The sequence below is a fragment of the Aeromicrobium sp. 636 genome, assembly GCF_024433585.1.
Lineage (GTDB): Bacteria > Actinomycetota > Actinomycetes > Propionibacteriales > Nocardioidaceae > Aeromicrobium > Aeromicrobium senzhongii.
The window spans coordinates 1-57671 of the sequence record NZ_WNJU01000005.1 but is presented as its reverse complement, the minus strand read 5'-3'; the positions used below and the strand labels follow the sequence as shown (position 1 = coordinate 57671).

Below are 57671 nucleotides of genomic sequence, written 5' to 3'. Positions count from 1 at the left end.
TACCGAGATCCCCACGGACCAGCCCGCCACCAGCGGCAACAGCTGGCGCGTGCGGGTCAGGTCCGGGGCGCCGCCGCGCATCACGGCGAAGAACAGGAAGCCCGCCATGATCCAGCCCATGCCGACGTACAGGCTGTTGCTGCCGTTGACGTCGTCGTCGCTCAGCGGGGCGATGTCGTCGTGCGCCAGCTCGGATCCCGACCCGGCGGCGACGGCCTCGAACATCTGCGTGACGGCCGACTGCTGACTGGAGCCCGCGCCACCGGCCGTGACCAGCGTCGGGTCCTGCCCGGCCGCCGTCGGCAGCACGTAGGCCGCCACGATCTCCTGGCTGCGGACCAGGTCCTCGGCCTCGGCCGCGGAGTCCACGACCCGCAGGTCGACGAACTCACCGAGCTGCGGCTCGACGCCGTCGACGAAGGCGCCGGCCTGGGCGGCGGGGCCGACCACGGCGACGGGCATGTCGGCGACCTTGGCCTCGTGCATCGAGAAGCTCATCAAGGTCACGACCGTGATCATGATGGCGAGCGGGAACATCGCGACCGCCACCAAGCGCGTGCGGTAGGGCGCCACGGGGCCTCCCGGCAGGGCGGCCAGTGGCGCGTCCGGCTCGGTGTAGAGCGGGCCGCCCACGACGAGGTGGCCGGAGCGGCGCTCCTTCACGATGGCCAGGACGAGCGCGACGACCAGCCACGCGGCGAGCGTCAGCACGTGCCTGCCGAAGCCGTCGCCATCGAAGTAGATGACCGACCGGAGCGCCTCGCCGGCAGCAGGCAGCGGCAGGATCTCGTGCATCCACTGGAAGAACTCGGGCATGGTGTGGACCGACATCGCCAGGTTCGACGACGGAACGCCGAAGATCACCCACAGCAGCATGCCCAGCAGGACGGCGAACGGACCGAGCACCTTGGTGAACAGCAGTTGCGAGACGCCGACCGCGACCACCGCGAGCGTTCCGACGCCCAGGAACAGCGGGTAGTGCCCGTCGACCGCTCCGACGACGGGTCCCAGGATGAGCCAGATCAGCGAGCTGGTCAGGGCGCCCCAGCCAATGGCGATCGGAAGGAAGCGCCGCACGCGCAGCAGGTTCGGCAGGCCGGCGAGGAGCGTGCTCAGCGGCACGTATCCGGCCAACATCATGCCCATCGCCGCGAACAGCACCATGGTGCCGGTGCCGTCGGACTCCGGCAGGGGCACGACGTCGTTGGTCTCGACCTGCCACCCGTTGGCGACCGCTGCCGGCACGAGGAGCTTGTCGACGGTGGTGGCCTGCGAGGCACCGGAGGCCATGGCGTGGTGGACCTTCGCGACCGTGCCGGACGCCGGCACCTCGATCGCGCCGCCGATCTCCTGGTCCCGGATCAGCTCTTCAGCCGCTGCCGCGCTCTCGACGCGACGGACCTCGAGGGCACCGCCGGAGTCGGCCTCGAGGCCGGTGGCGAGCTGCCGGGCGGCCTCACCCTGGCCGACGACGGCGACCGGCAGGTCGCGCGGGTGCGGGTTGTGCATCGTCCCCATGTACGTCGCGTACATCATCGTGACGATCAGGAACGGCATGACGAACAGCGCGATGAGGCGGCCCTTGCGCTCGGCCGGCGTCTCCGGCGGGGGCGGCGGGTACTTCTCCTGGGCGCGCGGCTCGGCCGTTGCTGGGTCTGCTGACACGGGTGACTCCTCGAGGCGCGCACAGGCGCGAAGGGTGAAAAGGGGGATGGCCGGTGGAACCGCCACGTTCCAGCGTAAGGCACTTGGCTTAATTCGGCGGGGTCTCGCTAGGGTTGTCCTCGTCACCTCGGCTCGCGGAAGGAACTCATGGCGCGCCCCAACGCCCGGAACCTCCTGCTCGACGCCGCCGAGCGCCTGTTCGCCGAGCACGGCATTTCGACGGTCTCGGACCGTCAGATCGCCGACGCCGCCGGCAACACCAACCACTCGGCGGTGAGCTACTACTTCGGTGGTCGTCGCGGCCTGATCGAGGCCCTCCTCGAACGGCACCAGTCCGGTCTCGAGCCTCGTCGTCGCGCGATGTTCGAGGAGTCGGACTCGTTACTGGGCGACATCCGGTCAGCGGTGATCCCGCTGACGTCGGCCTTGGCGGAGCTGCCGACGCCTTCGTGGCGCGCGCGCTTCCTCGACCAGGCGCTCCACGACCCGCCGACGGCCGAGCTGCTGCGGTCCGGGCCGTTGGGCAACCCGATGGCCGGTGCCGTCGCGGGCTCCGTCGTCCAGCGGCTGGCCCACCTCGACGCGAACGTGGTCCGGGCGCGGGCCCAACTGACGGCACAGATCATCAGCACCACGTGTGCGCAGATCGAGGAGCTCGCCGAGCGGTCCGGTGAACCGGCGCGCTGGGCCGAGGCGGGCATCTTCCTGTGTGACGCGCTCGCCGGACTGCTGCAGGCACCCATCACCTCGGACATGGCACCGGGCACTCCCCGCTAGACACGACACGGCGATTCATGCGTGAGCGCAACCCCAGCCAAGGCAACCCCAACAATGGTCCTCTGTCGTCCCAAGGCGACGTATGCGCTTTCGGAGTATCCTGACCCGCGCTGCCGGCGCAGACCTTGTCAACGTGGTACCCACGGTGTCGCCGGTCTGATCGGCCGCCCGTTACCCATGCCGTTCACCGAACCGTCCTGGAAGGTCTGTCCGGGTGCCTAGCGAACTTGGCGTGGGGCGCGGCCAATGCGCTCGTCGGCGCTGCCCTGCTCTGGGGTCAGGATGGATCCACAGAACGTGAAGCAGCGCATCGTCGCGGCCACGGAGCGCGTGGACCTCGCTGACTCGCGTCGTCCCGCCTGCGATTCCGATCCCGATTTCGTTTGCGTAATCTGTGCCGCGCGCTGGGGGATTTATGGGACTGCTCGTAAAGGCGGAGTCGAGGCGCGCGACGAACCACCTCAGGTTCGTTCCTCAACCAGGAGGTGGCGCCGATATGCAGGGTGCACTTCGTACAAGCGTGGTCCGCCTGCAGTCTTCTGGAACTTCGTAGCCAAGATATGCGCCTTCTGCATTTCGCCTGGCGTCCCGCCGTAATCAAAAGATCCAGGCGCTACCTGAAGACCCAAGAATCCATGCTGACGGAGGATGCGGATGTACTCTGCATGAGCCTCACGAGGAAGCCCGCCCTCCTCCATGACGTCGCGAAGTTCCCCCTCGGAAAGCCGCGAGTTCTCGCCCACGAAGGACATGAGAAGTTCTTCCATGTCGATGCCCACGGCGACGCCCTCCACCAAGAGAGCTTCATACGCGAATTGGCTGTAGGCGGTCTCCGCTTTATCAACGTCCGTTACGCCAATCAGGTGATTTCGTGCATTTGTAGCGGCCAGCACAGCGGCGTTAGCGAAAAAGATCAGGTCGCGGGGCCTCGGCTGGACACGCGACAAGATGTAGCGACGCGAATCCACGCCACGAATCTCTGGTGCAAAGTACTCGGTCCACAAGTCCAAAGCGGCGGACTTCCCGTTGCGGGACGCGATGAATCGGTCCTCAAGGACGCGGGACAATAGATCCGCGTCGCGCCATTCGATTTCCGAGGCGTTGATCTTGTCCGGCTCACGTGCCTGTGTGCGCACGTATGCGTAGATGTCGCTCCGCAAGAAGGCCGTGAGTGTAAAGCGAAGTTTCTTGTCGTCCTTTCCGGATTCTCGGGAGAACTCCTCAGATACGCGCCCAACCGCAGTCAGCAGGCCGAAAATGACCGACGACATAGTCTCTAGGTCAGCGCCACGCTCCCAAGCCTTGTCGAGATTGTCGATCAAAACGGCCACACGTCGTTTGTCTGCGAGAGCGGAAGCAAGGAGGCTTCGAAGCCTGCTTATGTGGCCACCGTAGAGCGCGCGCCCAATAGCCTGCCGAGTCTCGTCGATCCCCGATTGTTCGACTAGTTGGTCGAAGTGAACGTCTAGGTTTCTCAAGAGGTCTTCGAGGCGCTTCGAGAAGGACGCGTTGTGGCCCTGATGAACCTCTTCGAGTGCCTTCCTCACGTCGTCGATCGGCGATCCGGCGAGTACTCCGGCCGGAGTGGATTCTACGTGGCGAATAAGCGCTCCGGCGACCTCTGTGTAGAGAAGGTATTTCCAAATGCCTTCGATCAGGTAACTCCCGATGTGGGACACGCGGATCTTTCCCAGCAAGTCGCACAATGCTTCGAGTTCGTAGGATGCTGGTTTGATTACGCACACCAGATTCCGCGCGTCTTCCTGGAGCTCCGAGGCGGCGCGGAGCATGCTGGCGGTTTTCCCAGTGCCTTTCCGGCCGGTGAAGATCGTCGCGGTACCCTCCATGACATCGAGGAAGTCGCGCGTTTCGACAAAGTAAGTCTCCAAGCCGCTGGCGTCAGCCTCGGCCACGTGGTTTCCGAATCGCAGCGCTGCTAGTTCGGCAGGAAGATGCTTCCTCACGCGTTTGGAGACGTTTCGTTCGAACTTCAGGCCCGTGAGCCACGTTTCGGCACGGTCTACCAAGTTCCGGGAATTGGTGAACGCAATCCGCAGATCTCGATAGTCCATAGCGACTGCGACTTTGCTGTGCATCACGAGACGAATTTGATGCGACATTCCTAGTGCAATACCTGACAAGAGGGCGCAACGGCGGTTCGAGGTTTCCGAAAGGTACGCCTCAGGCGGTGTGAGGTGAAAGAGCGCGAACGGACTATTGTAAATCTGCTGCGTGAGCCAGGCAAGTGGGGAGGTTCCGTGTTCGTCCAACTCCAACCGGAAAACTTGCAGACTCTCGTGCCGTTCGACGAGCCTTGAAAGCTCACGCGACGACTCGTCCTCTCTCATGCTGGGTACGTAAAGCAGTTGATCTGCTACTACAGGGTTGTCCACTTCGCCGAGGAGTGAATCAAGCAGTGGTGGGGGTGGGCTCGCAATGAGTTCCGTCATGGAAGACACCAGCTGGTCTGAGTTGATGTACCCGGTGAATCCAGTAGTGGTCAGTAGTGCGAACTCGCGAAAGATCCTGTCGGCGGTCTGGTTATCCGCTTCGCGGGTGATGACGACGCGCTTACCCGACCCAATCGCGACTCCGAGCTCGAACAACACGTTGTTGTTCAGGCTCGTGACATCGAAGACCCCGATCGTACATTTCGCAATCGCGTCGAGGATGTCGTTAATGATCAGCTTGCCGTCAACTCTGAGGTCTTCCCAGGTGACGGACTGGGCCACACTCGCGAAGTCGGCAACTCGAGTGGACACGCGCTGGAGGCATTCACGTGCATTGCTGTCAGACTCGGCGTAGCCAAAGAAGAGGTGCTCCACTGAGGCAATCTAACTGACGTTTACGCGTTGCGAAGCGATTCGTGGGGAGGTGCAGCCCTGGAACGTCGTGGTGGGCGTCTCCGGCTGAGCGAACCGGGCCACGGTGGCCGTACGGAGGAATTGCCGCACCGGCTGGCGTGGAACGTATCGTCGAGCCGGGTTCTGTATTTGGGACGCGTCCGACGTCGACGGAGGGCGTCTAACTGGTCATCTTGCTGCCGTGGGTCCGGGGAAAGACATGGAAGCCGGCGGTCTCTCGGGCTCGGCCCAGCCGCCTAGAGGGATCGACTCGAGGCACTTGTCCCTGAACCGCTCAGTGGTGCGGATCGTCTCGGTTGCCTGCGTCGCCGCCAAGACGCCATTCAAACCTCATCTAGTCGCGTGCGACGGGAAGACCTTCGCCCTCGGTGAGCCGGCCCCTGTGGTGAGTCCAACGGCGCTCGTCGACGTCTGTAAACGAGACCCAAGGAGAAACTGTTTGATCGGAGTCCCCGAGGAGAGGCGGCTTACCTTCCCAACTGAGTTCAAGCATCTTCGATTCCTGCGGAAGAAGGAGGTCCACCTGCTGAACATCGGGGGTATCCTCCGCGGGCAAGACGCCTTGACGGGCAAGGCCCACGCGAAGGTCGTAGACCGGTGACCGACCTTCGTTCTTGACCTCCACCTTGTACATGATCCAGGCGTACTCCCTGTCGCCCGTGCGAGCGGTGCCACTGGAACCGGTGGGCCCTATGTTCCAAGCGACGAGATTGCGAAGTTCTCGGTTCTCGATCGAACGGTCTCTCTCATATTCCAGCTTCAGCATGCCGGAGGATGCCGTCCACGCCGCAGCGGCGAAAACCACTGCGCCCAACCCGCCCGCGACACCTGCCCATTGCCCGATCGCTGTGACCCACTCCGGTGTCCAATGTTTCGCGGGCAAGATGGTCCACTGCTCGAAGTCGTGGGCCGCAAACCCGCAGATCCACCCGATGCCAAATGTGCAGGCTATGGCGGCGAGCCATGCGGTTCGTTTCAGCATCGTCTTCATGTCAGACGGAGTCTATGGTCAGGTAGCCCGTTCTATGCTCGGGCTCGACTGAATTTGATCGGCATGAACGACGAAGCCCCCGCGCCAATCGGTGCGGGGGCTTCGGCGAGGGGCAGGGTTCAGCGGACGGGGACGCGGCCGCCGTCGACCGAGAACGTCTGCCCGGTCATGTAGTTGCAGTCCGGCGAGGCGAGGAAGACGTAGACGCCGGCGATCTCCTCGGGCTCGGCCCAGCGGCCCAGGGGGATGGACTCGAGGTACTTGTCCTTGAAGCGCTCGTCGGTGCGGATCGTCTCGGTCATCGGCGTGGCCGCGGCGGGGGCGACGGCGTTGACGATGATGTTCGCCGGGGCGAGCTCCTTGGAGGCCGAGCGCATCATGCCGAGCAGGGCGGCCTTGGCGGTGGCGTAGTTGATCTGGCCGATCGTGCCGTTGATGCCGGCGGCAGAGCTGGTCAAGATGATGTGGCCCTGCTTCAGCTCGCGCATGCCGGGCGTGACGGCCTGCAGCCAGTAGAACGAGCCGTTGACGTGCGTGGCCTGGACGATGTCCCACTGCTCGTCGGTCATCTTCCACAGCATCGCGGGGCGGGTGACGCCGGCGTTGCTCACCAGGATCGTGATGGTGCCCAGCTTCTCGACGATCTCGGCGGCGGCGGCGTTGACCGACTCGCGGCTGGAGACGTCGTTGGCCACGCCGATCGCGGTGCCGCCGTTGGCGTTGATCGCGTCGGCGACCTCCTGAGCGCGGGCGCCGTCGATGTCCGTGACGGCGACCTTCGCGCCCTCGGCCGCGTAGCGCTCGGCGATCGCGCGGCCGATGCCCTGGCCTGCGCCGGTGATGACCGCGACGCGGTCCTGCAGAACTCCAGTCATGAAAGTGCTCCTACGTCTTGTGAAAAGTGCTGAGTGATCGGGAAGAGGTCAGAGGGTGGTGGCGTCACCGAGCAGCGCGGTCACCTGGCTCGACAGCACGCCGCCGTTGGCGTGGACGAGCCCGACGTGGGCATCGGAGACCTGACGGTCGCCGGCCTCGCCGCGCAGCTGCCGGACCGCCTCGATGATGAGGAAGATCCCGTACATGCCCGGGTGCGTGTACGACAGGCCGCCGCCATTGGTGTTCACCGGCAGCCGTCCGCCCGGGGCGATCCCGCCGTCCGACACGAAGTCGCCTCCCTCGCCCTTGGCGCAGAAGCCCAGATCCTCGAGGAACAGCAGCGTGTTGATCGTGAACGCGTCGTAGACCTCGACCACGTCGACGTCGGACGGCGCCAGTCCGGCCAGCTCGAACGCGCGGGCGCCCGACTCCTTGGCCGCCGTCGTCGTCAGGTCGGGCGTCGTCGAGATGTTCATGTGGCGCGACGCCTCGGCCACCGACAGCACCGGAACCAGCGGCTTGCCCAGGTCGCGGGCCCGCTCCGTCGAGGTCACGATGACCGCGCCGGCGCCGTCGGTGACCAGGCAGCAGTCACGCACCGACAGGGGAGTGGACACCATGCGCGCGCCCAGCACCTCGTCGATCGTCAGCTCGTCGCGCATGAACGCGGCAGGGTTCAGCTGGGCCCACTTGCGCGCGGCCACCGCGATCTCGGCCAGGTGCTCGCGAGTCGTGCCGTACTCGTGCATGTGGCGAGCCGCGGCCAGTGCGTAGCCCGAGACCGGCATCCGCGGCTGGAACGGCGCCTCGTACGACGGCACCAGGTTGGCGCCCGAGGTGGCCAGACCGCCGGAGTGCGAGCGCTGGTTGCTGCCGTACGCGATCAGCGCGACCTCTGCCATGCCCGAGGTGATGGCAGCGGTCGCGTGACGCAGGTGGGCGACGAACGAGCTGCCCCCGGTGGCGGTGGTGTCGACGTACCGCGGCGTCAGGCCGAGGTACTCGCTCAAGGTCGTCGCGGGGAACGTGAAGAACGCCGAGTGGCAGAAGACCGCGTCGACGTCCGAGGGCTTGAGGCCGGCATCGGCCAGTGCGGCCAGCGAGGCCTCCCCGGCGATCTGCAGCGCCGAGACGCCCGGGCCGACCTCGCCCAGTCCGGCCTCGCCGACGCCGACGATCGAGGTGCTGCCGCGCAGGCTCTTCTCGGTGGTGCTCATCGGGTGGCCTCCAGTCGGACGAAGGGCAGCGGCTCGCCATCGGCGGCGGCCGGGCGGATGTCGGTCACGACGCGGTCGCCGATCTTGGCGTTCAGCGCGTCCTCGCCGTCGAGGCGTGACATCATCCGGAATCCCTCATCGATGTCGACGACGACCACCGTGTACGGGTCCACGCCGCGCGGCGAGATCGTCGTCGCGGAGTAGATCGTGCCGTGACCCTCGCTCTCGCCCCATGTCAGCTCGGTCGAGCCGCAGGTGGGGCAGACGGGGCGGGGAGGGAACACCGCATGGGCCTGCGAACACGTCTGGAACGACAGCGCTCCCGTCTCGAGCCGCGACCGGAAAGTCGCGTCCAGGGATCGTGATTCCTCGATGGTCATCGGGCCTCCCGCCTTGATCTCTCGGACGATCCGAGGGTAGCATTCATAATAGTATACATTCATGCATGTTCTTGAGCACCCCACGAAAGGTGACCACGATGGCCGCTGAGGACACCACTCCCTCAGGACCTCTCTCAGGCATCCGCGTCCTGGATCTGACCCGTGTCGTCATGGGCCCCTTGGCCACCCAGGTGCTGGCCGACCAGGGCGCCGACGTGATCCTCGTCGAGGCACCCGGCGGCGACACCAACCGCGTCATGGGCCCCGGCCCGCACGCGGAGCTGTCCGGGATCGCGTTGAACCTCCTGCGCAACAAGCGCTCGATCGACATCGACCTCAAGTCCGATGAAGGCCGCCGCGTCATCGCCGAGCTCGTGCCGCAGTGCGACGTCGTCGTCGCCACGATGCGCCCGCAGGTGCTGACCCGCCTCGGCCTGGACTACGAGTCCCTGCGCCAGCTGCGTCCCGACCTCGTCTACTGCCAGGCCCAGGGCTTCCCGCTGGCCAGCGACCGCTCCGAGGAGCCCGCGTACGACGACATCATCCAGGCCGCCAGCGGCGTCGCCGACATGGTCGAGCGCGTCACCGGCCAGCCCTCGCTGCTGCCGACGATCTTCGCCGACAAGGTCTGCGGTCTCGTGATGGCCCAGGCCATCGTCGCCGCCCTGTTCCACCGTGAGCGCACCGGCGAGGGCCAGCACGTCGAGGTCCCCATGCAACAGGCCACCGCCGCGTTCATGCTCGCCGAGCACGGCAGCGGCGCGATGGCCGAGCCGCCCGTCAGCGAGCCCGGCAAGCCCGCCTCGGGCTACCCGCGCGTGCTCTCTCCCGAGCGCCGCCCCCACCCGACGAAGGACGGGATGGTCCACCTCTTCCCGTACCTGCCGCGGCACTACGCCCAGTTGTTCTCCGAGGCGGGGATCGAGGGCGCCGAGTCCGACCCGCGCTACGTCGACCAGCGCGCCACGCTGAGCCACTCCGACTCGCTCTACCGCGACGTCCGCAAGGTCGCGCCGCAGCGCACGACCGAGGAATGGCTGCGGTTCTGCCGCGATGTCGGCATCCCGGCCACGCGCGTCGCGAGCCTGCAGGACCTCGTCGACGACCTCGAGGTCGCCCAGCACCCCTCCGCGGGTGGCTGGCGCGTCATCCCGCAGATGGCGAACTTCTCCCAGACTCCGGGCGGCGTACGTCGTCCGGCGCCGCTCATCGGCGAGCACACCGATGAGGTGCTCCGCGAGCTCGCTCCCTCCCACGCCGGCCGGCCGTCCGGTGCGGAGGCGTCCGATACGGTCAAGGGGCTGGCATGAGACTCACCGCGACCGAGTTGACACCCGCTGAGCGCGAGCTCAAGCAGGAGGTCAGTGACTGGCTGGACCAGCGCCTGCCCGAGGGGTCCTACCCGCTCGGGCTGGGCATGAACGGGGCCGTCGATCCTGAGTTCTCGCGCGATCTCGGCGCGCAGGGCTGGATCGGCATGTCCCTGCCGCGCGAGTACGGCGGCCACGGCCGCACCGCGGTCGACCGCCTCGTCGTCGTCGAGGAGCTGCTGGCTCGCGGCGCCCCCGTCGGCTACCACTGGATCGCCGACCGCCAGTTCGGTCCGGGAATCGCCGCCAACGGCACGGAGTGGCAGAAGCAGACGTTCCTGCCCGGCATCGCCTCGGGCGAGTACTCGTTCTCGATCGGCATGAGCGAGCCCGACTCCGGCTCCGACCTCGCCTCGGTGCGCACCCGCGCCGAACAGGTCGACGGCGGCTGGCGCATCAACGGCACCAAGATCTGGACCACCGGCGCCTACACGGCCACCCACATCGTGGCGCTGCTGCGCACGTCCGAGGACCGTCACCGCGGCCTCACGCAGTTCATCATCGACCGGCACACGCCCGGCCTGACCGTCTCGCCGATCGAGTTCATCGACGGCACGAAGGACTTCTGCGAGCTCTCGTTCGTCGACGTCTTCGTCCCCGACGACCGCCGCCTCGGCGAGGTCGGTGCCGGCTGGTCGCAGAACACCGGCGAGCTCGCCCTCGAGCGCGGTGGCGTCGACCGCTGGATGACCGTCATGGCACTGCTGAACCGCTGGGTCCGCCAGGAGGCGCAGCTGGCCGAGGGTCAGTACGCGGCCGAGCTGGGCGCGCTGACCGCTCGCGCCTGGGCGTTCCGGGGCATGTCGCTGGCCGTCGCCCGCATGGTCGACGCTGGCCAGTACCCCGTCACCGAGGCCGCGCTCATCAAGGAGATGGCGACCCGGTTCGAGCAGGACTGCACCGACCTGATGGTCCGTCGCTGGGGCCGCACGCCCCGTCCCGACTCGGCCGACCCGTACGAGCGCCTGCTCGCGACGGCCGTCCAGGTCGCCCCGTCGTGGACCATCCGCGGCGGCACGAACGAGATCCTCCGCTCGGTCATCTCGAAGGGATTGAGGAACGCATGAGCGCCATCAGCCACGAAGTGGATCCCGACCTGCGGGACATGCTGGAGGACTTCTTCGCCACCGAGGTGACCCCCGAGGTCATCGACGCGGCCGAGCGCTCCGGCACGTACGCCGCCGACGTCTGGAAGAAGGCCGAGTCCCTCGACCTGCCGTCCATCGGCATCGACGAGGAGCGCGGGGGAGCCGGCGGCTCGCTGGCCGACCTGGTCGCCCTCGTCGGCGAGGCCTCCCGCCGCGCCACGCCCGCGCCGTTCGTCGAGCACCACCTCGCCGCGTGGTTGCTCGCGCACTCGGACCTGGGTCAGATCGAGGGTCCGCTGACCGTCGCCGGCCTGTCCGGTGACCCGGTCGTCGTGGACGCCGGGCACCTGACCGCGACCCTGCCCGACGTGACGTGGGCCAGCGATGCGACCGCGATCGTCCTGCTGGCGCGCGACCTCTCCGGTGCCGACGTCGTCGCCGTCCTGCGGCCGCAGGACGCGATCCTCGAGTCGTACACCGACATCGACGGCACCCCGGTCGCCTCGGTCGTCGCGACCGACGCTGCGGTCCAGGTGGCCCCGCTCGAACTCTCGCGCGAGGCCGTCCTGCGGCGTGCCGCGCTGCTGCGCAGCGCCGTGCTGGCCGGGCTGACCCGCGCCATGTTCGAGCTGACGAAGACCTACGTGGCCGAGCGCCACCAGTTCGGCAAGCCGGTGGGCTCGTTCCAGTCCGTGCAGCTGCACACCGTCACGCTGGCCCAGAACTCGGCGATGTCGCAGGTCTGCGTCGACCGCGCGACCGGCGCCCTGGCCATCGGCGGCGGCGAGTTCGAGGTGCTGGCCACCACGGCCGTCACCGCGCAGAACGCCGTGCAGTCCGCCCGCTCCGCGCACCAGGCGCACGGTGCCATCGGCATGACGCGCGAGTACCCCTTGCAGTTCCTGACGCGTCGCGTGCAGTCCTGGCGCCAGCGCTGGCAGTCCCAGGCCGAGGTCGAGGACGCCGTCGCGTCGTGGGCCCTGGCCGCCCCCGCTCTCTCCGGGCTGATCGCCCGCCACCGTGAAGAAGGAGTCGTCGCATGAGCGATGCCGTGAACGTCACCCGCCAGGGCCACATCGCGATCCTGGAGGTGAACCGGCCGCCGACGAACTACTTCGACGTCGAGGTCCTGACCTTCCTCGCCGACACCGGCAACCAGCTGGCCGCCGAGGGCGTGCGCGCCATCGTGCTGTGCTCGGCGGGCAAGCACTTCTGCGCCGGCGCGAACTTCGCCGAGGGCGACATGGCCGAGGCGCGCGTCGAGTCGTCGCGTCGGATCTACGCCGCCGCCGCACGCATGTTCCAGATCCCGGTCCCGGTGATCGCCGCCGTGCAGGGCTCCGCCGTCGGTGGTGGCCTGGGCCTCGCGTGCGCCGCCGACTTCCGGGTCGCGGCCGAGTCGAGCCGGTTCCACGCGAACTTCTCGTCGCTGGGCTTCCACCAGGGCTTCGGGCTGAGCGTGTCGCTGCCGCGCATCGTCGGTGAGCAGCAGGCCTCGCGTCTGCTCATCACCTCGGCCCGGCTGACCGGCGCGCAGGCCAAGGAGATCGGCCTGGTCGACGAGCTCGTCCCCGCCGATCGCATCCGCGAGGCGGCGATCGAGTGGGCCGAGACGATCGCGAACCGGGCCCCGCTCGCGGTAGCGTCCATCCGCAAGACACTGCGCGGCACGCTCGCCGACGATGTCGCGAAGGTGCTGGAGCACGAGATCAGCGAGCAGACCTGGCTGTGGCAGACCGAGGACTGTGCCGAGGGCATCGCGGCCAATCTCGAGCGCCGCGACGCCGTGTTCACCGCCCGCTGACCGACGAGGAGTGTCAATGAAGATCCGTGGAGCCGTCCTGGACCGCATCGGGGACGCCGCCCCCTTCGACCACTCGCGCCCGCTGCGCGTGACCGAGCTCGAACTGGGAGAGCCCGGTCCGACCGAGGTCCTCGTGCGGGTCGAGGCCGCGGGGGTGTGCCACTCGGATCTGTCCGTCGTCGACGGCAAGCGGCCCCGCCCGGTGCCGATGCTGCTCGGTCACGAGGCGGCCGGCCGGGTCGAGCAGGTGGGCGCCGAGGTCACCGATCTCGAGGTGGGTCAGCGCGTCATCATGACGTTCCTGCCGCGCTGCGGCGACTGCTCGGGCTGCGACACGAACGGCCTCGCGCCGTGCGCACCGGGCTCCGTCGCGAACGGCGGCGGCGAGCTGCTGGCCGGCGGCACCCGCCTGAGCGCCGACGGCACGCCGGTTGCCCACCACCTGGGCGTCTCGGGGTTCGCCACGCACGCGGTCGTCGACCACCGCTCGCTCGTCCCTGTCGCCGACGACGTGCCGCCGCAGGTCGCGGCCGTCCTGGGCTGCGCCGTCCTCACCGGCGGCGGCGCCGTCATCAACGTCGCCAAGCCCCGGCCGGGCCAGACCGTGGCCGTCGTGGGACTCGGCGGCGTCGGCCTGGCCGCGGCGCTGACCGCGCTGGCTTTCGACGACGTCCGCGTCGTCGGCATCGACCCGTTGGACCACAAGCGCGAGGCGGCACTGGCGGCCGGTGTGCACGAGGTGATGACCCCCGACGAGGCGCGCGACTCCGGCTTCACGGCCGACGCCGTCATCGAGGCGGTCGGCAGCGGCCGAGTCTTCGCCGCCGCGATCGCCTTGACCGCACCGGGCGGCTCGACGATCACGGTCGGTCTCCCGGGCCCGGACGACCTCGTCGAGATCTCGCCGTTGGCGCTCGTCGCGGAGGGCCGCACGATCGTCGGCAGCTACCTCGGCTCGGCCGTCCCGAAGCGCGACATCCCGGTGTTCGTCGACCTGTGGCGCGCCGGGAAGCTGCCGCTGGAGCACCTGGTCAGCTCGACCATCGCACTCGACGACATCAACCGCGCGATGGACGACCTGGCCGACGGGTCCGAGCTGCGTCAGATCATCGACTTCTCCCAGGAGTGACCGACCCCATGAGCGTTGCCGACTTCATCGACTCCCTGCTCGGCGGTCAGTCCGCCGAGCTGTTCATCGGTGGCCGTTGGGTGCCCGCGTCCGGCAGTGCGACCTTCGAGGTCGAGGACCCCGCCACGGGCAAGGTCATCGCCCGTGCCGCCGAGGGTACGGCCGAGGACGGCCAGGCCGCGCTGGCCGCCGCGGACGCCGCCCAGGAGTCGTGGGGCGCGACGACCCCGCGCGAGCGGGCCGACCTGCTGCGCGCCGCCTTTGACCTCATCACCGAGCACGCCGAGGACTTCGCCCGGCTCATCACCGCCGAGATGGGCAAGTCGCTGGCCGAGGCGCGCGGCGAGGTCACCTACGGCGCCGAGTTCCTGCGTTGGTTCTCCGAGGAGGCCGTCCGCATCGACGGGCGTTTCGGGACGCTGCCGTCGGGGCGGCTCAAGATGATGGTCGACCGCCGGCCGGTGGGGCCGTCGCTGCTGATCACGCCGTGGAACTTCCCGCTGGCGATGGCCACGCGCAAGCTCGGCCCGGCGCTCGCGGCCGGCTGCACCGCCATCGTCAAGCCGGCCGAGCTGACCCCGCTCACCACCCTGGCCGTCGCGAAGGTCTTCGAGGAGGTGGGCGTCCCGGCCGGTGTGGTCAACGTGCTCACCACCACCGACCCGGGCGCCACGACCGGGCCGCTGCTGTCCGACCCGCGGCTGCGCAAACTGTCGTTCACGGGCTCCACGCCGGTCGGCAAGGCGCTGCTGGCGCAGGCCGCGGACGGCGTGCTGCGCTGCTCGATGGAGCTCGGCGGCAGCGCGCCGTTCATCGTGTTCGAGGACGCCGATGTCGACGCCGCGGTCGAGGGCGCGATCGCGGCCAAGACCCGCAACATCGGCGAGGCCTGCACCGCCGCGAACCGCTTCCTCGTCCACCAGGACGTCCACGAGGAGTTCGTGCGGAAGTTCGCCCGGGCCATGGGCCGGCTGCGGATCGGAGCGGGCGACCAGCCCGACACCGACCTCGGGCCCCTCATCGACGACCGCAGCCGCACGCGTGTGCACGGCCTGGTGACCGACGCGGTCGAGCGCGGCGCGCGTGTCGTGGTGGGCGGCGAGCTGCCCGACGGCCCGGGACACTTCTACCCCGCCACCGTCCTGGACGAAGTCGATGCGCAGTCGCGCGTGGTGACCGAGGAGATCTTCGGTCCCGTCGCTCCCGTGCAGGTGTTCGCCGACGAGGACGAGGCCGTTGCGCTGGCGAACTGCACGCCCTACGGGCTGGTCGCCTACGTCTACACGCCCGACCTGGACCGGGCGCTGCGCTTCGTGCCGCGCCTGCAGTTCGGCATGGTCGGCGTCAACGCCGGCGTCGTCTCCGACCCCGCCGCACCGTTCGGCGGCGTGAAGCACTCCGGCCTGGGCCGCGAGGGCGGCCGCGAGGGCATCGACGAGTACCTCGAGTACCAGTACGTCGGCGTCGGTCGCTGACGTCAGACGACAACGCCGGGGCGAGTGGTCACACGACCACCTGCCCCGGCGTTCGGCTGGTGTTCAGACGGCGGGCTTGACCGTCAGCACCGCGCAGGGGGCCTCGAGGAGGAGGCGCTGGGCGATGCTGCCCATCAGCAGTTTGCCGACGGGGGAGCGGCGGCGAAGGCCGATCACCAGCAACTGCGCGTCGAACTTCTGGACGGCCTCCAGGACGCCACTGACGACATCGGCCTCTTCGATCTGGAAGGCCGTCGCCGGCACGCCGGCCTGCTCGGCCGCCTCGATCACGGCTGCGAGGTCCTGCTCGGTGCTGGCGGTGTTCTCGACGAGCGCTCCGCCCCGCAGCACGTTCACCACGACGAGGGGCACGTCACGCAGCTGCGCTTCGCGGATCGCGGCGGGAATGGCGGCCTCACCCTGGGGGCTGGGCGTGTAGGAGAGCAGAACGGTCATGGTGCACCTTTCGAGATACGTATACCGAAGTGTATGCAGAGTCGCACGCCCTGACAAAGTAACTAAAAAGCAGGCTTGACTGTTTCTTTGTGACGGGGGACACTCATCCCGTGCGTACTCTTCGTGTCGGCAACTGCTCGGGCTTCTACGGCGATCGCTTCTCGGCGATGCGCGAGATGCTCGAGGGCGGCGAGCTCGACTACCTGACCGGCGACTACCTCGCCGAGCTGACGATGCTGATCCTCGGCCGCGACCGGATGAAGAGCACCGACCTCGGGTACGCCAAGACCTTCCTCAAGCAGCTGACCGAGAACCTCGCCCTGGCGAAGGAGCGCGGCGTCAAGATCGTCGCCAATGCCGGCGGCCTCAACCCCGCCGGCCTGGCCGAGGCCATTCGTAAGGTCGCCGCCGAGCAAGGGATCGACGTCTCGGTGGCGCACGTCGAGGGTGACGACCTGCTGGCACGCTCGGCTGAGCTCGGCTTCGGCGACGCGCTGACCGCCAACGCCTACCTCGGCGCGTTCGGCATCGCCGAGGCGCTGAAGTCCGGCGCCGACATCGTCGTCACCGGCCGCGTCACGGACGCCTCCGTCGTCGTCGGGCCGGCGATCGCCGAGTTCGGTTGGGGCCGCGAGGACTTCGACCGGCTCGCCGGCGCGGTCGTGGCGGGCCATGTCATCGAGTGCGGCGCGCAGGCGACGGGCGGCAACTTCAGCGGCTTCCTCGACATCGACACCAGCCGGCCGCTCGGCTTCCCCCTCGCCGAGATCAGCGAGACCGGCGACGTCGTCATCACGAAGCACGACGGCACCGGCGGCGCGGTCACGGTCGACACGGTCACCGCCCAGCTCGTCTACGAGATCCAGGACCAGCGGTACCTGAACCCCGACGTCGTGGTCGACCTGACCAGCATCGACCTGACCGCCGACGGCGACGATCGGGTGCGCATCTCGGGCGTACGCGGCGGTGCGCCGCCGGCGACCACGAAGGTCTGTCTCAACGCGTTCGGCGGCTTCCGCAACAGCGTCGAGTTCGTCCTGACCGGCCTCGACATCGAGGAGAAGGCGGCATGGGTGCGCCGCCAGATCGAGGCGGCTCTGGCCGGCAACCCGCCCGCCGAGATCGTCTGGGACCTGGCGCGCACCGACCACCGTGACCCGGCCTCGCAGCCCGCGGCCGCCGCGATCCTGCGCTGCCACGTCAAGGACGGCGACCAGGACAAGGTCGGCCGCGCGTTCAGTGGCGCCGCCGTCGAGATCGCGCTCGCGTCGTACCCGGGCTTCACCATGACCGCGCCTCCCGGCCGCGGAGCCCCCTACGGCATCTACCGGGCCGCCTACGTGCCCCAGGCCGAGGTGCCCCACGTGGTCGTCCATGCCGACGGCTCGCGCACCGAGATCGCCCCGCCCGCCGTCACGGCCGACCCCGAGAGCCACTTTTGGAACCGGATCCACGCAAATTCGGCAGAGAATGGTGGATCCGTTTCCAAAAGTGGCCCGGGGCAGCCGATCGCGTTGGGCCGCCTCGTCCACGCTCGCTCGGGCGACAAGGGCGGTAACGCCAACGTCGGCGTCTGGATCCCCTCGAGCCACCCGCGCCGCGAGGCCGCCTACGCCTGGCTCGAGACCTTCCTGACCGAGGACCGCGTCCGCGAGCTGCTGCCCGAGGCGGCCGACCTGGCGATCGACGTCCATCCGCTGCCGAACCTGTCCGGCATCAACCTGATCCTGCACGGCCTGCTGGGGGAGGGCGTCGCCTCGTCGACGCGCTTCGACCCCCAGGCCAAGGCGCTCGGCGAATGGTTGCGCGCCCGCATCGTCACCATCCCCGAGGAGCTGCTCGCATGAAACCCTGGAACACGGACGAGCGGCAGGCGCTGCGCCAGGCCGTCGAGGCCTTCACCCGTGCCGAGATCGCACCGCACATCGCCCAGTGGGAGGACGACGGCGAGCTCCCGCGCGAGCTGCACCTCAAGACCGCGAAGGCCGGCTTCCTGGCCGTCGGGTTCCCCGAGGAGGTAGGCGGCGACGGCGGCGACATGATCGACGCCGGCATCGCCACCGAGGCGATGCTGGCCGCCGGTGGATCGACGGGCCTGCAGGCCAGCCTGTTCACCCACTCGATCGCGACGCCCCACATCATCGACTCGGGCAACACCCACCTGATCGACTGCTACGTCCGCCCGACGCTGGCCGGCGAGATGATCGGCGCCCTCGGCGTCACCGAGCCCGGTGGCGGCTCCGACGTGGCCAACATCCGCACCCGCGCCGTCCGCGACGGCGACCACTACGTCGTCAACGGCGCCAAGACGTTCATCACCAGCGGCGTCCGCGCCGACTTCGTCACCACCGCCGTCCGCACGGGCGACGAGGGCCACGGCGGCATCAGCCTGCTGGTCATCGAGAAGGACACACCCGGCTTCACCGTCGGCCGCAGTCTGCGCAAGATGGGCTGGCACTGCTCCGACACCGCAGAGCTCTCCTTCGAGGACGTCCGCGTCCCCGTCGAGAACGTCGTGGGTGAGGAGAACAGCGGCTTCTACCTGATCGCCCAGCAGTTCGTCGGCGAGCGCATCAACCTCGCGACGCAGGCCTACGCGACCTCCCAGCGCGCCCTCGACCTGGCGGCCGCGTACGCCAAGGAGCGCGAGACCTTCGGCAAGCCGCTCATCGCCCGCCAGGTCATCCGCCACAAGCTCGTCGAGATGCACTCGCGGACCGCTGCCACCCGCGCCCTGACCCGCGAGGTCGTCGAGCGCGCCCTCGACACCCCCAAGTCCGACCCGACCCTGATCCTCGACGCGGTCGTGGCGAAGAACCAGGCTGTCGCGTGTGCCGAGTTCGTCGTCCACGAGGCCGTGCAGATCTTCGGCGGCATGGGCTACATGCGTGAGTCCGAGATCGACCGTCACTACCGCGACGCCCGGATCCTGGGCATCGGCGGCGGTGCCACCGAGGTCATGAAGGATCTCGCCGCGAAGCTGCTGGGGTACTGAGTGACTCCCAGCCGCCCACCCTCGCGCCACTTTTGGAAACGGATCCACGTGTTTTCGTCCGTGGAAGGTGAAACCGTTTCCAAAAGTGGAGAGGGGTGGCGGGCATGAGCCCAGCACAGGTCCGCGGAGAGCGGATGGCGCGGCAACGGTTGATCGGCGAGCCGTTCCCGGACCTCGCGTCCTGCGTCGGCACCCTCGGCGCGGTGCAGTTCCAGGAGTTCGAGGACTCGCTGTGGTCGCTCGCCCGGCGCACGAAGGACCGCCCGAGCCGTGAGGCCATCGCCGCCGAGATCGCCGAGGGCTCGCTCGTGCGTCACCACGTGCTGCGCCCGACGTGGCACGTCGTCCGCGTCGAGGACCTCGGCTGGATGCTCGACCTGACGGCCGACCGGATCCGCGCGCAGTCGCGCCCGCAGTTGCGGTCCACCGGTCTGCTCGAGGACCGCGACCGGTTCGTCGCCTTGGTCGGCCAGATCGTCGAGGCCGCGGACGTCCCGCTGACCCGCAAGGAGATCGGAGCGGCCCTGGCCGAGCGCGGGGTCGAGCTCAAGGGCATGGCGCTCGGTCACGTCACGATGGGCGCCGAGCTGGACAAGATCGTGACGACCGGCCCTCGCCGCGGCAGCTGGGACACCTTCGTCCCCTACGCGTCGCGCATCCCCACCGCGCCGATCGACCGGGACGAGGCGCTCGTCCGTCTCGCGTCGATGTACCTGGCCGGACACGCGCCCGCCACCGCCCGCGACTTCGCCTGGTGGGCCGGCCTGACCCTCACCGACGCGCGGCGCGCGTTCGAGCAGGTCGAGCCCGAGGCGTTCGACGCGCCCACCTCGGACGGCACCGCGTTCCTGCTGAGCCTCTTCGACGAGCTCGTCATCGCCTACCAGGACCGCTCGCACTACGAGGTGCCCACCGCGCGCGACGGCATCATCGACGTCTGGGGCGGCAACCTGGCGCTGCTCGACGGCGTGGTCGCCGGGACCTGGCGCCGCCTCAAGCCCCAGCGCAAGGCCGACCCGGTCCGCCTGGAGATCACCCCCGTGCGAGCCCTCTCGCCCACCGACCGCGAGCGCATCGAGACCGATGCCGCCTCGCTCATCGACCACCTCGACACCACCGTCGACCTGCAGTGGAAGGACCACGCATGAGTGCAGTCAGGACCGCCGTCGACCCGACGTCGGCCGCGTACGCCCAGAACCGGGAGGTGGCGCTCGAACGCGTCGCCGACCTCGCCGAGCAGCACGCCAAGGCGCTGGCCGGCGGCGGCGAGAAGTACGTGGACCGTCATCACCAACGGGGCAAGCTGACCGCGCGCGAGCGCATCGAGCTGCTCGTCGATCCGGACGTGCCGTTCCTCGAGCTGGGCGCGTTGGCCGGCTGGGGCACCGACTTCACCGTCGGCGGCTCGATCATCACCGGCATCGGTGTCGTCGAGGGCGTCGAGTGCATGATCATCGCCAACGACCCCACCGTGAAGGGCGGCTCGTCCAACCCGGTCACGGTCAAGAAGGGCTTCCGCGCCGCGCAGATCGCGGCCGAGAACCGGCTGCCCACGATCAACCTCGTCGAGTCCGGCGGCGCCGACCTGCCGACGCAGAAGGACATCTTCATCCCCGGCGGCGCCAGCTTCCGCAACATCACGCAGGCCAGCGAGGACCGCCGTCCCACGGTCGCGCTGGTCTTCGGCAACTCAACGGCGGGCGGCGCCTACGTGCCCGGCATGAGCGACTACGTCGTCATGGTCGACGGCGGCGCCAAGGTCTTCCTCGGTGGACCGCCGCTGGTGAAGATGGCCACGGGCGAGGAGTCCGACGACGAGTCGCTCGGCGGCGCCCAGATGCACGCCAAGCAGTCCGGCCTGGCCGACTACCTGGCCGTCGACGAACGCGACGCGATCCGCCTCGGCCGCCAGATCATGCGCCGCATCAACTGGCGCAAGGCCGGCCCGGTGCCCGCCTCGGTCTACAGCGAGCCGCTGCTGGACCAGGAGGACCTGCTGGGGATCGTGCCCACCGACCTGAAGATCCCGTTCGACCCCCGCGAGGTCATCGCGCGCCTGGTCGACGGCAGCGAGTTCGACGAGTTCAAGCCGCTCTACGGCCAGAGCCTCGTCACCGGCTTCGCCCAGCTGCACGGGCACCCGATCGGCATCCTGGCCAACGCCCAGGGCGTGCTCTTCAGCCAGGAGGCCCAGAAGGCCGCGCAGTTCATCCAGCTGGCGAACCAGATCGACACGCCACTGCTGTTCCTGCACAACACGACGGGCTACATGGTGGGTGCGGAGTACGAGCAGGGCGGCATCATCAAGCACGGCGCGCAGATGATCAACGCCGTCTCGAACAGCAAGGTCCCGCACATCTCGATCGTGATGGGCGCCTCGTACGGCGCCGGTCACTACGGCATGAGCGGCCGCGCCTACGACCCGCGCTTCATGTTCAGCTGGGTCGGCGCCAAGTCCGCCGTGATGGGCCCGGCGCAGCTGGCCGGCGTCATGGAGATCGTGGCCCGCCAGTCCTCGGAGTCCAAGGGCATCCCCTTCGACGCCGAGGGGTTCCAAGGCATCAAGGACCTCGTCGAGCAGCAGATCGAGGAGCAGTCGCTGGCCTACTTCACCAGCGGCCTGGGCTACGACGACGGTGTCATCGACCCGCGCGACACCCGCACCATCTTGGGCATCTGCCTGTCCGCCATCGCCAACGCGCCCGTCGAGGGCGCCCGCGGCTACGGGGTGTTCCGCCTGTGAGCGCCTCCACCGTCCAGCAAGGAGTCAACCCGGTGACCATCAGAAGAGTCCTCGTCGCCAACCGTGGCGAGATCGCCCGCCGCGTGTTCCGCACGGCCCGTGACCTCGGCATCGAGACGGTCGCCGTGTTCTCCGACGCCGACGCCGACATGCCGTTCGTGGCCGAGGCGGACCTCGCGGTGCGCCTGCCCGGCAGCGCGCCCTCGGAGACCTACCTGCGCGGCGACCTCGTGATCGACGCCGCGCGCCGCACGGGTGCCGACGCGATCCACCCCGGCTACGGCTTCCTGTCCGAGAACGCCGCCTTCGCCCGTGAGGTCGAGGCGGCCGGTCTGGTCTGGATCGGCCCCAGCCCGGAGTCCATCGACCAGATGGGCAGCAAGATCCGCGCCAAGGAGATCATGGCCGCGGCCGACGTGCCGATCCTCTCGGTCGACGTCGCCTCGGTGACGGACGCCGACCTGCCGCTGCTGGTCAAGGCCAGTGCCGGCGGTGGCGGTCGCGGCATGCGCGTGGTCGAGCGGCTGGAGGACCTCGACGGCGAGCTGGCCAAGGCGCAGGCCGAGGCCCAGTCCGCGTTCGGCGACGGCACCGTCTTCGTCGAGCCGTACCTGCCGCGCGCCCGCCACGTCGAGGTGCAGATCCTGGCCGACACGCACGGCACCGTCTGGGCCGTCGGCGACCGTGACTGCTCGATCCAGCGTCGTCACCAGAAGGTCGTCGAGGAGGCGCCCGCGCCGAACCTGTCCGACACGGCGCGCAAGACCCTGCACACCGCGGCCCGGGCGGCCGCCGAGGCCGTGGGCTACCGCGGCGCCGGCACGGTCGAGTTCCTCGTCGACGGCGACCGAGTCTTCTTCCTGGAGATGAACACCCGTCTGCAGGTCGAGCACCCCGTCACCGAGCAGGTGCACGGCATCGATCTCGTCGCCGCGCAGATCGCGATCGCCGAGGGCAAGCCGCTCGAGGGCGAGGTCTCGGCGCCGCAGGGCCACTCCATCGAGGTGCGCCTCTACGCCGAGGACCCGGCCGACGACTGGTCGCCCCAGACCGGCGCGATCCGCGTCTTCGACTTCCCCGAGACGGTCCGCGTCGACTCGGCGGTCGAGGTGGGCAGCGTCGTGGGCATCCACTACGACGCCATGATCGCCAAGGTCATCGCGCACGGTCCTGACCGCACCACGGCGCTGCGCATCCTGGTCGACGCACTGCGTCGGTCGAGCGTGCACGGTGTCACGACGAACCGGTCGGCCCTGCGCCAGATCCTCGAGGCCCAGCCGGTGCAGGACGCCGACCTGTGGACCTCGATGCTGGAGGAGCACGCCGACGCGTGGATCACGACGGAGGCCGGCGACCCGCTGGTGCCCGTCGCGGCAGCCCTGGCCGAGGCCACGATCGCGGCCGCGTCCGGGCGGGTGCTCTCGCGCATCCCCGCCGGGTTCCGCAACGTCCCGAGCCAGCCGTTGACGCGCGAGTACGAGGGTCACGAGCCCGTCCGGTACCGCAGCGCTGGTGGACGGCTCACCGTCGACGGGGTCACCGTCGTCTCGCTCGACACGTTCGGCTCGGCGGCCGAGGTGCTGCTCGAGGCCGACGGCGTCACCCGCCGCTACTGGGTCGAGACCGGCGAGAAGCACGTCGACGTCGACGGTCCGGAGGGCTCGACGAGCCTGACGCCGGTGCCGCGCTTCGTCGATCCCGCCGACGTCGTCGCCGAGGGTTCGCTGCTGGCCCCCATGCCCGCCGCGGTCACCGCGGTCCAGGTCGCCGACGGCGATCGCGTCTCGAAGGGCGACCCCGTGGTCGTCCTCGAGGCCATGAAGATGCAGCACACCATCACGGCGCCGTCCGACGGCGTCGTCAGCAACCTGGCGGTCACCGTCGGGCAGCAGGTCGAGGCCGGAGCCGTCCTCGCCGTCATCGAGGAGGAAGCAGAATGAGCAACTTCACCGAGTCCGAGGAGCGTCGCGAGCTGCGCAAGGCCGTCGCGGCCCTGGGCGCCAAGTACGGCGAGCACTACTTCTACGACGCCGCGAACTCCGGTCGCAAGACCACCGAGCTGTGGTCCGAGGCGGGCAAGCTCGGCTACCTCGGCGTCTCGATCCCCGAGGAGTTCGGCGGCGGTGGCGGCGACATCGGCGATCTCGCCGCGGTGTGCGAGGAGCTGGCGGTCGCCGGTTGCCCGCTGCTGCTGATGGTCGTCTCGCCGGCGATCGTCGGCACGGTCATCGCGCAGTACGGCACGCCCGAGCAGAAGCAGCGCTGGCTGCCCGGCCTGGCCGACGGCACCGAGACGTACGCCTTCAGCATCACCGAGCCGGATGCCGGGTCGAACTCGCACAACCTGGTCACCACGGCCACGAAGACCGAGGACGGCGGCTGGATCCTCAAGGGCGGCAAGACCTACATCTCCGGCGTCGACGAGGCCAGCCACGTGCTGGTCGTCGGTCGCACGGCCGACGCCAGGAGTGGCAAGCTCAAGCCCGCGTTGTTCATGGTGCCGACCGATGCCGAGGGCTTCAGCGCCCAGGAGATCGAGATGGGCATCACGAGTCCCGAGAAGCAGTTCACCCTGTTCTTCGACGACATCCGCCTGCCCGCCGATGCCCTGGTCGGCAGCGAGGACGCCGGTCTCGAGCAGTTGTTCGCCGGCCTCAACCCCGAGCGCATCATGGCGGCCTCGATGGGCACCGGCACCGCGCGCTGGGCGCTCAACAAGGCCGTCGCCTACGCCAAGGAGCGCGACGTCTGGGGCAAGCCGATCGGCGCGCACCAGGCGATCGCCCACCCGCTGGCGCAGTTGCACATCGACATCGAGATGACGCGACTGCTGACCCAGAAGGCCGCGGCGCTCTACGCCGCGGGCGACCTGATGGGCGCCGGCGAGGCCGCCAACATGGCCAAGGTCGCCGCCGGTGACGCGGCCGCCCGGGCGGTGGACACGGCGATCCAGACCCACGGCGGCAACGGCCTGGCGAACGAGTACGGTCTCGTCCAGGCCCTGGCCGCGTCGCGCCTGTCGAACATCGCGCCGGTGAGCAAGCAGATGGCCCTCAACTTCGTGGCCCAGTTCTCGCTCGGCCTGCCGAAGTCCTACTGAGTCGGAGGAGCACCATGACCGAACTCGTCCACCTGGACGTCGCCGACGGCGTCGCGACGATCACCCTCGACAGCGAGCACAACCGCAACGCGCTGAGCCGCCAGCTCGTCACCGAGCTGCGCGACCACCTGGCCACCGCGGAGGCCGACGCCGACGCGAAGGTGATCGTGCTGCGCTCGGCTCACCGCGTGTTCTGCTCGGGTGCCGATCTGTCGGAGGCGGCGGAGGGCTCGATGCAGCAGGGCGCGGCAGCGCTGATCGACCTGCAGCGTCGGCTGGCCACGAGCGCGAAGCCCGTCGTGGTGGCGCTCGGCGGTCCCGTGCGCGCGGGTGGTCTCGGCCTGGTCGGTGCCGCCGACATCGTGTTGGCCACGCGTCCGGTGACGTTCGCGCTGACCGAGGTCCGGCTGGCGCTGGCGCCCGCGGTCATCAGTCTGTCGTTGTTGCCGCGGCTGGCCCCGCGAGCGGCGTCCGACCTCTTCCTCACGGGGCGCAAGTTCGACGCCGTCGAGGCGGCCGAGATCGGCCTGGTCACCCGCGTCGTCGAGGACGGTGAGCTCGAGTCCGGGCTCCAGGCCGTGCTCGCCGACCTGGCCCAGGGGTACCCGCAGGGGTTCCGCGAGACGAAGGCGCTGCTGAACCACGACCTCGTCGAGCGCATCGATCGGCTGGGCGACCAGGTGGCCGAGCAGTCGGCGCGGCTCTTCGGCAGCGACGAGGCCCGCGAGGCCATGCTGGCGTTCCTGTCCCGCAAGGGCTGACCCAGGCCCGACGACGAGCGCCCCTCCCGAGACTGGGAGGGGCGCTCGTCGTGCTCCGGTCAGTCCTGCGACGGAACCGGCTTCAGTGCGTTCACCGAACAGTGCGCCTGCGGGGCGATGACGGCGATCCGCTGGGTGTACCCGTGCATGAAGCCGAAGAGACGCTGGCCGGTCAGCGAGGCGTTGAAGGCGCGCGGCGCCGTCTTCGCCTTGACCTGGAAATGCGATTCCGCGGGCTTCGGATCGTCGTCCAGCACGTCGTAAGGCGACTTCACGGTGAGGAGCGTGGCGTCACCTTCCGATTCGTCGAGGACTCCGACCGTCGACCTGAAGGTGTCGCACGAGCCGGCGGGGGCGATGAAGAGCGACACGTACTGCCAGACGAGCCAGGCCTTCGGGTAGGTCCGGCCGGCAACGGTGGCGGGCCCGGTGGTCACCGCATTCGCCTCCGCGTCGATCGGCTGCTGCGTGAGGTCGAGCCAGCGCCAGCCGACATACCGGCGCGCCGTGCTCTTGCCGGCGCGGGCGCGCTTGGACTTCGGCGCGACGACGCGCACGGCATGAGCACCGGCGGTCGAGACCTTGATGCGGGTCGCGTAGCCGCGCTTCTTGGTGGTGCGGACCTTCTTGACGGTCCTCCACTTCCCGGCGCCGACCTTGACCTGGACGGCGAGGCGCTTCTTGGCCGCCTTGGGTCCTCGGACCTTGCCCGAGACCTTGACGGTCTGACCGACGTCGGCCTTCGTCGTCGACAACTTGATCGAGACCTTGTAGGTCGGCTTCTTCGCGGCCTCGGCCGAGGCCGTGGGCGCGAGCGAGACGATCAGGCCGACGGCAGCGGCGACGGCGATGGAGCGTGGACGCATGGATGTTCTCCCCCGAGATGGATTTGTGGTCGCCACAATTTAACGAGTCCGGCTCGGCCCGTCCGCCGAAACGCCGAAATCAGCCGAAGCGCCGTGGCTCACGGCAGCGGCAGTGCGGGCAGTGCGTTGAGCGAGCAACGGATCCGTGGCGAGATCACGACTGCGGTGTTCCCCATGTCGCCCAGGCCGAGGACCCGACGGCCGGTCAGCGTGTGGCGGATGGGCACCGGTGCGGCACCGGGAGCGAGGCTTCCCGGCCGCCTCGGCGGCCGTGGCGGGCGCGAGTGAGACGACGAGGCCGAGCACAGCGGCCAGGGCGATGATGCGCACGCGCATGACGACACACTCCCCGAGGTCAGTGACGAACCGCCCCGAACCTGGCGAAGACCGACCCGTCGTGCGCCCTGAACGGCGCAGACGTGGTGACGATCGAGCAGCGCCCCCTCCCCCGAGCTGAAGGGGGCGCTCGAACGACCGCTGTGCGGGTCAGCCCAGGCGCATGGTGGTTCCTGACCTCGGGGGATGGGGCCTCAGGCTAGGCGCGCTCGCGGCGCCGCGAGGTGACAACAGGAGTTACATCAGAAATATTTGACACATTCGTCCCACTTCGCCCGGGAGCGCCCCGCGGGCTCCGGCCGTCCCCCCTCGACGTTCGGCGCTCGCGGGGCGCCGTCGTTGAAGAGCCGTGCCGTTCGCTCCTGATACCTCCGACCCGGAGTCGGGCTGCGCCTCGGCCGCGCCCACTCCGTGGCTCGAGGGCTGGTCATCGCGCCCGGATGTGAGTACCGTCACGCTGTAACTATCAGTGACAGGCTGGCCTCGGGGGCCTGTGGGAGCCAGGAGTCGTCGTGTCCCCAGTGAGAACCTTCCTTGCCGTTGCTGCTCCGGCCGCCACCGTCGCCGCCACGCTGACCGCGGTCCTCGCCACCTCGCCCGCGCAAGCTGCCGGCGACCTGCCCGTCGGTCCGGGCGAGTTGGCGACGAGCCTGCCGTACGACTGTCGCGTCCGGGCCGGAGGGTTGGACCTGGGAGTTCACCGGGTGACTGCGACCCCGTCCGTGACGTACCCGGAGACCCCGGCCCCTGGCGACGTGCTCCCGGCCCGGACCCTCGACGTGTCCTGGGTGATGCCCGAGCTCCTCCGGGAGGCGTCGTACGAGATTCTGGCGGCGAGATCGTTCGAGGGAGCGGCCGACGGTGTCGAGCTCGCGATCGAGACCGCAGGTCGCTGGTCCGGTCTGCCGCCCACCTCGCTGACGATCGCGCGCGCCGACCTGCCCGCCTCCGGGGGCTGGACACTCGACGCCGAGGCCACGGTGCCGGCGATCACGGTGCCCGACGATGCCCGTGAGGCGGTCTGGTTGGGCCTGCCCAGGACCATCGGCATCGCGGGGGCCTTCGAGACGGCCGACTATGGCAGCCTCCCTGCTTCGCTCACCTGCGAGGCAGCCGAGGATCACACGATCGGCGGTATCCGCGTGGCAGGGGCGACCAACCCGACGCCCCCGACGGACCGTCCGACGGTCAACCCCACGACCGAGCCCGTGCCGTCCGATCCGACGACCGACCCGTCCCCGGACCCCACCGATCCCACCGACCCGCCGACTGACCCGACGGACCCGACCGATCCGCCGACCGACCCGGTGCCCGGGCCCGGAGGAGCGGTCCCGGTCGGACCCGGGACGTTGTCCCGAGCCGCTTCCTACCAGTGCGCGGTGACCGCGGCAGGTCTGAACCTGGGCACCCAGGCCTTCTCCCTCGCGGCCACGGCCGACTACCCCGAGACCGCGGCGCCCGGGGACGTGTTGGCGGCGCGTGAACTGACGGTCCGGTGGACGTCGAGCGAGCGGCTGCGGCAGTCCGTGGCGCTGTTGCTCGGGGCGACGGAGGCGGAGGGGACCGCTGCCGATGCGGCGCTGTCGGTCACCACTGCGGGCCGGACGACCGAGCTCGAGCCGACCGCGCTGGCATTCTCGCGGGCGTCCGTCTCCGAGACGGCCGACCCGCCGTGGACGATGCAGGGCACCGCCACGATCCCGGCGATCACCGTCCCGCAGGACGCCACCGGCGCGGTCTGGCTGGGGCTGCCGGACAACTTCACGATCACCCAGGTCTTGTACAAGGCGGACAACTCGACGTACCCGATGGTGGCGACGTGCGCCGCCGGTCAGGACCGCCTGCTCGGCGGCATCGCGCTGGCCGGTCAGACCGCCCCGGAGCCGCCTGTCCTCGATCTCCCGAGCCAGCCGACCGAACCGACGCCGCCGACCGAGCCGACGCCGCCGACCGACCCCACCACGCCGCCGTTCCCCACGGACCCGCCCGGTGAGCCCGGCGGCGAGGTGCCCATGGGGTTGGGTCAGCTCTCACGGACGATCACGTACCGCTGCGAGACGATCGTCGGTGGCCTGGTGCTGGGCACCCAGGACGTCGCGGTCACGGCGACGACGGACTATGGGGCGTTCCAGGGCGACTCGCTGCCGGGAAGCCCCTTGTTCCTGCGTCTTCACATGCCGGAGCTGCTGCGTGGCGCCGTCACCGACATCGTGGGCGGACGCGAATCCTCAGGTTCGATCACCGGGATGCCCTTGACGGTGACGTTCAACGGGGCCCCGTTCGACGCTCCAATGCGACCCCTGCAGTTCCCCTTGAGTCCCGTGCCCCAGCAGGTGGGCGAGCCGTGGGTGTTGGCGGGACAGGGCGAGATCATGCCGATGACCCTGGGCGGTGTGGCCGGCGTGGTGACGTTCGGCCTGCCAGCCACGTTCCGTCTGGATCTCTCGCTGAACACGGCCAGCGATGAAGTCCCGTCGTCCGTGAGCTGCACGGGACCCAGTGACCGCCTGATCCGGGCCTTCGAGGTCGACGAACAGCCGACCGATGGACCCACGCCGGGGCCGACGACCGAACCGAGCACCGTGCCGACGACCGAGTTCACGGTCGAGCCGACCACCGAGCCGACCACGGCTCCGACCAGTGGTCCGGTCCTGCTGGCGCCGACGGTCAAGGTCGGCGCCCTGAGTCTGTGGCGCTCGGCGGTCTTCACCGTCGGGGTGTCGGCGAAGGGCACCGTCCCGACCGGCACCGTGACGGTCCGGCTCGGTGACAAGACGGTCGCGAAGGGCCGGGTCTTCCTGGGCGTGAGCATCCTGACGGCGAGCAACCTGCCGAAGGGTCAGCACTCGTTCTCCATCACCTACAGCGGCGACGCCAAGGTCGCGGAGAAGACGGTGACGAAGGTCCTGCGCATCAACTGAGCCCGAAGCGTGGCGATGGGGGCGACCGGCTGGCCTGCGGTGCCTAGAATGGAGAGTTCCCCCATGCCAGCGAAGGACGTTGATGAGCAACCCCTCACCCGATGAACGCGAGCTCGAGCACGAGCAGGCGTACGTCGACACGGTCTACCAGCGGCTGGAGGAGTCCACCAAGGTCGCCCAGTCGCTCGTCGTCGAGGGCCTGGCTCGGGGCCACATCGGCCACGAGGGCGGTCTGGTCGAGCGCGACGCGATGGTCTACCAGGCCTCGCGCCGGCTGAGCGCCCTGCACGCCGCCCACGACGGGCTCGTGTTCGGCCGCCTCGACCTGAACGGCGGCGACGCCCGGTACATCGGTCGCATCGGCGTGCGCGACGAGGACCGCGAGATCATCCTCGTCGACTGGCGTGCTCCGGCTGCCGCCGTGTTCTACCAGGCCACCGCCCAGGATCCGGCCGGCGTCGTCCGGCGTCGGGTGCTGCGCTGCCGCGGCGACCGCGTCGTCGGCATCGAGGACGAGCTGCTCGACGCCGAGGCGGCGCCCGACGACATGGTCGTGATCGGCGAGGGTGCCCTGCTGGCCAGCCTCAGCCGCGCTCGCGACAGCTCGATGCACTCGGTCGTGGCCACGATCCAGAAGGAGCAGGACGAGGCCATCCGCGCCCCTGCTCGCGGCGCCACGATCATCGGCGGCGGGCCCGGAACGGGCAAGACCGTCGTCGCGCTGCACCGCGCGGCCTACCTGCTCTACACGGACCGTCGCCGCTTCGAGTCCGGCGGCGTCCTGGTGGTCGGCCCGTCCGGCGTGTTCATGAACTACATCGAGCGCGTCCTGCCGAGCCTCGGCGAGACCAGCGTCGTGCTGCGGTCGATCGGCGAGGTCGTCGACGGCATCCGGGCCGACCGCCACGCGTCGCCCGAGATGGCGGCTCTGCTGGGTTCGGCCCGCATGGCGAAGGTCTTGGCCCGCGTCGCGAGGTCGCCGCAGGCGGGGGCACCCCACCGCTTCGACCTGTTCTACCGGGACGACCGCCTCGTGCTCGAGGCCTCCGACCTGGCCCGCATCCGGCGCCGGGTGCTGGCGAACGGCCTGCCCAACACCACCCAGGCCGTCGCGCGCGAGGAACTGGTCAAGGCCCTGTGGGAGCGCGTCACCGGTGATCGCGGTCTCGACCGCGGCGAGGAGGCGTTCGCCGACCAGCTCGACGGCGACCTGACGTTCGAGACGTTCGTCGACGAGTGGTGGCCCGAGCTCGACCCGGTCGAGGTCTGGCGGTCCGTCCCGTCGCGCCTCGGCGAGGTCGCGTCCGATCTCTACACCTCGTTCGAGCAGCAGGTCCTGCGCCGTGAGTGGGCCGACCACCCCACGATCGAGGACATCCCGCTCATCGACGAGCTGCGGCACCTGCTCGGTGAGGCGCCGGTCCGCTCCGAGGACGACTGGGCCACGCCGAAGCAGATGATGAGCTTCGAGCAGCGCGAGCGCGAGGACCGGGTCCAGGCCACCGGCAGCATCGACGACGTGGGCTACGCGCACGTGCTGGTCGACGAGGCGCAGGACCTCTCGCCGATGCAGTGGCGCATGCTCGGCCGTCGTGGCCGCACCGCCAGCTGGACGATCGTGGGCGACGAGGCACAGTCCTCGTGGCCGGTCCCGTCCGAATCGGCCGCCGCGCGCGACGAGGCGCTCGGCACGATGCCGGTCCACCGCTTCCGGCTCTCGACGAACTACCGCAACTCCGCCGAGATCTACGAGTTCGCCGCCCAGGTCGCGACCCACGCGATCGAGCGTCCCGATCTCGCCGACGCGGTCCGCCGCACCGGAGTCGACCCGCACCACGAGGTCGTGCCCGGCGACGAGCTGCTCGGCCGGGTGGCCGACATGGCCGCCGAGATGCTCACGCAGGTCGAGGGCACCGTCGCCGTCGTCGCCCCCGCGGGACGTCTGGCCGAGGTCACCGCGGCGGTGCCGGCCGACGAACGGCTCCGCGTGCTCGAGCCGCTCGACACCAAGGGACTGGAGTTCGACGGTGTCGTGCTGGTCGATCCCGACGCCGTGGTCTCCGAGGCCGCGTCGGGCTGGCGCACGCTCTACGTCGTGCTGACCCGTGCGACCCAGCGACTCGTCACCGTGGGCACCTCGCGCCGGTGGCTCGATCGGGTGGCCGAGTGAGCCGTGCCCTCGCGGCGCTCGCCCTGGCGATCGTCGGGTTGGTCGTGGCCGTGCCCGTCACCGCGGCGACGTTCCTCGACACGGAGCGGGCCGTCACGATCGGCGCCCACAACGCCACCGCCAGTCCCACCTTCGACGGCCACGTGACGATCGTGGCCGGACCGCTGCTGCCCGAGTTGCGCATGCCCTCGGACGCCGTGCTGGGCATCGGCGCCGAGGTCGTGCTGCGGGACAGCCCCGACACCGACCTCGAGCGCGTCCTGGCGCAGGACGCGGCGATCGCGAGCCAGCCCGAGGGCGAGATCGCCGCGATGACCTCCGAGATGACCGACATGGCCCTGGCGGCCCTGCAGCGGGGCGTCGCCGCCGGCGTCGTCGCGATGGTCGTCGTGGGCGGCGTGTGGTGGGCGCTGGGTCCCCGGCGTCGCCGCGAGCTGCGCGAGGCGTGGCCGCCCGACCCGCGCCCCGCGTTGGTCATGGGCGTCCTGGTGATCGTGGTGCTGGGCGCGGTCATGGCCTATGCGCAGGACCCCGACACCGAGCGCGAGGTGGCCTGGGTCCCGATCCGCCAGGAGTTCCCCGAGCTGCCCGACGAGCCACGCCTGGACAAGGTCGAGATCTCGAGGGGGGCGGCCACCGCCACCAGCAAGGCCATCGTCCAGGGCGCGCTCGACACCTACCAGGCGTCGCTGTCGTTCTATTCGGACCTGGCCGAGAAGGCGAAGGGCATCGCCGTCCGCGCGCCCGAGCCTGGTCAGACCACCGCGCTGGTCGTCACCGATCGGCACAACAACGTCGGCATGGACCCCGTCGCCCGCGAGGTCGCCGACGCCGCCGACGCGTCCTTCGTGCTCGACCTCGGCGACGACACGTCGAACGGTGCGTCCTGGGAGGCCTTCAGCATCAAGTCGCTGCGTCAGACCTTCGCCGACCTGCCGATCGTCGCCGTCGCGGGCAACCACGACACCGGCGACCACGTGCTCGACGAGATGGAGCGTCACGACTTCATCGTGCTCGACGGCGAGCCGGTCGAGGTCGAGGGCGTGCGGATCCTCGGTGAGAGCGATCCGCGCAGCTCGGGCCTGACCGCCGGCTACAACGGCAACGAGGACGACAACATCTCCGCCATCACCGACCAGAACGTCGCGCTGGCCGACACGGCGTGTGAGGACGGCGAGGTCAGCCTGCTGGCCACCCACAGCGCCGCCTCGGCCAAGGCCACCGTCGCGCAGGGGTGCGTCGACCTGGCCATCAGCGGACACCTCCACCGTCAGGAGGGCCCGGTCAGCACCGAGGGGCCGAACGGCACGTCGACCCAGTTGACGATCGGCTCCACCGGCGGCGCGGTCTACGCGTTCGCGCTCGGCACCAAGCTGCGTCGCGACGCCCAGGTGGCCGTGCTGACCTTCGAGGACGGCCGTGCCGTCGGCCTCCAGGTCGTCACGTTCAAGCCCGGTGCCGTCATCGACGTCGGCGCGTACACGACCCTGCCCGTGGCAGCGGCGCCCTGAGGAGGGTGACGTGACCCTCCGCTCGAGCTTCCACTTCCCGCCCGGTGCGCGGGTGCTGCACATCGGCCCGCACAAGACGGGGACGACCTCGGTGCAGCGGTCCCTGCACGACGCGCGCGACGCGGTGGCGGCCCAGGGCCTGCACTACGCCGGCACCACCAGCCAGCCGATCGACGAGGTCCTGTCGATGCTTGCGGGCGAGAACCCCCGGCCGCCGGTCGACGCTCCTGCCAACGACCGGCCGTGGCGGCGCCTCGTCAAGGAGGTCCAGGAGAGTCGGGACCGGGTGGTGCTGGTCAGCAGCGAGTTCTTCGCGGACGCCCGCGAGTCGGCGATCCGCCGCGCGGTGGCCGAGCTCGGCGGCGAGAACCCCTACGTGCTGGTGACGCTGCGACCGCTGCCGCGGATCATGCCGTCCCAGTGGCAGCAGTACGTCCAGAACGGGGTGAAGACCGGCTACGGCAAGTGGCTCAAGGCGATGTTGCGCGAAGCCGAGACCACGCGGTTGACCCCGTCGTTCTGGTGGCGGCACCGTCACGACCAGCTGGTCGCCCGGTGGGCCGAGGTCGTCGGTCCGGACCGAGTCGTCGTGGTGGTGCTCGACGAGTCCGACCCCGAGCAGTTGCTGCGCGACGTCGAAGGGCTGTTCTCGCTGCGGGCCGGCACCCTGCGCACTCCCGTCGTCGACAACCGCTCCCTGACCTGGCCCGAGATCGAGCTGCTGCGCGAGTTCAACCGCCAGTTCGCGAAGTCGGGGCTGCCACAGGCGGTGCATCACCACGCCATCCGGTTCGGTGTCGCGCGGTACCTCCAGCAGCGCACCCCGGCGCCGGACGAGCCGCGGTTGCTGACGCCTCGGTGGGCCGCCCGCGAGGCCGCCGAGCTCGGCGGTCGCATGGGCGCGTGCATCGCGGCCAGCGGTGTCCATGTCGTCGGCGATCCCGCGTCGTTGGGCGCCATGCCCACCTCCGGTGTGCGGCCCAAGGGTGCGGGCACGCCCACCGCCTCGGTGCCGCCGGAGCTGGGTGCCGCCGCGCTGATGGGTCTGGTCCACGCCAGTGGTCTGCCCGAGGTCGTCGGGGGCGGCAAGGTTCCCGAGGCGATGCTCGGCGCCCAGCCGGTGCCGACCGCCGGGTTCGCGCGCGCCACGTGGCGCCGCGCCCGCGACCGGGTGCGCCGTCTCTTCGCCTGACTCCGCCCGCGAACGCCCGGCCGGGACGGGTACGCTGGCGCCATGTCGACGACCAGCTGCTGGTGGCACCTCCGCTAGGAGGACTGTCGACGTACCCACGCCCAGACCCCCACATGGCGGTCTGGGCGTCGTTCGTCCGACCGCGGGAAGAAGACCACGATGACGCACCAGATGCTCGACGACCTGCTGGCCCAGCCGGCGTTCGCCCTGATCCGCGGGCGTGAGACCGATCGGGTCACGCTCATCGGCGGCCCGCGCCACGACGTCGAGAAGCTCGCCGAGGTCCCCCTCGCCGAGGGCCCCGGCCCGGCGTGGGACCACCTCGTGCTGGTGCCCTTCGCGCAGGTCGCCGAGCGCGGCTTCGAGGCACACCAGGACGGGACCCCGCTGTCGGTCATCGAGGCGCGGTTCAACCAGGACGTCGCCCTCGCCGATCTGCTCGAGGTGCTGCCGTCGGACCAGATCGAACTGGCCGACCGCGGTGGCTTCGAGACCTCGGACGAGGAGTATGCGGCGATGGCCCAGCGGATCATCGACGACGAGATCGGTCAGGGCGAGGGCGCCAACCTCGTCATCGGACGTCGCTATCGCGCGACCGTCGCCGACTGGGGCCACGCGGCGGCGTTGTCGGTCTTCCGTCGGCTGCTGGAGCGCGAGAGGGGGGCGTTCTGGACGTTCTGCATCTTCACCGGCGACCGCTACCTGATCGGGGCCAGCCCCGAGCGGCACGTCAGCCTCGACGCCGGACAGCTGCGGATGAACCCGATCAGCGGCACGTTCCGCATGCGCGGCCTCGAGACCCACGCCGACCGCAAGCGCGAGCTGCTGAGGTTCCTGTCCGACGAGAAGGAGATCTACGAGCTCTTCATGGTCGTCGACGAGGAGCTCAAGATGATGTGCGACCTCTGCCACGAGGGCGGCCTCGTGCTGGGGCCGTACCTCAAGCCGATGAGCCACCTCGTGCACACCGAGTACCTGCTGGCCGGTCGCACCGACCTCGATCCGCGCGACATCCTGCGCGACTCGATGTTCGCCGCCACGGTCACGGGCAGCCCGGTCGAGAACGCGTGTCGCCTGATCAAGCAGTACGAGCCGCAGGGTCGCGGCTACTACGCCAGCGTCGCGGCGCTGATGGGCCGCGACGAGCAGGGCGCCCCGCGCCTCGACGCCCCGATTCTGATCCGGACGGCCGACGTCGATCTGGACGGCCATCTCACCGTCGCGGCCGGTGCGACCCTCGTGCGCGACTCGGACGCCGAGTACGAGACGAAGGAGACCTGGGCGAAGGCCTCGGGCGTCCTGAGCGCCTTCGGCCTGGTCGAGTCCGCGCCCGAGCCGGTCGAGGGGTTCGACGCGTTCACCCGCGAGGACGACGTGCTCATCGCGCTGGGTTCGCGCAACCAGCGACTCAGCCAGTTCTGGCTGAGCGACCAGTCCGGCACGCCGCAGGTGCCTTCGCTTTCGGGCAAGCGCGTGGTCGTCCTGGACGGTGAGGACGACTTCGTCAACATGCTGTCGCACGTCTTCGGCGTCATGGGCATGACCACCGACATCGTCCGGCACGACGAGTGGACCGAGAGCGCCCTCGACGACCACGACCTCGTCGTGATCGGCCCCGGCCCCGGCGACCCGCGCGACGGCGACGACGCCAAGATCTCGGTGCTGCGCCGCGCCACCCGCCGGCTGTTGGACCGGGGCCAGCCGTTCCTGGCGATCTGCCTGGGTCACCAGACGCTGTGCGACGCGCTGGGGCTGGACCTGGTCTACAAGGACATCGTCTTCCAGGGAACGCAGAGCGCGCTGCCGGTGCTGGGCCGCACCGAGACGGTGGGGTTCTACAACACCTTCGTCGGCCGGGTCCCCGAGGCGGGCCTGCCCGAGGGCGTCACGGTCGAGACCGACCCGGAGACGGGCGACATCCACCTCGTCGCCGGACCGCACTACCGCGGGATCCAGTTCCACGCCGAGTCGATCCTGACGCAGAACGGCTACGGCATCCTGCGCGAGCTGACCGAGGCCCTGCTGGGTTGAGCGATGGTCAGGGCGCGGCGTCCGGCGTCACAGCGCCCCGGCGTTCGCGCACCCTGACGATCACCTCGGCCACGCCGTACAGCACGACCATCGGCGTGGCGAGCAGCGCCATCGTGACCGGGTCGACCGTGGGGGTGGCGATTCCCGCGAACGCGAAGATGCCGGTGATGATCCACGGTCGGGCATGCACGAGTTGGGGTCCGTTGATCATCCCGAGGCGGTGCAGCATCACGATGACGACCGGCAACTGCGCAGCGACGGCGAAGACCAACATGATGCGCAAGGAGAAGTCCAGGTAGTCCGCCCCGGTGAGCAGGGACTCGGCGTTCTGGGGGACGAACCCGACGAGGAACTCGATGGCACGCGGCAGGATCAGGTAGCCGAACCAGGCGCCGGCGAGGAACAGCGGCGTGCAGACGGCGCTGAGGGTGAGCGCCGCGCGCTTCTCGCCGTGGTGCAGCGCGGGCACGACGTAGGCCCACACCTGCCAGATCCACCACGGGCTGGACAGCACGAATCCCGCGACGATCGAGACCTTCAGCTGGAACTGGAACGCGCCGCCGATCCCGGTGAAGACGAGAGTGGTGTCGATGCCCCGCTCGGCGAGGACGGGCTTGACCTCGGCATACGGGGCCACGAGCCAGGTGAAGATCGGCTCGAACAAGAGCCAGGCGACAGCGGTTCCGAGGGCCATCGCGACGACGGCCCTGACCGAGCGTCGGCGCAACTCGCGCAGATGGTCGGTGAAGGTCATCGCCGCACCGGGCCGGCTCGCGGCCGTGCGGCGCCGGAGCTTGGACCGGAGCGTGCCGACGGTGGACAAGGGTTCAGGAACGCGGGTTGGTCGGCTCGGCGACGACCTCGGTCGCGATCGGATCGACGTCCGACGTCGGCCGGGAGTCGGCCTCAGCCGTCAGCTCGTCGGGTTGGGTGACCTCGGACTTGAAGATGCGCAGGGCCTGTCCGGTGCCGCGGGCCAGCTCGGGGAGCTTGCGTCCGCCGAAGAGCAGGACCACGACGCCGACGATCATGAGCAGTTCGGTGGGGCCGAGATGAGGCATGGTTCTCCATCCGTGGTGGGTGTGCCCTCATCACGCTAGCCAGCACCCCAGATGGCGGGTTTCACCGTCGAGACGATCGCGTGAAACCTGTGTTTCCCGGCCGATTCCGCCTTGCGGCCGGACCAGCGGGGCGTGTTAGCGTCGCGGCATGTTCGGACTCGGCCCGCTGGAGCTCGCGTTGCTCGCCTTCGTGGCGCTCGTGGTCTTCGGCCCTGAGCGGTTGCCGCAAATGGCCCGCACGGCCGGCCGCACGATCCGCGAGCTCCGTGAGCATTCGCAGCGGCTGCGCGACGACCTGGAGTCCCAGATCGACCTGGATCTGAAGGCCGATCTCGACCTCGACGAGTACTTCTCGACCGACGAGGACGCCCAGCGCCGCTGACCGTCACGGGCCGCGGTCCGGCGCGGCCGGGCGCCCGCGGTCCGTCCCCTCTCCGCCAGCCGGCGACGCGTTCGGCCGCTGCCCGCGACCGATCCGGTGACGTGCCCCGATGACGTTGGTGTTTCGACGCGGATGCGCTCGAGACGGTCACCTGCTGGCCGTCGCCTCGATGTTTTCCTTGGGATCCGAGGCTGTCGGAGGTCCCGGCGTCTGCCGTCGCCGGAGTAAGTGACTGTTTACCTCAGCGGCATCCACGAGTGCCGTGGCCGAAACGGCCCCTCCATAACTTCCTGTTCGTCCGGTGGATGTTCTCGGGCGACCGTTCGCAGTCACAGACCTTGGTCCAGGAGGAAACACATGCAACAAACTCGGAGGGACTTTCTTCAGAAGGTGGGCGTCGCCGGTGGCGCCGGAGTCATGCTCCACACGATGGGCTCGCTGGGAATGACCTCGGCCGCCCAGGCCAACACCCCTCCGTTCAACCCGCTCAAGCCGGGGTCGCTGGGGCGTCACGGTCGCAAGAGCGTCGTGATTCTCGGCGCTGGCGTTGCGGGCCTCACCGCTGCGTACGAGCTGCTCAAGGGCGGCTACGACGTCACGGTGCTGGAGGCCAACGAGCGGCCCGGTGGCCGCGCCTGGACCGTCCAGGGTGGAGACAAGGTGACGGACACCGTCGGTCAGACCCAGCGCGCCGGATTCAGTCGGGGCCAGTGGATGAACGCTGGTGCGGGGCGCCTACCGCAGCACCACGTCACGGTCGACTACTGCCGCGAACTGGGGGTCGAGCTCGAGACGTTCGTCAACCAGAACGCCCACGGCTACCTGTGGCGCTCGGGGGATCACGGGTTGTCGGGCCAGGCGATCAGGCACCGCGAGGCCAAGGCCGACACGTACGGCTACGTGGCCGAGCTGCTGGCCAAGGCGACCGACCAGGGTGCGCTCGACCAGTACGTGACGACCGAGGACAAGGAACGCATCATCTCCTTCGCCCGCAGTTTCGGATCGATCGGTCCCAAGGTGCCCGGCGACCCGGCCGCGAGCTTCAAGTACACCGGCAGCGGCCGGCGCGGCTACTCGGTCGAGCCCGGTGTCACCGCCGGTACGCCGACCGAGCCGTTCAGCCTCTCCGACGTGTTCGCCAGTGGGATCGGCAACTACTTCTCTTTCGAGAGCGGCTGGGACCAGGCGATGCAGATGCTTCACCCCAAGGGCGGCATGCAGGCGATCTCCGAGGCGTTCGTCCGCGCCATCGGCCGGCACCGGGTCAAGTTCGGCGCGCCGGCCCTGTCGCTGCAGAACACGGCCAAGGGGGTCGAGGTCGTCTATCAACAGGGTCAGTCCAAGCGCAAGATCGAGGCGGACTTCGCGATCTGCACCGTCCCGCCGCAGATCGCGGCGAAGATCCCCAGCAACCTGCCGACGGAGGTCATCACCGCGCTCCAGGCGCCGACGGTCACCAACGCGGGCAAGATCGGCATCGAGTACTCCCGCCGGTGGTGGGAGCTCGATCACCAGATCTACGGCGGCATCACCAACGCGAACAACGAGCTCGGGAACATGTGGTACCCCAGCTCGGGGTTCCACAGCAAGCGCGGCGTGATGGTCGGTTACTACAACACCGGATCGAGCGCCAACACCTACGGCGCGCTGACACCGAAGCAGCGGCTGGCCAAGGCGCTGGAGCAGGGTGCGGAGATCCACGGCCAGGCCTACAAGCAGAACGTCGCCTCGGCATTCAGTGTCAACTGGTCGACCGTCAAGCACATCGAAGGAGCCTGGGTCGGCTGGCGGTCGCGCACCGACGGCCACTACGACCGTCTGGTCGCCCCGACGAAGAACGTCTACTTCGCCGGTGACTGGCTCTCCCACACCATCGCCTGGCAGCACGGCGGCATCGTGTCGGCCCGTGAGGTCGTCGAGCAGATCCATCAGCGGGTCACGTCCCGATGACGTCGCCCCGTCCTTCCCGCTCCACCATCCAGAGGAGAACCATGTCCACACGCAAGATCGGGTTCATCGCCGCCGTGATGGCGATCGTGCTCGTCCCGGGCACCGCCGTTGTCGCCGCATCAGTCAAGCCCGACCCGCCCAAGCCCGGAACGACGTCCTCCGTCCTGCCCGAGGGCTCCGACAACCCGCAGATCGCGAACGGCGTCGCGATCGGCAAGGACACGCCGACCTACAAGTCCAGTGGGCTCGGCCCGTCGGGTTTGAACTCGGCGGCACCTGCTGGAACCCCGGAGCGCTACATCGACACGGCCATCTTCCCCGGCGGGGTGTTGCCCGAGGGTGTGACGGTCACCGAGGCGCAGGCGATCAACGTCATGCGGCGCATCGGTGAGAATCTGCAGGCCCAGGGCCTGGACTTCGACGACGTCTACGCGATGCGCGTGTTCGTCGCGTCGCCCGACGGCTCGACCGCGGACTTCAACGGATTCAACCGCGGCTACCGTCAGTACTTCGCGAACACCTCGGTGTCGACCGGCAAGGCGATCGACGTGCGCCTGGGCACCGCTCCGGCTGCTCCTCCCTTCGTCGCGACGGCGGCACGTCCGTCGCGGTTCATGGTGCAGGTCGCGAACCTGCCGGTCGCCGGCTGGTTGGTCGAGGTCGAGGTCGATGCCGCCTACCCGAAGGAGGCGAAGCGCAAGCCCCGGTTCAAGCGCCACGGGCACCTGTGGGGTCGCTGGTGGTGATCCGCCGGTCCTGACCAGCGAAAGAGGCGGGCCCCGTCACCGATCGGTGACGGGGCCCGCCTCGTGCTGCGATTGGCTCAGTCCTGGGCCTTCGCGGCCGCGCCGTTGTCGCTGCCGAGCTTGACCGAGATGTTGCGGGTCTTGCCGTCGCGCAGCACGGTCAGGTCGATCGTGTCGCCCGGCCGGTAGCCGCGGACCGTGGCGACCAGGGCACCGTTGCTCGAGATCGGGTTGCCGTCGACCTTGGTGACGATGTCCCCGGCCTTGAGCCCGGCCTTCTCGCCCGCGCTGCCGGCGCTGACCTCGCTGATCTCGGCGCCGGTCGTCGTCACCTGGTCCTCGCTGGTGGCGTTGCTGACCTGGACGCCGATCTGGGCGTGCTCGACGGTCTTGCCGTCGAGGATCTGCGAGGCGACGCTGTTGACCAGGTTGATCGGGATCGCGAAGCCCAGGCCGACGGAGCCGTTGCCGTTGCCGCCGGTGTTGATGGCCGAGTTGATGCCGATGACGTTGCCCTGGATGTCGACCAGCGGGCCGCCGGAGTTGCCGGGGTTGATCGCCGCGTCGGTCTGGATCGCGGGGAACGTCGTGGTCGTGCCACCCGAGCCCGAGCCGTCGCCGGGAGAGACCGGCCGGTTGAGCGCGGAGACGATGCCGGTGGTGACGGTCGACTCCAGGCCGAACGGCGAACCGATGGCCACGACGGTCTGGCCGACCTTGACGTCCTTGGAGTTGCCCAGGGTCGCGGTGGGCAGGTCGTCGACGTCCTCGGCCTGGATGACGGCCACGTCGGTGGCGACGTCCCGGCCCACGATGCGGGCCTTGGCGTTGGTGCCGTCGTTGAAGGCGACGGTGATGGAGCCTCCGTCGGCGGCCGCCTCGATGACGTGGTTGTTCGTCAAGATGGTGCCGTTCTCGCTGATGACGACGCCGGTTCCGGTGCCGGACTCGCCACTGCCGGTGACGTTGATCTTGACCGTGGCGGGCAGGACGGCCTCGGCCGCGGCCATGACGTCGCTGGTGGTCTGCGACGACGAGACCGGCTTGTCGAGGGTCGTGCCGGTGTTGCTGGTGACGGGGCCGTCGTCCTCCATCGCCGCGTAGATGGCGGCACCGCCGGCGGCGGAGGCGCCGGCCAGCAGCACGACACCCGTGGCGGCGGCGACCAGGCGGCCGGCGCGGCGCTTCTTGCGCGGCTGCGGTGCGACGGGGGCGGGGCCCTGGGGGCCGCCGTTGCCGGGACCCTGGGGGCCGCCGGGGCCGCCGCCGAACGCGACGGTCGGCTCGGACATGGCCACGGTGGGCTCGTGGTCGGTGGTGGGGGAATGGGTCGGGAGATCGCCGGTCGGCGCGTCCTGCGCGCGCGGCTCGGAGAAGGGCCAGCCACCGGACGCGCCGGTGGGCTGCGACTCCTGAGGTGCCGTCGGCGGGACGTACGGACGGTCGGCGTACGGATCACGCTGGTCTGTCATGGTTACACCTTCCTGCGGTGACCTGAGAATCACTTGTGAACACGCTGGGGACCATCCCAGAAGGCAGGCGCGGGGCGCAGAGCCGGGGGAGCAGTGGGCTCCCACCCATTGCCTCACGGGGCCCCGGCGCGAGCAACCTCAGGGGTTGGCCGCTCGCCGTCGTCGGGGCGCTCACTCCTCGTCCAACGGCACACGGAACGTGAAGGTGGCCCCGTGGCCGAACTCGGAGTCGACGTCGACCGATCCGCCGTGGCGATCGGCGGCGCGCTTGACGATGGCCAGCCCCAGCCCCGAGCCGGGCAGGGTTCGTGCCTCGGTCGAGCGGTAGAAGCGGTCGAACACGTGCGGCAGGTCCTCGGGGGCGATGCCCGGGCCCTCGTCGGCCACGGTGACGGTGCCGCGGCTGAGGCGCACCCGGACGGTGCCGCCCGGCGGACTCCACTTCACGGCGTTGTCCAGCAGGTTCGTGACGGCGCGCTCCAGCAACCGGCTGTCGCCAAGGATCCAGGACGAGTCCAGCAGCACGTCGAACGTGACGGTGCTGGCGCGCAGCTGCACGCGGTCGACGGCGCGCTGGACGACCTCGGCCAGGTCGAGGGGCTCGGGGTCGCGGTGCAGCGGCTCGTCACGGGCCAGCTCGGTCAGGTCGCTGACGAGGGTGGTCAGCTCGTCGAGCTGGGCGCCGATGTCGTCGAGCAGCTCGCGGTGGGCGGCGGGGTCGAGCCGGCGATCGGACTGGCCGCTGGCCTGGCGGAGCAGGTCGACGTTGGTCCGCAGGCTGGTCAGCGGCGTGCGCAGCTCGTGGCCCGCGTCGGCGATGAGCTGGCGCTCGCGGCGCTGGGTGTCGTCCAGGGCCAGCAGCATGGCGTTGAACGAGCGGGTCAGGCGCGCCAGCTCGTCCTCCTTGCCGCCGACGTCGATCGGCGTGAGGTCGCGGGTCGCCGCGACCCGCTCCGTGGCCGCCGTGAGCCGGCGGACCGGGCGCAGGCCGTTGCCGGCCACCGCCCACCCGGCGACACCGGCCAGGATCATGCCCGAGAGCGTCGAGAGGGTCAGCACGACCCGCAGTCGCTCCAGCGCGCGCCGGGTCGACTCCATCGACTGGGCCAGCACGAAGGCCTGTCCGGGACCGGCCTGCACGGCGACGACGCGGTAGGTGACGCCGTCGACGTGCGCGGTGCGGGCGGAGTGGTCGACCAGCCCGAGGGCGACCTCCCGCTCGCGGTTGTCGTAGGGGAACGCGTCGGCCGAGTGCACGAGGAACTCGCCGCCGCCGCTGCGGATGGTCAGCAGTTGGATGCCGGCGATGGCCAGCAGGTTCGCCTCGTTGACGGTCAGGTTGCGAGGGGTGTAGCCGGCCTCGACCGCCTGGTTGGCGCGCTTGAGCATCGAGTCGTCCAGGGCGCCGATGATCTCCTGGCGCACGAGCACGAAGACGCTGATGCTGATGATCGTCAGGACGGCGGCCACGGCGGCGGTCGTCAGCAGCGCGACGCGCCCGGCCAGTGACAGCCGGGTGGTGATCGGCTCGAACAGGGTGTGCGCCCGCGCGTGGATCTTCTCCAACACCGTCACGGGGGTGTCTCCCGCAGCACGTAGCCGACCCCGCGCACGGTGTGCAGCAGGCGGGTCTCGCCCTCGGCCTCGAGCTTGCGGCGCACGTACCCGACGTAGACCTCGAGGGAGTTCGCGGTCGTGGGGAAGTCGAAGCCCCACACCTCCTCGAGGATGAACGACCGCTCCAGCACGCGCTTGGGACGCTGCATGAACAGCTCCAGCAGGGCGAACTCCGTCCGCGTCAGCGAGATGGGTCGCTCGCCGCGGCGCACCTCGCGGGTGACGGGGTCGAGGGTGAGGTCGGCGAACGTGAGCGCGGGCTCGTCGTCGAGCTCCTCGCGCGACCGGACGACGCGGCGCAGCAGCGCCCGGACCCGCGCGAGCAGCTCCTCGAGCGCGAACGGCTTGCTCAGGTAGTCGTCGGCGCCGGCGTCCAGACCGTCGACCCGGTCGCTGACGGCGTCGCGGGCGGTCAGCACGAGGATCGGCACGTCGTTGCCCGCGGCCCGCAGGGCGCGGGTGGCGTCCAGACCGCCGAGGCGAGGCATCATCACGTCCATCACGATGGCGTCCGGGGCGGACTGGGCGACCTTCGCCAATGCCTCGGCGCCGTCGGCGGCCACGTCCACCGCATAGCCGTTGAACTCCAGCGAACGCCGCAGCGAGTCACGTACCGCGCGGTCGTCGTCGACGATGAGGATCCGCATGCTCCGCCTCCGCTCCTACGACTTGCCGTCGAGCAGGCTCTGGGCCGCCGCGGCGGCACGGGGACCGTAGGCCCCGCCGAACATGACGGCGTGGACGAGCAGGGGGTGCAGCTGGTGCAGCGGCACCCGGTCCATCCAGCCCTCCTGCAGGGGAGCGGCCTCGTTGTAGGCGTCCAGGATCCGCTGCAGGTGCGGGGCGCCGAACAGGGCCAGCATCGCCAGGTCCGTCTCGCGGTGCCCGCCGTGGACAGCCGGGTCGATGAGGCGGACGCCGTCGGCGGACCAGACCAGGTTGCCCGACCACAGGTCGCCGTGCAGCAGGGCCGGCGGCTCCGGATCGGCGGTGAGCGAGGGCAGCTGCTTCATGACCTTCTCGATGGTCGCGGCCTGCTCCAGCGAGAGGGCGCCACGATCGACGGCGGCCTTCACGTACGGCATGACGCGCCGGCTGGCGTAGAACTCCTCCCACGTGGGCAGCGGCCGGTTCGGCAGCGGAGCCAGCCCGACGTAGCCGTCGTGGTCGGCGCCGAAGCCGCCGGTGCCTGCGGCGTGGGTGGCGGCCAGTCCCCGGCCCAGGCCCTCGGCCAGGTCGGCGGACGGCTTGGCCGGCTCGATCCAGTCCAGGATGATGCACTCGTCGTTGGCTGCGAGGACCTCGGGGACGGGGGCGCCGCCGGCCGCGCCCAGTCGGCGCAGGCCCTCGGCCTCGGTGGTGAAGAAGCGCGGCGGCGCCTGGGGCCGGGTCTTGATGACGGCGCTGCGTCCGTCCGTGAGCCGCAACCGTGTCGTCGTGCAGATGTCACCGCCGGCCACGGAGGTCGTCGAGACCACCGCGACGTCCAACAGCGACTCCGCCAGTGCAGCGGTTCCAGCCATACGTGCCATGCCTGAAACCTACCGGCTCGGCGCCAGCGGCGAGGTCACAGTGGTCACTGCTGCCCCGCACCTCCGGGGGGGTTCCGCGGCCGCCTGCTCCTCGGCGGTCGCGGGCTCGGACGCCGCCGCGAGGACGTGGAAGAGCAGGTGGTCCTGCCAGCGGCCGGCGATCCTCAGGTAGTCCGGCGCGACGGCGAAGGGCGCGAACCCCGCGTGACGGAGGACCATCTGCGACGCCACGTTGTGCAACAGCGTCTCGGCCTGGAGCCGGTGCAGGCCCAGCGTCGCGAACGCGTGGTCGACCGCCTCCCGCGCGGCGCGGGTCGCCAGGCCGCGCCCGTTGAGGTCCTCGCGGACCCAGTAGCCCATCGCCGCCGACTGGAACGCGCCGCGGGTGACGCCGCTGAGCGTGAGCCGGCCCGCTATGCCACCGTCGGGCCCGCTGATGACGAAGGGGACCATCCGCCCCGCCTCGTGCTCCGCGAGGTCGCGCTCGATGCCGGCGCGCTGGCTCTCGGGGGCGAAGAACGCGTCGTCGCGCAGCGGCTCCCACGGCGCGAGGAATGCGCGGTTCCTCGACCACACGGCGGCGAGCTCCTCGGCGTCGTCGGGCGTGACCAGTCGCAGGATCTCGCCGGAGGGTCGGGGCGTCACGAGGCGTCGGAGAGGTACCGGACGATCCCGTCGGTGGTGCGCTCGACCATCCTCAGCACCTCGTCGAAGCCCTCGGGGCCGCCGTACCAGGGGTCGGGGACCTCGGCGTCCGGCGTGTCCGCCTCAGGGTCGAACGAGCGGTACATCCGGACCTTGGCGCGGTCCTCGTCGCTGCGGGCGAGGGCCAGGACGTCGGCGTGGTTGCTGGCGTCCATGGTCAGGATGAGGTCCTGCTCGCCGAACCAGTCCGGGGTGAAGTTCCGGGCACGGTGGCGCGTGGCGTCGTACCCGGCGGCGGTCAGGGTGGCCGCGGCGCGCTCGTCCATCGGCTGGCCGACGTGCCAGTCGCCGGTGCCCGAGGACGTGACGACGACGTCGTCGATCCCGGCGTCGGCCAGGCGTTGTTCGAGGACGACGTGGGCCATGGGGGAGCGGCAGATGTTGCCCAAGCAGACCAGTGCGATGCGGCGGGTCATGGACTCCACTCAGTCCGAGATGATCGCGGACAGGATCGACTGGCAGATCGACACCACGATCGCCGCCAGGACCGCCCACCAGAAGCCGTCGAGGACGAACTCGACGCCGAACTGCGAGCTGATCCACTCGGTCAGCAGCAACAGCAGGGCGTTGATGACGACCAGCAGCAGGCCCAGGGTCAACACGATGAACGGCAGCGAGATCAGCTTGACGATCGTGCCGACGATCTCGTGGACGATGGTGAAGACCAGGCCGACGGCGGCCAGGGCGAGGACGCGGTTCAGCGTCGTCTCGCCTTCCACGCCGATGCTCATGTGACTGCCGAGGATGAGGGCGGACAGTCCGAGCGCAAGGCTGCTGACGAACCAGGTGGACAGGAAGCGTTCCATGCCCCACACCCTAGAGCGTCGGAGGCAGTTCGTCGTCCGGCGTGTGACGGGCGGTCTGGGCCAGCACGATGCCGCCGATCACGGCGGCGACGCCTGCCGTCTGGACCGGGGACAGCGACTCGGCGAACCAGACCCAGCCCACGATGACCGCCACGACCGGCTCGAGCATCGCGATGACGGACGCCTTCGCGCTGGACAGGTCGCGCAGGGAGGCGAGGTAGAGGAAGAACGGGACGACCGTGCCCGTCACGACCACCGACGTCATCGCCAGCCACGCGGGGACGGTCAGGTGGTCGAGCCGGCCCAGCATGGACGCCGTCGTGCCCAGTGCGCTCGTGCCCTCCCAGCCGCCGAGCACGTTCATGACGATGGCGCCGATCCCGAAGGACCACACGACGGTCTGCAGGGCCGAGAGCGGCTCGGCGGACGTGGCGGTCAACTCCTCGCCGATCAGGAAGTAGGCCGCGAAGCACACCGCCGCGGTCAGCGCCACGAGCACGCCGATCCCGTCCAGCTCGAGGCCGCCCCAGACCTGCCCGACGAGGGCGAGCCCGACCAGCGCCAGGGCGATCGCCGGCCACACCCGGGGGTGGACCCGTTCGTGCCGCACGAACCGCGCCCACAGCACGACCAGGACCGGCGCGAGGTACTCCAGCAGCAGGGCCACACCGATGGGCAGGCGGACGATGGCGATGTTGTAGGTCCACTGCACGAAGGCGACGCCGACGACGCCCAGCGCCAGCACCAGCAGGAAGTCGCGTCCGCGCGGCCGGCGCAGCGCCGAGCGGTCGAAGGCCACGGCGATCGCGAAGAACACCAGCCAGGCGAAGGTGACGCGGATCGTCGTGTAGGTCGCCACCGGCAGGCCCGCCTCGATCGGGATGCGGGTGACCCCGGCATTGATCCCGAAGAAGACCGCGGCGGTGACGACGAGGACGAGCCCACGGCGCGGGTGGGGCTGTGACACCTGTCAAGTGTGGCACCAGACTGCGGCGGAAGAGGGGTGACTCCACGGTCGTACGCTCGGGGTATGTCCGAGCCTCGTCCCCGACCGGTCCTGGCCACGATCCCGGCGTATCGTCCGGGACTGCCCTCGACGAACGAAGAGCACAAGCTCTCCAGCAACGAGAACCCCTTCCCGCCGCTGCCCGGGGTCATCGAGGCCGCCGCCGTCGAGTTGGGCCGGATGAACCGTTACCCCGATCCGGGCGTGACGGCCCTCGGCGAGGTGCTGGCCGAGCGCGCGGGGCTCACCCCCGACCACTTCGCCTTCGGCACCGGCTCGGTGTCCGTGCTGTTCGCCCTCCTCGATGCCTGGTGTGGACCCGGCGACGAGGTCGTCTACCCGTGGCGCTCGTTCGAGGCCTACCCGATCGCGGTCGACCTGCCCGGCGCCACCTCCGTCCGGGTGCCGCTGACCGCCGACCACCGGCACGACCTGCCGGCCATGGCCGCGGCGATCACCGACCGCACCAAGGTCGTGCTCGTGTGCACGCCCAACAACCCGACCGGCACGACGGTCGGCGCCGAGGAGTTCCACGCCTTCATGGCGCAGGTGCCCGGGCACGTGGTCGTGGTCGTGGACGAGGCCTACCTGGAGTTCGTCCGCGATCCCGAGGCGCTCGCCGGCGCCGACGCGCTCGCGCGGTACTCCAACGTGGTCGTCCTGCGGACGTTCTCGAAGGCGTACGGTCTGTGCGGCCTGCGCGTCGGATACTCGATCGCCGCCCCGGCGATCACCGAGTCGATCCGCAAGGCCCTGCCGCCGTTCGGGGTCAGCGACGTGGCCCAGGCCGCCGCGCTCGCGTCGATCGAGGCCGAGGCCGAGCTCGCCGTGCGGGTCGCGTCCGTCGTCGACGAGCGCACCCGTGTCGTCGCGGCACTGCGGGAGCAGGGCTGGGACGTGCCCGACTCGCACGCCAACTTCGTGTGGCTGCCCCTGGGAGACCGCTCGGCCGAATTCGCCGAGCACGTTCGGCCGATCTCGGTGCGCCCGTTCCCCGAGGGAGTGCGCGTGTCGATCGGGACTCCGGAGATCAACACGACCTTCCTTGAGCGCGCCGCGACGTTCCTGCGGGAGACACCTGCCTGATAGCCTCGGAGCAGATGTGATGCCTGTCACATCGGTGCCCCACGACTCACCACCTCGAGTCAGGGGCACGTCCACAGGGCGGCGATCCCGCTCTCGGCACAGGAGGCAGTCATGGGCCTACCCATCTCCCAGACCCTGGCGCCCGACGGCCAGCTCGTCGCAGCGCACGACTTCACGACCGACGACCTGCGCGCGTTCCATCGCGACCTCGTCCTCGCCCGGCGCATCGACACCGAGGCGTTCGCACTGCAGCGGCACGGCGAGCTGGGTCTGTGGCCCCCGATGCTCGGCCAGGAGGCCGCCCAGATCGGCAGCGGCCGGGCCCTGGCCCCCGACGACTTCGTCTTCCCGTCCTACCGCGAGCACGCCGTCGCGTGGTGCCGTGGTCTCGACCCGGCCCTGTTGCTGGCCATCTTCCGCGGCACGAGCCTGGGTGGCTGGGACCCGGCCGACCACAACATCGCCCTGCCGGCGATCATCATCGGCGCCCAGACGCTGCACGCCGTCGGCTACGGCATCGGACTGACGCTCGAGGGCAAGGAGGACGCCGTCGTCGCGTACTTCGGCGACGGGGCCACCAGTCAGGGCGACACCAACGAGGCGTTCGCGTGGGCCGCGTCCTACAACGCCCCGGTCGTCTTCTTCTGCCAGAACAACCACTACGCGATCAGCGTCCCGCTCGAGCGGCAGACCCGGGTGCCGATCGCCCAGCGTGCCGACGGCTTCGGCTTCGAGGGCGTCCGCGTCGACGGCAACGACGTGCTGGCCGTCCACCAGGTCACCACCGAGGCGTTGGCGAAGGCCCGTGCCGGCGGTGGCCCGACCCTCGTCGAGGCGATCACGTACCGGATGGGCGCGCACACGACGTCCGACGACCCGAGCCGCTACCGCGACCCCCACGAGGCCGACGAGTGGGCCGAGCGCGACCCGCTCCAGCGACTGCGGTCGCTGCTCGAGCGGACCGACCCGGACTTCGTCGCGTTCGACGCCGCTGTGCAGACCGAGGCCGAGGAGCTGGGCGAGCACCTCCGGGAGGTGTGCGGCCGGCTGCCCGATCCCGATCTGGCCGAGCTCTTCGAGCACGTCTACGACCAGATCCCACCCGAGCTCGTCGCGCAGCGTGAGGAGGTCCGGTCATGGAGCTGAGCATCGGCAAGGCCCTCAACGCGGGCCTGCGCGCAGCGATGGAGAAGGATCCGAAGGTCCTGCTGCTGGGTGAGGACATCGGTCGGCTCGGAGGCGTCTTCCGCGTGACCGACGGCCTGCAGAAGGACTTCGGCGAGCAGCGGGTCATGGACACGCCCCTGGCGGAGTCGGCGATCGTCGGCGCCTCGGTGGGACTGGCCTACCGCGGGTTCCGTCCCGTGGTCGAGATCCAGTTCGACGGCTTCGTCTACCCGGCCTACGACCAGATCGTCAGCCAGGTGGCCCGGCTGCGTTTCCGCAGCGAGGGAGCGGTCGCGATGCCGATCGTCATCCGCATCCCGTACGGCGGCGGCATCGGCGCGGTCGAGCACCACTCCGAGAGCCCGGAGGCGCAGTTCGTCATGACGCCGGGCCTGACCGTCGTCTCCCCGTCCAACCCGCACGATGCGTTCTGGATGATCCAGCAGGCGATCGCCTCGGACGATCCGGTCGTGTTCCTCGAGCCCAAGCAGCGCTACTGGGACACCGGCGAGGTGGGCGACGAGCCCGGTCTCGGGCTGCACGAGAGTCGCGTCGTCCGCTCCGGCGACGGCGTGACGGTCGTCGGCTACGGACCGGTCGTGAAGACCTGCCTGGCGGCGGCGAACGAGTCCGACGTCCCGATGGAGGTCATCGACCTGCGCTCGCTGTCGCCGCTGGACCTCGGTCCGGTGTTCGAGTCGGTGCGTCGCACCGGACGCGCCGTGGTGGTGCACGAGGCGGCCCGCACCCTGGGCCTGGGCGCGGAGCTGGCGACCCGGATCACCCAGGAGTGCTTCTACTCGTTGGAGGCGCCCGTTCAGCGCGTCACCGGCTACGACCTGCCGTACCCGCCGTGCCGGGTCGAGCACGACCACCTGCCCAGCGTCGAGCGGATCCTCGACGCCGTGGCCGTCACGGGGGAGTTCTGATGAGCGCCGACAGCCCGCAGGTGTTCCGCCTGCCCGATGTGGGGGAGGGTCTCACCGAGGCCGAGATCGTGACGTGGCACGTCGCCGTGGGCGACGAGGTCAAGGTGAACGACCCGCTCGTCGACATCGAGACCGCGAAGTCGATCGTCGAGCTGCCCAGCCCGTTCGCCGGCAGCATCGGCGCGCTGCTCGTACAGGAGGGCGAGTCGGTCCAGGTCGGCACGGCGATCGTGCACATCGGCGGCGGCGGGGTGCCCCTGGCGGAGCCGCTGGCCGAGGCCCCGGCTGCGGAGGAGAGGCGCGAGGTCCTCGTCGGCTACGGCCCCAGCTCGGGTCGGCGCCGCACCCGCAACCGCGTCCGGAACGGCAGCGCCGGATTGTCACTGCGCGTGCTCGCCAAGCCGCCGGTGCGCAAGCTGGCCAAGGACCTCGGCATCGACCTGTCGAAGGTGCCGTCCCGCGGTGATGCCGTGACCCGCGCCGAGGTCGAGGAGTTCGCCCGGGTGATGTCCGGCACCGCCACGACGGCGGCTCCGGTCACGGGCGTCCGTCGGGCGACCGCCGAGGCGATGATCGCGTCCGTGCAGGTGCCGCAGGCGACCGAGTGGGTGACGGTGGACGTCTCGGCGACGGTCGAGCTCATCGACCGGCTCAAGGCCGACCGCCGCTTCGCGGACGTCAAGGTCTCCTCGACGCTGCTCACCGCGCGGGCGGTCTGCCTCGCGCTGGCGCGCACGCCGGACCTGCATGCCCGGTGGAACGAGTCCACGATCGAGCACCCGGCGTCGGTCGGCCTCGGCATCGCCGCCGCGACCGATCGCGGACTGGTCGTCCCGGTGGTGCGCGAGGCCGAGCGTCTGCCGCTGGTCGACCTCGGCCGGGCCATCGACGAACTCGTCGCGACGGCCCGGGCCGGCCGGATCCAGCCGGACCAGATGTCGGGTGGCACCTTCACCCTCACGAACGTCGGGGTCTTCGGGGTCGACGGCGGCACGCCGATCCTGCCGCCGGGGCAGTCCGGGATCCTTGCGCTGGGCCAGGTGGCACGTCGTCCGTGGGTCGTCGACGAGCAGGTCGTCCCGCGGTGGGTCACGACGCTCGCCGTCACGTTCGACCATCGCGTCGCCGACGGAGCACAGGCCTCCCGGTTCCTGGCCGACGTGGCGACGATCCTGCAGGACCCGGCGATGGCTCTCGCCTACTGATCCGGCGCGACGTCCCCGGTGACACGAACCTAGGATGGGTGGGTGAGCGTCCAGGAGCAGAATCACCGGGGCGCCTACCTCGTCTGGCTGGTCGGTCTGGCCGCCTACCTGCTCGCCGTCTTCCACCGCTCGTCCCTCGCGGTCGCCGGTCTGGTCGCCTCCGAGCGCTTCGACATCAGCGCCGCGCAGCTCTCGACCTTCGTCATGCTGCAGCTGCTGGTCTACGCCGGCATGCAGATCCCCGTGGGTCTGGCGGTCGACCGGTTCGGCCCGCGCGCGGTGATGCTGGCCGGCGCCGTCGTGCTGACCCTGTCGCAGGCGGCGTTCGCGTTCTCGGAGTCCTACGCGACCGCGCTGGCGGCGCGCTTCTTCGTCGGCATGGGCGACGCCATGACCTTCGTCTGCCTGCTGCGCCTGGTGAACGCCTGGTTCTCGCCGGGGAAGGTCCCGCAGATCACGCTGCTGACCGGTCCGATCGGCCAGCTCGGCGCGATCATCGCGGCCGTCCCGATGACCTGGGCCCTGAGCCAGCTGGGCTGGACGAAGGCCTATCTGCTCGCCGCGGGCTTCGGTCTGGTCATCACGGTCGCCGTGCTCGCGTTCGTCCGCGATGAGCCGAAGGCGCGCTCGGTGCGCGGCGCCGCGCTGTCATGGACCAACATCCGCACGTCCCTCGGCGCCTCGTGGGAGCACCCGGGCACCCGGCTGGGCTTCTGGATGCACTTCGTGACCCAGTTCAGCTCGACGGTGCTGGGGCTGCTGTGGGGCTACCCGTTCTTCGTGCGCGGTGAGCACACCTCCGAGACGTTCGCCGGCACGCTGCTGACCCTCATGGTCGTCGCGGTCATGATCGCCGGGCCCGTGCTGGGCCGGCTCATCGGCAACCATCCGTGGCACCGGTCGACGATCGTCCTGACGATCGTCTCGGCGATCGTGGTGGTCTGGACGGCCGTGCTGGCGTGGCCCGGCGACGCTCCGGGGTGGCTGCTGGTCGTGATGGTGATCGTCGTGGGCGTCGGCGGACCGGCCTCGATGATCGGCTTCGACCTCGTGCGCACGTCCAACCCGATCGACCGGCTGTCGACCGCGACGGGCATCGTCAACCAGGCGGGGTTCCTCGCCAGTCTCATCACGGTCATCGCCGTCGGCGTGATCCTCGACGCCACCGGCCAGAACTTCAAGGCCGCGATGAGCTTCCAGTACGTGCTCTGGGCCCTCGGGTTGCTGCAGGTCTGGCGCTACCGCGTGAAGACCCGCGCCCGCATGCTCCGCGACGACCCGGGCCGCTGGGCCCGCCACGCGCGGATCGGCTGACCCACCCCGTCCCGCCCAGTCCCGAGATTTGCTCCCATTTCCACCTTTGAGACCGGTTGAAAGGTGGAAAAGAGAGCAAATCTCGGGACGGGGGGAGGCGCTCAGGCCACGTCGAAGACGACGCCGGTGGCCGTCTCGCTGGCCGACCACACCTCGGCCGCCAATTCGGGATCACGCGCGGCCGGTGTCATGCCGACCAACCGGGGTCGGCCGCGGGTCTGGCGGAAGCCGTCCGGGCCCAGGTACTCGCCGCCGGTCAGCTCCGGGTCGGTGGCCGCGCGCAGCGAGGGCCACGCCCCGGCGCGGGCCGGCTGGGTGAACGCGGTCGAGAGGCTGTGCAGCGCGATGCCGCCGGGCTTGGTCAGGTTCGTCGAACTGAGGCCCGGGTGCGCGGCCACGGAGACGACGTCGAGCCCGGCTGCCTTGACCCGGCGATCGAGCTCCTTCATGTACAGCAGGTTCGCCAGCTTGGACTCGGCGTACGAGCGCCACTTCTTGTAGCGGCGGGGGTCGCCCTTCGGCTCCAGCGAGCGCAGGTCGATGCCCTTGGTCATCGAGTGGGCCAGCGACGAGACCGTCACGATGCGGGTGCCTCCCTCGCGCAGCAGCGGCCAGAGGGTGGCGTTCCACGCGAAGTGGCCGAGGTGGTTCGTCGCGATCTGCAGCTCGAAGCCGTCCATCGTGCGGGTGAACGGCGGGATCATCACGCCGGCGTTGTTCACGACGATGTCGAAGCCACGGCCCGCGTCGACCACGCCCTGGGCGGCGGCGATCGTGCCGGGCAGGTCCGCCAGGTCGAGCGTGACGACCTTGACGTCACCGAGCTCGGCGACCGTGGCGGCGGCCTTGCGATCGTCGCGTGCGGTGATGACCACCTCGGCGCCGTGGCGCAGCAGCTCGCGCGCCGTCTCGGTGCCGATCCCGCTCGTGGCCCCGGTGACCAGGGCGCGGCGGCCCGTCAGGTCACCGATCGCGGACGTGTCCCAACCCATGTTCTCTCCGATCTCAGCGAGGCAGGACCGCGAACCACGGCACCGGCCATCCGCCGAGGCTGAACCTACCGGCGGCGAACTCGTCGCGCGCGACACGAACCATCTGGCCGGCGCTCGGCTCGTACACCTCGAGGTCGTGGCCGGCCGCGCGCACCGCCAGCACCACATGGGCCGGACGGAGGTCGTTGCCCACGTAGAGCGGTGCCGTGTGGCCCGCCTCGACCGCTGCCATGAGCCGATCGAACTCCGTGCCGAGATCCTCCGGGTCCAGCGTGCGGGCCGTGTATCGGGCGCCGGGCACGCCGGAGCCGCCGTCGCCGGTCATCTGCCGTGCGGCACCCCACGGCGAGGTGCCGACCATGCGCAGCCACGGCCACTGCAGGTCGCCGTCGTGGTCCCGCAGGCCGGTCACCCGGCGGTGCATCGCGAGCACCTCGGACCGCCACCGATCCGCAGCGGTGGACGAGTCCGTGCGATCGCTGTGCGGGTCGTGGCCGGTCGCCATCCACAGGGCGTACGGGCGGTCGTGCACCAGGCGCGAGACGACCAGGGCGGCCGCCCCGCACGACAGCTGGTCGGGCTGGCGGAAGTCGCGAGGATGCGTGGTGGGGTCGAGGGCTCGTCGCTCGGCGACGGACAGCTGCGAGACGTGGGCCTCGAGTCGGCCGATCACCTCGGGTGGCCAGGTGGCGGCGGTCGCGGGTCCGCGCTCACGCGCTGCCGCAGGCCGCTGCCACCGAGCGAGCCCGCGCCGCGCCAGGCGCACGACCGCCCGGACGGGGACCGCGGGCCGCACGCGCATCAGGGCGTGACGGCCATCGACGCCAGGACGCGCCCGGCCAGCTCCTCGTCACCCTGGACCTCGACGGTCACTGCGTCGGGACCACGGCGGCCGGCGCCCAGCACCGTGAACGTCTCGGTGTCCATGGTCAGGGTCGCCGTCGGTGCGGCGTCGGTCGGTCGGGCTCGGCCGTCCTCGCCGACGCCGATCGTGGCGTCCACCGGGACCGGGCCGGTGACGACCCAACGGACGACGCTGCCGACAGGGGCCTTCGCGCGCCGACCCAGGATGAAGGGAAGTGCGGCCGCGAACGTCGCCGTGGTGACGTGGGCGCCGATGTCGCCGAGGCCGCCCGGGAGGCCCACCGCGCGGCGGATGTCCTGCTCGTGGGTCCACAGGTCGATGGCCCGGTTCCGCAGCGCCACCTCCCACGTCCACTCCACGCCCGCCGGGGTGTTGACCGCGAGGGCTTGGGGATCGGGCAGGTCGGCCAGCGCCTCGGCGCGCCGCTCGACCAGGTCGGTGAGGTCCTTCTTGAGCTGCTCCACGGGGACGTCGCGCAGGGCGGCGACGCCGGCGTCGGTGTAGTCGCCCGGCACGGCCGAACCGCCGATCGGCGTGGTCTCGCCCTCGACCATGACGCGCTCCAGATGCACCAGGTGCGCCAGCACGTCCTTCGCGGTCCATCCGGGCAGGTCCGTCGGGACGTCCCAGTCGTCGGGCTCGAGCGCCAGCACGGCGGCGACGGACTGACGCCAGGCGTCGAGGTAGGGGGACAGATCAGTCATGGGCCAACATCCTGCGGGTTCGAGCGGTCAGGGTGGCTCCGGCCAGCCCCAGTCCCGCGATGAAGCCGGTCCAGGCGATCGCCTGTCCGGTGCCGACCCGGCTCGAGAGGTCCACCAGGGCGGTGCCGTAGCGAGCGGTGTCGGTCTGCCCGTCCTTCGGCTTGCAGACGATCCGGGTCTGGTCGGGGGCGTCGGACACCACCCCCAGGAGGTGCCAGCGGCTGCCGTCACTGTCGACCACGATGTCGACCGTGGCCGGAGGCACCGGCGTGCGCTTCTTGCCGGATCGGGCGACGCACCTGATGTCACGTTCGGCCTGTGGCAGGTCGGTCAGGACGGCGAGGTCGTCCTCGCCGCTGGACGCGACAGGCTGTCCCACCGGGACGACCTCGGCCGAGCGCAACGGATCCCACGCCGAGGCGGCGAACGCGGTACCGGCGACCCACGCGAGCGCCGCGATCAGCGCCGCGACGAGGTACCAACGCCGTCGGGTCAGGTGCACCTCGTCAGCCTAGAGGGCCGCCGCCGCGATCTCGTTGAGGCTGGGTCGGAACTCCGCGCTTGGTAGCGTTCGCGCCCATGAGTCGCCGACGGACGTTTTCGCGTGTCGCCAGCGTGTGGGGAGCGGCCGCGATCTCGCTGATCCTCGGAGCGTGCACGGGACCGGGCGCCGGCCCCGCGTCGTCGGTCGCGTCGTCGTCGAGGGAGTCCGCCGCGCCGACATCCCGGCATGTGGTGGAGATGGAAGGCGAACGGGTGAGGACGTTCTTTGTGCCGACGCTCGCGGAGTTCGCGCACCGGGCCTCCGTCACGAACGTCATCGAGGGCACGGTCACCGCGACTCGCCCGCTGGTGACCCAGCCCGCGAACGTCGTCGAGACGATCCTGACCGTGGACGTCACTCGGCAGCGGGACGATTCGCGGCCGACGACCGTCGAGGTCCGCGAACAGGGTGGTCTGGTCCAGGTCTCCCAGGTCCGCTCGGACTTCGAGGGCAAGCTCGGCCGAGAACTGGAACCGGGCGAGCTTGACGAGTGGGTCGACTTCCGGTCCGACGGCGTGGAGCACGCCGGGGTTGGCGAGCAGGTGCTGATCGTCGTCGGACCGGACTCCACCCGGGGCGCAGACGCCTACGTCGGTCTGGCACGGCTGAAGGGTTCGAGGGGCGGCAACTACGCGTGGCCGGGCCGCAGCCCCAACCCGAGTTGGGAGACCTCGGTCGACGCCGACGCACTGCTGAGCCCGCCGGCAGGACCGTCGCTCGTCCCCGTCCTACCCCCTCCACTTTTGGAACTGGATCCACGTTCCACCGGCCGATCGACGTGGATCCGGTTCCAAAAGTGGAGCCGGGGTCGGGGTGAGGGAGGTCCCCCACGCACGAGCGGCGGGGCCCCCCCCCGGGGGCGCCCCCCGC

51 protein-coding genes (1 of these 51 running past the window's edge) are annotated in these 57671 nt (G+C 70.2%); 28 read left to right on the top strand and 23 right to left on the bottom strand.

Annotated features, from left to right (window positions below; translation table 11 throughout):
• Positions 1-1665, bottom strand: partial view of an ABC transporter permease gene (locus GL325_RS15070; protein ID WP_187770076.1) — the 5' portion only. Its footprint begins 531 nt before the window's first position; only the first 1665 of its 2196 coding nucleotides appear in the window; it begins with the start codon at positions 1663-1665; its stop codon lies off the left edge, out of view.
• A gap of 147 nt (positions 1666-1812) precedes the next feature.
• Between GL325_RS15070 and GL325_RS15065 the strand changes: the two genes are divergently transcribed.
• Positions 1813-2442, top strand: coding sequence for a TetR/AcrR family transcriptional regulator (locus tag GL325_RS15065; RefSeq protein WP_187770075.1), 630 nt, complete (start codon positions 1813-1815; stop codon positions 2440-2442).
• Positions 2443-2903: 461 nt separating this feature from the next.
• Here GL325_RS15065 and GL325_RS15060 read toward each other — a convergent pair whose 3' ends face one another.
• The 5 genes from GL325_RS15060 to GL325_RS15040 form a co-directional block, all read right to left on the bottom strand.
• Positions 2904-5267, bottom strand: a complete 2364-nt coding sequence (locus tag GL325_RS15060) for a P-loop ATPase, Sll1717 family (protein WP_187770074.1) — start codon at positions 5265-5267, stop codon at positions 2904-2906.
• A 373-nt stretch (positions 5268-5640) separates the two neighbouring features.
• The gene (locus tag GL325_RS15055; protein WP_187770073.1) at positions 5641-6297 is read right to left on the bottom strand and encodes a hypothetical protein; all 657 of its coding nucleotides are present in this window, start codon (positions 6295-6297) and stop codon (positions 5641-5643) included.
• A 119-nt stretch (positions 6298-6416) separates the two neighbouring features.
• Positions 6417-7172: an SDR family NAD(P)-dependent oxidoreductase gene (locus tag GL325_RS15050; RefSeq protein ID WP_187770072.1), complete on the bottom strand. Its 756-nt coding sequence runs from the start codon at positions 7170-7172 to the stop codon at positions 6417-6419.
• 48 nt (positions 7173-7220) lie between these two features.
• Complete coding sequence (locus GL325_RS15045) at positions 7221-8390, bottom strand: acetyl-CoA acetyltransferase (protein ID WP_187770071.1); 1170 nt, start codon at positions 8388-8390, stop codon at positions 7221-7223.
• Positions 8387-8770 (bottom strand): Zn-ribbon domain-containing OB-fold protein, encoded by a 384-nt coding sequence (locus GL325_RS15040; protein WP_187770070.1) that lies wholly within the window; start codon positions 8768-8770, stop codon positions 8387-8389. Before GL325_RS15040 ends, GL325_RS15045 begins: the two co-directional genes overlap by 4 nt.
• A 98-nt stretch (positions 8771-8868) precedes the next feature.
• Between GL325_RS15040 and GL325_RS15035 the strand changes: the two genes are divergently transcribed.
• Genes GL325_RS15035 through GL325_RS15010 form a run of 6 tightly spaced genes read left to right on the top strand, consistent with a single transcriptional unit; the run spans position 8869 to position 15636 of the window.
• Entirely contained in the window at positions 8869-10080 is a 1212-nt protein-coding gene (locus GL325_RS15035; protein WP_187770069.1) for a CaiB/BaiF CoA-transferase family protein, read from the top strand.
• A complete protein-coding gene (locus tag GL325_RS15030; protein WP_187770068.1) occupies positions 10077-11207 on the top strand; it encodes an acyl-CoA dehydrogenase family protein in 1131 nt (376 codons plus the stop codon). The genes GL325_RS15035 and GL325_RS15030 overlap by 4 nt, the downstream gene beginning before the upstream one ends.
• The gene (locus tag GL325_RS15025; RefSeq protein WP_187770067.1) at positions 11204-12271 is read left to right on the top strand and encodes an acyl-CoA dehydrogenase family protein; all 1068 of its coding nucleotides are present in this window, start codon (positions 11204-11206) and stop codon (positions 12269-12271) included. The genes GL325_RS15030 and GL325_RS15025 overlap by 4 nt, the downstream gene beginning before the upstream one ends.
• Entirely contained in the window at positions 12268-13032 is a 765-nt protein-coding gene (locus tag GL325_RS15020) for an enoyl-CoA hydratase/isomerase family protein (protein WP_187770066.1), read from the top strand. Before GL325_RS15025 ends, GL325_RS15020 begins: the two co-directional genes overlap by 4 nt.
• A 16-nt stretch (positions 13033-13048) precedes the next feature.
• Positions 13049-14161: an alcohol dehydrogenase catalytic domain-containing protein gene (locus tag GL325_RS15015; RefSeq protein ID WP_187770065.1), complete on the top strand. Its 1113-nt coding sequence runs from the start codon at positions 13049-13051 to the stop codon at positions 14159-14161.
• An 8-nt stretch (positions 14162-14169) separates the two neighbouring features.
• Positions 14170-15636 carry an NAD-dependent succinate-semialdehyde dehydrogenase gene (locus GL325_RS15010; protein ID WP_187770064.1) on the top strand — a complete coding sequence of 489 codons (1467 nt, stop codon included), beginning with the start codon at positions 14170-14172 and terminating at the stop codon, positions 15634-15636.
• 63 nt (positions 15637-15699) lie between these two features.
• On the opposite strand, the gene GL325_RS15005 is transcribed toward GL325_RS15010, so the two are convergent.
• Positions 15700-16092 (bottom strand): universal stress protein, encoded by a 393-nt coding sequence (locus tag GL325_RS15005; protein ID WP_187770063.1) that lies wholly within the window; start codon positions 16090-16092, stop codon positions 15700-15702.
• A 110-nt stretch (positions 16093-16202) separates the two neighbouring features.
• Here GL325_RS15005 and GL325_RS15000 point away from each other — a divergent pair, with 110 nt between their 5' ends.
• The 7 genes from GL325_RS15000 to GL325_RS14970 all read left to right on the top strand — a co-directional run bounded on the left by GL325_RS15000 (position 16203) and on the right by GL325_RS14970 (position 25691).
• Positions 16203-17939, top strand: coding sequence for an acyclic terpene utilization AtuA family protein (locus tag GL325_RS15000; protein WP_187770062.1), 1737 nt, complete (start codon positions 16203-16205; stop codon positions 17937-17939).
• Positions 17936-19087 (top strand): acyl-CoA dehydrogenase family protein, encoded by a 1152-nt coding sequence (locus tag GL325_RS14995; RefSeq protein ID WP_187770061.1) that lies wholly within the window; start codon positions 17936-17938, stop codon positions 19085-19087. The genes GL325_RS15000 and GL325_RS14995 overlap by 4 nt, the downstream gene beginning before the upstream one ends.
• 104 nt (positions 19088-19191) lie before the next feature.
• Positions 19192-20235, top strand: a complete 1044-nt coding sequence (locus GL325_RS14990; RefSeq protein WP_187770060.1) for a winged helix DNA-binding domain-containing protein — start codon at positions 19192-19194, stop codon at positions 20233-20235.
• A complete protein-coding gene (locus GL325_RS14985) occupies positions 20232-21830 on the top strand; it encodes an acyl-CoA carboxylase subunit beta (RefSeq protein ID WP_187770059.1) in 1599 nt (532 codons plus the stop codon). Before GL325_RS14990 ends, GL325_RS14985 begins: the two co-directional genes overlap by 4 nt.
• A 32-nt stretch (positions 21831-21862) precedes the next feature.
• Entirely contained in the window at positions 21863-23770 is a 1908-nt protein-coding gene (locus GL325_RS14980; protein ID WP_187770058.1) for a biotin carboxylase N-terminal domain-containing protein, read from the top strand.
• Positions 23767-24930: an acyl-CoA dehydrogenase family protein gene (locus GL325_RS14975; protein ID WP_154597440.1), complete on the top strand. Its 1164-nt coding sequence runs from the start codon at positions 23767-23769 to the stop codon at positions 24928-24930. Before GL325_RS14980 ends, GL325_RS14975 begins: the two co-directional genes overlap by 4 nt.
• Before the next feature lie 14 nt (positions 24931-24944).
• Positions 24945-25691: an enoyl-CoA hydratase-related protein gene (locus GL325_RS14970; protein ID WP_187770057.1), complete on the top strand. Its 747-nt coding sequence runs from the start codon at positions 24945-24947 to the stop codon at positions 25689-25691.
• Positions 25692-25750: 59 nt separating this feature from the next.
• Here GL325_RS14970 and GL325_RS14965 read toward each other — a convergent pair whose 3' ends face one another.
• Both GL325_RS14965 and GL325_RS14960 read right to left on the bottom strand, forming a co-directional pair.
• Positions 25751-26557 carry a hypothetical protein gene (locus tag GL325_RS14965; RefSeq protein WP_154597442.1) on the bottom strand — a complete coding sequence of 269 codons (807 nt, stop codon included), beginning with the start codon at positions 26555-26557 and terminating at the stop codon, positions 25751-25753.
• A gap of 98 nt (positions 26558-26655) precedes the next feature.
• Positions 26656-26784 (bottom strand): hypothetical protein, encoded by a 129-nt coding sequence (locus tag GL325_RS14960; protein ID WP_255467077.1) that lies wholly within the window; start codon positions 26782-26784, stop codon positions 26656-26658.
• Between the two features lie 630 nt (positions 26785-27414).
• Between GL325_RS14960 and GL325_RS16045 the strand changes: the two genes are divergently transcribed.
• From GL325_RS16045 to GL325_RS14935, 5 genes are all read left to right on the top strand, one after another.
• On the top strand, positions 27415-29814 hold the full coding sequence (locus GL325_RS16045; RefSeq protein WP_187770056.1) for an Ig-like domain-containing protein: 2400 nt from the start codon (positions 27415-27417) through the stop codon (positions 29812-29814).
• Between the two features lie 82 nt (positions 29815-29896).
• A complete protein-coding gene (locus GL325_RS14950) occupies positions 29897-31984 on the top strand; it encodes a UvrD-helicase domain-containing protein (protein WP_187770055.1) in 2088 nt (695 codons plus the stop codon).
• Complete coding sequence (locus tag GL325_RS14945; RefSeq protein WP_154597445.1) at positions 31981-33495, top strand: metallophosphoesterase; 1515 nt, start codon at positions 31981-31983, stop codon at positions 33493-33495. Before GL325_RS14950 ends, GL325_RS14945 begins: the two co-directional genes overlap by 4 nt.
• Before the next feature lie 10 nt (positions 33496-33505).
• On the top strand, positions 33506-34687 hold the full coding sequence (locus GL325_RS14940; protein ID WP_187770054.1) for a hypothetical protein: 1182 nt from the start codon (positions 33506-33508) through the stop codon (positions 34685-34687).
• 159 nt (positions 34688-34846) lie between these two features.
• Positions 34847-36718 (top strand): anthranilate synthase family protein, encoded by a 1872-nt coding sequence (locus GL325_RS14935; protein WP_187770053.1) that lies wholly within the window; start codon positions 34847-34849, stop codon positions 36716-36718.
• A 7-nt stretch (positions 36719-36725) separates the two neighbouring features.
• Here GL325_RS14935 and tatC read toward each other — a convergent pair whose 3' ends face one another.
• Both tatC and GL325_RS14925 read right to left on the bottom strand, forming a co-directional pair.
• Positions 36726-37472 carry a twin-arginine translocase subunit TatC gene (gene tatC / locus GL325_RS14930; protein ID WP_187770052.1) on the bottom strand — a complete coding sequence of 249 codons (747 nt, stop codon included), beginning with the start codon at positions 37470-37472 and terminating at the stop codon, positions 36726-36728.
• Positions 37473-37545: 73 nt separating this feature from the next.
• A complete protein-coding gene (locus GL325_RS14925) occupies positions 37546-37779 on the bottom strand; it encodes a twin-arginine translocase TatA/TatE family subunit (RefSeq protein ID WP_187770051.1) in 234 nt (77 codons plus the stop codon).
• Positions 37780-37927: 148 nt separating this feature from the next.
• On the opposite strand from GL325_RS14925, the gene GL325_RS14920 reads away from it, so the two are divergent.
• From GL325_RS14920 to GL325_RS14910, 3 genes are all read left to right on the top strand, one after another.
• Complete coding sequence (locus GL325_RS14920) at positions 37928-38161, top strand: twin-arginine translocase TatA/TatE family subunit (protein ID WP_187770050.1); 234 nt, start codon at positions 37928-37930, stop codon at positions 38159-38161.
• A gap of 357 nt (positions 38162-38518) precedes the next feature.
• Positions 38519-40111 (top strand): flavin monoamine oxidase family protein, encoded by a 1593-nt coding sequence (locus GL325_RS14915; RefSeq protein ID WP_154597451.1) that lies wholly within the window; start codon positions 38519-38521, stop codon positions 40109-40111.
• A 41-nt stretch (positions 40112-40152) separates the two neighbouring features.
• Complete coding sequence (locus tag GL325_RS14910; RefSeq protein WP_154597452.1) at positions 40153-40857, top strand: Rid family hydrolase; 705 nt, start codon at positions 40153-40155, stop codon at positions 40855-40857.
• A 77-nt stretch (positions 40858-40934) separates the two neighbouring features.
• Here the strand turns inward: GL325_RS14910 and GL325_RS14905 are convergent, their stop codons facing one another.
• The 8 genes from GL325_RS14905 to GL325_RS16040 form a co-directional block, all read right to left on the bottom strand.
• Complete coding sequence (locus tag GL325_RS14905) at positions 40935-42329, bottom strand: S1C family serine protease (protein ID WP_255499618.1); 1395 nt, start codon at positions 42327-42329, stop codon at positions 40935-40937.
• Positions 42330-42500: 171 nt separating this feature from the next.
• Positions 42501-43904, bottom strand: a complete 1404-nt coding sequence (locus tag GL325_RS14900; RefSeq protein ID WP_187770049.1) for a HAMP domain-containing sensor histidine kinase — start codon at positions 43902-43904, stop codon at positions 42501-42503.
• Complete coding sequence (locus tag GL325_RS14895; RefSeq protein WP_154597454.1) at positions 43901-44593, bottom strand: response regulator transcription factor; 693 nt, start codon at positions 44591-44593, stop codon at positions 43901-43903. Before GL325_RS14895 ends, GL325_RS14900 begins: the two co-directional genes overlap by 4 nt.
• Positions 44594-44608: 15 nt before the next feature.
• The gene (locus GL325_RS14890) at positions 44609-45478 is read right to left on the bottom strand and encodes a fructosamine kinase family protein (protein ID WP_154597455.1); all 870 of its coding nucleotides are present in this window, start codon (positions 45476-45478) and stop codon (positions 44609-44611) included.
• Between the two features lie 9 nt (positions 45479-45487).
• Entirely contained in the window at positions 45488-46123 is a 636-nt protein-coding gene (locus GL325_RS14885) for a GNAT family N-acetyltransferase (RefSeq protein WP_255956235.1), read from the bottom strand.
• Complete coding sequence (locus GL325_RS14880; protein WP_187770048.1) at positions 46120-46599, bottom strand: low molecular weight protein-tyrosine-phosphatase; 480 nt, start codon at positions 46597-46599, stop codon at positions 46120-46122. The genes GL325_RS14885 and GL325_RS14880 overlap by 4 nt, the downstream gene beginning before the upstream one ends.
• A gap of 9 nt (positions 46600-46608) precedes the next feature.
• Positions 46609-46989: a phage holin family protein gene (locus tag GL325_RS14875; protein ID WP_187770047.1), complete on the bottom strand. Its 381-nt coding sequence runs from the start codon at positions 46987-46989 to the stop codon at positions 46609-46611.
• 10 nt (positions 46990-46999) lie between these two features.
• Complete coding sequence (locus GL325_RS16040) at positions 47000-47956, bottom strand: DMT family transporter (protein ID WP_154597458.1); 957 nt, start codon at positions 47954-47956, stop codon at positions 47000-47002.
• Between the two features lie 63 nt (positions 47957-48019).
• Here GL325_RS16040 and GL325_RS14865 point away from each other — a divergent pair, with 63 nt between their 5' ends.
• From GL325_RS14865 to GL325_RS14845, 5 genes are all read left to right on the top strand, one after another.
• A complete protein-coding gene (locus GL325_RS14865; RefSeq protein WP_187770046.1) occupies positions 48020-49081 on the top strand; it encodes a histidinol-phosphate transaminase in 1062 nt (353 codons plus the stop codon).
• Positions 49082-49192: 111 nt separating this feature from the next.
• Positions 49193-50227, top strand: a complete 1035-nt coding sequence (gene pdhA / locus GL325_RS14860) for a pyruvate dehydrogenase (acetyl-transferring) E1 component subunit alpha (RefSeq protein WP_187770045.1) — start codon at positions 49193-49195, stop codon at positions 50225-50227.
• Complete coding sequence (locus GL325_RS14855) at positions 50218-51177, top strand: alpha-ketoacid dehydrogenase subunit beta (RefSeq protein WP_187770044.1); 960 nt, start codon at positions 50218-50220, stop codon at positions 51175-51177. The genes pdhA and GL325_RS14855 overlap by 10 nt, the downstream gene beginning before the upstream one ends.
• Positions 51177-52382, top strand: a complete 1206-nt coding sequence (locus tag GL325_RS14850) for a dihydrolipoamide acetyltransferase family protein (RefSeq protein ID WP_187770043.1) — start codon at positions 51177-51179, stop codon at positions 52380-52382. The genes GL325_RS14855 and GL325_RS14850 overlap by 1 nt, the downstream gene beginning before the upstream one ends.
• Positions 52383-52424: 42 nt before the next feature.
• Positions 52425-53696, top strand: a complete 1272-nt coding sequence (locus tag GL325_RS14845; RefSeq protein WP_187770042.1) for an MFS transporter — start codon at positions 52425-52427, stop codon at positions 53694-53696.
• Between the two features lie 101 nt (positions 53697-53797).
• Here GL325_RS14845 and GL325_RS14840 read toward each other — a convergent pair whose 3' ends face one another.
• The 4 genes from GL325_RS14840 to GL325_RS14825 are packed head-to-tail and all read right to left on the bottom strand — an operon-like array spanning position 53798 to position 56759.
• Positions 53798-54688, bottom strand: a complete 891-nt coding sequence (locus GL325_RS14840) for an oxidoreductase (protein ID WP_187770041.1) — start codon at positions 54686-54688, stop codon at positions 53798-53800.
• 13 nt (positions 54689-54701) lie between these two features.
• On the bottom strand, positions 54702-55490 hold the full coding sequence (locus GL325_RS14835; protein WP_187770040.1) for a hypothetical protein: 789 nt from the start codon (positions 55488-55490) through the stop codon (positions 54702-54704).
• The gene (locus GL325_RS14830) at positions 55490-56257 is read right to left on the bottom strand and encodes a maleylpyruvate isomerase family mycothiol-dependent enzyme (RefSeq protein ID WP_187770039.1); all 768 of its coding nucleotides are present in this window, start codon (positions 56255-56257) and stop codon (positions 55490-55492) included. Before GL325_RS14830 ends, GL325_RS14835 begins: the two co-directional genes overlap by 1 nt.
• On the bottom strand, positions 56250-56759 hold the full coding sequence (locus GL325_RS14825; RefSeq protein ID WP_187770038.1) for a hypothetical protein: 510 nt from the start codon (positions 56757-56759) through the stop codon (positions 56250-56252). Before GL325_RS14825 ends, GL325_RS14830 begins: the two co-directional genes overlap by 8 nt.
• A 254-nt stretch (positions 56760-57013) precedes the next feature.
• Between GL325_RS14825 and GL325_RS14820 the strand changes: the two genes are divergently transcribed.
• Positions 57014-57671 (top strand): hypothetical protein (locus GL325_RS14820; RefSeq protein ID WP_187770037.1); only part of this gene is annotated, 658 nt, incomplete at its 3' end.

What these genes read in the sequence shown, in the direction of transcription:
- GL325_RS14970 (WP_187770057.1), top strand. Translation starts at nt 24,945, where the DNA reads ATGACCGAACTCGTCCACCTGGACGTCGCCGACGGCGTCGCGACGATC.
- GL325_RS15005 (WP_187770063.1), bottom strand. Translation starts at nt 16,092, where the DNA reads ATGACCGTTCTGCTCTCCTACACGCCCAGCCCCCAGGGTGAGGCCGCC.
- GL325_RS14905 (WP_255499618.1), bottom strand. Translation starts at nt 42,329, where the DNA reads ATGACAGACCAGCGTGATCCGTACGCCGACCGTCCGTACGTCCCGCCG.
- GL325_RS14880 (WP_187770048.1), bottom strand. Translation starts at nt 46,599, where the DNA reads ATGACCCGCCGCATCGCACTGGTCTGCTTGGGCAACATCTGCCGCTCC.
- GL325_RS15015 (WP_187770065.1), top strand. Translation starts at nt 13,049, where the DNA reads ATGAAGATCCGTGGAGCCGTCCTGGACCGCATCGGGGACGCCGCCCCC.
- GL325_RS14915 (WP_154597451.1), top strand. Translation starts at nt 38,519, where the DNA reads ATGCAACAAACTCGGAGGGACTTTCTTCAGAAGGTGGGCGTCGCCGGT.
- GL325_RS14950 (WP_187770055.1), top strand. Translation starts at nt 29,897, where the DNA reads ATGAGCAACCCCTCACCCGATGAACGCGAGCTCGAGCACGAGCAGGCG.
- GL325_RS15050 (WP_187770072.1), bottom strand. Translation starts at nt 7,172, where the DNA reads ATGACTGGAGTTCTGCAGGACCGCGTCGCGGTCATCACCGGCGCAGGC.
- GL325_RS15020 (WP_187770066.1), top strand. Translation starts at nt 12,268, where the DNA reads ATGAGCGATGCCGTGAACGTCACCCGCCAGGGCCACATCGCGATCCTG.
- GL325_RS14965 (WP_154597442.1), bottom strand. Translation starts at nt 26,557, where the DNA reads ATGCGTCCACGCTCCATCGCCGTCGCCGCTGCCGTCGGCCTGATCGTC.
- GL325_RS14895 (WP_154597454.1), bottom strand. Translation starts at nt 44,593, where the DNA reads ATGCGGATCCTCATCGTCGACGACGACCGCGCGGTACGTGACTCGCTG.
- GL325_RS14985 (WP_187770059.1), top strand. Translation starts at nt 20,232, where the DNA reads ATGAGTGCAGTCAGGACCGCCGTCGACCCGACGTCGGCCGCGTACGCC.
- GL325_RS14975 (WP_154597440.1), top strand. Translation starts at nt 23,767, where the DNA reads ATGAGCAACTTCACCGAGTCCGAGGAGCGTCGCGAGCTGCGCAAGGCC.
- GL325_RS14850 (WP_187770043.1), top strand. Translation starts at nt 51,177, where the DNA reads ATGAGCGCCGACAGCCCGCAGGTGTTCCGCCTGCCCGATGTGGGGGAG.
- GL325_RS14875 (WP_187770047.1), bottom strand. Translation starts at nt 46,989, where the DNA reads ATGGAACGCTTCCTGTCCACCTGGTTCGTCAGCAGCCTTGCGCTCGGA.
- GL325_RS15030 (WP_187770068.1), top strand. Translation starts at nt 10,077, where the DNA reads ATGAGACTCACCGCGACCGAGTTGACACCCGCTGAGCGCGAGCTCAAG.
- GL325_RS14995 (WP_187770061.1), top strand. Translation starts at nt 17,936, where the DNA reads ATGAAACCCTGGAACACGGACGAGCGGCAGGCGCTGCGCCAGGCCGTC.
- GL325_RS14925 (WP_187770051.1), bottom strand. Translation starts at nt 37,779, where the DNA reads ATGCCTCATCTCGGCCCCACCGAACTGCTCATGATCGTCGGCGTCGTG.
- GL325_RS15045 (WP_187770071.1), bottom strand. Translation starts at nt 8,390, where the DNA reads ATGAGCACCACCGAGAAGAGCCTGCGCGGCAGCACCTCGATCGTCGGC.
- GL325_RS14990 (WP_187770060.1), top strand. Translation starts at nt 19,192, where the DNA reads ATGAGCCCAGCACAGGTCCGCGGAGAGCGGATGGCGCGGCAACGGTTG.
- GL325_RS15040 (WP_187770070.1), bottom strand. Translation starts at nt 8,770, where the DNA reads ATGACCATCGAGGAATCACGATCCCTGGACGCGACTTTCCGGTCGCGG.
- GL325_RS15065 (WP_187770075.1), top strand. Translation starts at nt 1,813, where the DNA reads ATGGCGCGCCCCAACGCCCGGAACCTCCTGCTCGACGCCGCCGAGCGC.
- tatC (WP_187770052.1), bottom strand. Translation starts at nt 37,472, where the DNA reads ATGACCTTCACCGACCATCTGCGCGAGTTGCGCCGACGCTCGGTCAGG.
- GL325_RS15055 (WP_187770073.1), bottom strand. Translation starts at nt 6,297, where the DNA reads ATGAAGACGATGCTGAAACGAACCGCATGGCTCGCCGCCATAGCCTGC.
- GL325_RS14840 (WP_187770041.1), bottom strand. Translation starts at nt 54,688, where the DNA reads ATGGGTTGGGACACGTCCGCGATCGGTGACCTGACGGGCCGCCGCGCC.
- GL325_RS14835 (WP_187770040.1), bottom strand. Translation starts at nt 55,490, where the DNA reads ATGCGCGTGCGGCCCGCGGTCCCCGTCCGGGCGGTCGTGCGCCTGGCG.
- GL325_RS15035 (WP_187770069.1), top strand. Translation starts at nt 8,869, where the DNA reads ATGGCCGCTGAGGACACCACTCCCTCAGGACCTCTCTCAGGCATCCGC.
- pdhA (WP_187770045.1), top strand. Translation starts at nt 49,193, where the DNA reads ATGGGCCTACCCATCTCCCAGACCCTGGCGCCCGACGGCCAGCTCGTC.
- GL325_RS15025 (WP_187770067.1), top strand. Translation starts at nt 11,204, where the DNA reads ATGAGCGCCATCAGCCACGAAGTGGATCCCGACCTGCGGGACATGCTG.
- GL325_RS14865 (WP_187770046.1), top strand. Translation starts at nt 48,020, where the DNA reads ATGTCCGAGCCTCGTCCCCGACCGGTCCTGGCCACGATCCCGGCGTAT.
- GL325_RS14855 (WP_187770044.1), top strand. Translation starts at nt 50,218, where the DNA reads ATGGAGCTGAGCATCGGCAAGGCCCTCAACGCGGGCCTGCGCGCAGCG.
- GL325_RS14890 (WP_154597455.1), bottom strand. Translation starts at nt 45,478, where the DNA reads ATGGCACGTATGGCTGGAACCGCTGCACTGGCGGAGTCGCTGTTGGAC.
- GL325_RS14830 (WP_187770039.1), bottom strand. Translation starts at nt 56,257, where the DNA reads ATGACTGATCTGTCCCCCTACCTCGACGCCTGGCGTCAGTCCGTCGCC.
- GL325_RS15010 (WP_187770064.1), top strand. Translation starts at nt 14,170, where the DNA reads ATGAGCGTTGCCGACTTCATCGACTCCCTGCTCGGCGGTCAGTCCGCC.
- GL325_RS14920 (WP_187770050.1), top strand. Translation starts at nt 37,928, where the DNA reads ATGTTCGGACTCGGCCCGCTGGAGCTCGCGTTGCTCGCCTTCGTGGCG.
- GL325_RS14935 (WP_187770053.1), top strand. Translation starts at nt 34,847, where the DNA reads ATGACGCACCAGATGCTCGACGACCTGCTGGCCCAGCCGGCGTTCGCC.
- GL325_RS14910 (WP_154597452.1), top strand. Translation starts at nt 40,153, where the DNA reads ATGTCCACACGCAAGATCGGGTTCATCGCCGCCGTGATGGCGATCGTG.